This is a genomic window from Clostridium sp. D46t1_190503_E9, assembly GCF_015555225.1.
Lineage (GTDB): Bacteria > Bacillota > Clostridia > Clostridiales > Clostridiaceae > Clostridium.
On sequence record NZ_JADNKB010000002.1, the window covers coordinates 115,343 to 171,496 of the forward strand.

The 56,154-nt window shown below is 27.4% G+C and carries 56 protein-coding genes, 1 pseudogene, 1 riboswitch and 1 other annotated feature (1 of these 59 running past the window's edge); of the genes and pseudogenes, 9 read left to right on the forward strand and 48 right to left on the reverse strand.

The window, feature by feature from the left end; genetic code table 11:
• From I2E83_RS02440 to I2E83_RS02470, 7 genes are all read right to left on the reverse strand, one after another.
• Window positions 1–1,051 carry the 5' portion of a peptide ABC transporter substrate-binding protein gene (locus tag I2E83_RS02440; RefSeq protein WP_195264006.1) on the reverse strand. It extends 596 nt beyond the left edge of the window, so 1,051 of the gene's 1,647 nt are visible here — the first part of the coding sequence; its start codon is at window positions 1,049–1,051; its stop codon lies beyond the left edge, outside the window.
• A 56-nt stretch (window positions 1,052–1,107) separates the two neighbouring features.
• Entirely contained in the window at window positions 1,108–2,091 is a 984-nt protein-coding gene (locus tag I2E83_RS02445) for an ABC transporter ATP-binding protein (RefSeq protein ID WP_195264005.1), read from the reverse strand.
• A complete protein-coding gene (locus I2E83_RS02450; protein ID WP_195264004.1) occupies window positions 2,091–3,098 on the reverse strand; it encodes an ABC transporter ATP-binding protein in 1,008 nt (335 codons plus the stop codon). Before I2E83_RS02450 ends, I2E83_RS02445 begins: the two co-directional genes overlap by 1 nt.
• Before the next feature lie 12 nt (window positions 3,099–3,110).
• Window positions 3,111–4,070 carry an ABC transporter permease gene (locus tag I2E83_RS02455; protein ID WP_279325032.1) on the reverse strand — a complete coding sequence of 320 codons (960 nt, stop codon included), beginning with the start codon at window positions 4,068–4,070 and terminating at the stop codon, window positions 3,111–3,113.
• A gap of 14 nt (window positions 4,071–4,084) precedes the next feature.
• Window positions 4,085–5,002 carry an ABC transporter permease gene (locus I2E83_RS02460; protein WP_195264003.1) on the reverse strand — a complete coding sequence of 306 codons (918 nt, stop codon included), beginning with the start codon at window positions 5,000–5,002 and terminating at the stop codon, window positions 4,085–4,087.
• A gap of 451 nt (window positions 5,003–5,453) precedes the next feature.
• Window positions 5,454–6,596, reverse strand: a complete 1,143-nt coding sequence (locus I2E83_RS02465; protein ID WP_195264002.1) for an aminotransferase class I/II-fold pyridoxal phosphate-dependent enzyme — start codon at window positions 6,594–6,596, stop codon at window positions 5,454–5,456.
• Between the two features lie 208 nt (window positions 6,597–6,804).
• On the reverse strand, window positions 6,805–7,344 hold the full coding sequence (locus I2E83_RS02470; RefSeq protein WP_195428602.1) for a cob(I)yrinic acid a,c-diamide adenosyltransferase: 540 nt from the start codon (window positions 7,342–7,344) through the stop codon (window positions 6,805–6,807).
• A 151-nt stretch (window positions 7,345–7,495) separates the two neighbouring features.
• Between I2E83_RS02470 and dapD the strand changes: the two genes are divergently transcribed.
• Window positions 7,496–8,209, forward strand: coding sequence for a 2,3,4,5-tetrahydropyridine-2,6-dicarboxylate N-acetyltransferase (dapD, locus tag I2E83_RS02475; protein ID WP_195428422.1), 714 nt, complete (start codon window positions 7,496–7,498; stop codon window positions 8,207–8,209).
• A gap of 50 nt (window positions 8,210–8,259) precedes the next feature.
• On the opposite strand, the gene I2E83_RS02480 is transcribed toward dapD, so the two are convergent.
• Together I2E83_RS02480 and I2E83_RS02485 are read right to left on the reverse strand one after the other, a co-directional pair.
• Window positions 8,260–8,925, reverse strand: a complete 666-nt coding sequence (locus tag I2E83_RS02480; protein WP_195264000.1) for a single-stranded DNA-binding protein — start codon at window positions 8,923–8,925, stop codon at window positions 8,260–8,262.
• 111 nt (window positions 8,926–9,036) lie between these two features.
• Window positions 9,037–9,744, reverse strand: coding sequence for a polysaccharide deacetylase family protein (locus I2E83_RS02485; protein WP_207738472.1), 708 nt, complete (start codon window positions 9,742–9,744; stop codon window positions 9,037–9,039).
• A 173-nt stretch (window positions 9,745–9,917) separates the two neighbouring features.
• Between I2E83_RS02485 and I2E83_RS02490 the strand changes: the two genes are divergently transcribed.
• Complete coding sequence (locus I2E83_RS02490; RefSeq protein ID WP_195263998.1) at window positions 9,918–10,451, forward strand: DUF4364 family protein; 534 nt, start codon at window positions 9,918–9,920, stop codon at window positions 10,449–10,451.
• Here I2E83_RS02490 and I2E83_RS02495 read toward each other — a convergent pair.
• Window positions 10,448–11,344 carry a beta-propeller fold lactonase family protein gene (locus I2E83_RS02495; RefSeq protein ID WP_195263997.1) on the reverse strand — a complete coding sequence of 299 codons (897 nt, stop codon included), beginning with the start codon at window positions 11,342–11,344 and terminating at the stop codon, window positions 10,448–10,450. The two genes, I2E83_RS02490 and I2E83_RS02495, sit on opposite strands and share 4 nt — an antisense overlap.
• A 202-nt stretch (window positions 11,345–11,546) precedes the next feature.
• Between I2E83_RS02495 and I2E83_RS02500 the strand changes: the two genes are divergently transcribed.
• Window positions 11,547–11,795 carry a TIGR03905 family TSCPD domain-containing protein gene (locus I2E83_RS02500; protein ID WP_195263996.1) on the forward strand — a complete coding sequence of 83 codons (249 nt, stop codon included), beginning with the start codon at window positions 11,547–11,549 and terminating at the stop codon, window positions 11,793–11,795.
• Between the two features lie 16 nt (window positions 11,796–11,811).
• On the opposite strand, the gene I2E83_RS02505 is transcribed toward I2E83_RS02500, so the two are convergent.
• Both I2E83_RS02505 and I2E83_RS02510 read right to left on the reverse strand, forming a co-directional pair.
• The gene (locus I2E83_RS02505) at window positions 11,812–12,441 is read right to left on the reverse strand and encodes a peptidoglycan recognition family protein (protein ID WP_195428424.1); all 630 of its coding nucleotides are present in this window, start codon (window positions 12,439–12,441) and stop codon (window positions 11,812–11,814) included.
• A gap of 105 nt (window positions 12,442–12,546) precedes the next feature.
• Complete coding sequence (locus I2E83_RS02510; RefSeq protein WP_195263994.1) at window positions 12,547–12,921, reverse strand: hypothetical protein; 375 nt, start codon at window positions 12,919–12,921, stop codon at window positions 12,547–12,549.
• 489 nt (window positions 12,922–13,410) lie between these two features.
• Between I2E83_RS02510 and I2E83_RS02515 the strand changes: the two genes are divergently transcribed.
• Window positions 13,411–14,034, forward strand: a complete 624-nt coding sequence (locus tag I2E83_RS02515) for a biliverdin-producing heme oxygenase (protein ID WP_195428425.1) — start codon at window positions 13,411–13,413, stop codon at window positions 14,032–14,034.
• Window positions 14,035–14,059: 25 nt separating this feature from the next.
• Here I2E83_RS02515 and I2E83_RS02520 read toward each other — a convergent pair whose 3' ends face one another.
• The 21 genes from I2E83_RS02520 to I2E83_RS02620 all read right to left on the reverse strand — a co-directional run bounded on the left by I2E83_RS02520 (window position 14,060) and on the right by I2E83_RS02620 (window position 34,506).
• Window positions 14,060–14,491 carry an Rrf2 family transcriptional regulator gene (locus I2E83_RS02520; protein ID WP_195263992.1) on the reverse strand — a complete coding sequence of 144 codons (432 nt, stop codon included), beginning with the start codon at window positions 14,489–14,491 and terminating at the stop codon, window positions 14,060–14,062.
• Between the two features lie 263 nt (window positions 14,492–14,754).
• Window positions 14,755–15,681: a cysteine synthase A gene (gene cysK, locus I2E83_RS02525; protein WP_195428426.1), complete on the reverse strand. Its 927-nt coding sequence runs from the start codon at window positions 15,679–15,681 to the stop codon at window positions 14,755–14,757.
• A gap of 154 nt (window positions 15,682–15,835) precedes the next feature.
• Complete coding sequence (locus I2E83_RS02530; RefSeq protein ID WP_195428427.1) at window positions 15,836–16,786, reverse strand: TDT family transporter; 951 nt, start codon at window positions 16,784–16,786, stop codon at window positions 15,836–15,838.
• Window positions 16,787–17,028: 242 nt separating this feature from the next.
• On the reverse strand, window positions 17,029–17,979 hold the full coding sequence (locus I2E83_RS02535; protein ID WP_195263989.1) for a TDT family transporter: 951 nt from the start codon (window positions 17,977–17,979) through the stop codon (window positions 17,029–17,031).
• A 23-nt stretch (window positions 17,980–18,002) separates the two neighbouring features.
• Window positions 18,003–19,226: an FAD-dependent oxidoreductase gene (locus tag I2E83_RS02540; RefSeq protein WP_195263988.1), complete on the reverse strand. Its 1,224-nt coding sequence runs from the start codon at window positions 19,224–19,226 to the stop codon at window positions 18,003–18,005.
• The gene (locus I2E83_RS02545; protein WP_195263987.1) at window positions 19,226–19,639 is read right to left on the reverse strand and encodes a 4Fe-4S dicluster domain-containing protein; all 414 of its coding nucleotides are present in this window, start codon (window positions 19,637–19,639) and stop codon (window positions 19,226–19,228) included. The genes I2E83_RS02540 and I2E83_RS02545 overlap by 1 nt, the downstream gene beginning before the upstream one ends.
• A 9-nt stretch (window positions 19,640–19,648) precedes the next feature.
• Window positions 19,649–21,733 carry a molybdopterin oxidoreductase family protein gene (locus tag I2E83_RS02550; RefSeq protein ID WP_195428428.1) on the reverse strand — a complete coding sequence of 695 codons (2,085 nt, stop codon included), beginning with the start codon at window positions 21,731–21,733 and terminating at the stop codon, window positions 19,649–19,651.
• Window positions 21,734–21,916: 183 nt separating this feature from the next.
• On the reverse strand, window positions 21,917–22,372 hold the full coding sequence (locus tag I2E83_RS02555; RefSeq protein WP_097032876.1) for an MOSC domain-containing protein: 456 nt from the start codon (window positions 22,370–22,372) through the stop codon (window positions 21,917–21,919).
• Between the two features lie 4 nt (window positions 22,373–22,376).
• A complete protein-coding gene (moaA, locus tag I2E83_RS02560) occupies window positions 22,377–23,348 on the reverse strand; it encodes a GTP 3',8-cyclase MoaA (RefSeq protein ID WP_195263985.1) in 972 nt (323 codons plus the stop codon).
• 1 nt (window position 23,349) lies between these two features.
• A complete protein-coding gene (gene moaC / locus I2E83_RS02565; RefSeq protein ID WP_195428429.1) occupies window positions 23,350–23,844 on the reverse strand; it encodes a cyclic pyranopterin monophosphate synthase MoaC in 495 nt (164 codons plus the stop codon).
• A 9-nt stretch (window positions 23,845–23,853) separates the two neighbouring features.
• The gene (locus tag I2E83_RS02570) at window positions 23,854–24,870 is read right to left on the reverse strand and encodes a molybdopterin-binding protein (RefSeq protein ID WP_195428430.1); all 1,017 of its coding nucleotides are present in this window, start codon (window positions 24,868–24,870) and stop codon (window positions 23,854–23,856) included.
• 68 nt (window positions 24,871–24,938) lie between these two features.
• Window positions 24,939–25,430: a MogA/MoaB family molybdenum cofactor biosynthesis protein gene (locus I2E83_RS02575; protein WP_195263982.1), complete on the reverse strand. Its 492-nt coding sequence runs from the start codon at window positions 25,428–25,430 to the stop codon at window positions 24,939–24,941.
• Window positions 25,430–26,005 carry a molybdenum cofactor guanylyltransferase gene (locus I2E83_RS02580; protein WP_195428431.1) on the reverse strand — a complete coding sequence of 192 codons (576 nt, stop codon included), beginning with the start codon at window positions 26,003–26,005 and terminating at the stop codon, window positions 25,430–25,432. The genes I2E83_RS02575 and I2E83_RS02580 overlap by 1 nt, the downstream gene beginning before the upstream one ends.
• An 8-nt stretch (window positions 26,006–26,013) precedes the next feature.
• Window positions 26,014–27,219, reverse strand: a complete 1,206-nt coding sequence (glp, locus tag I2E83_RS02585; RefSeq protein WP_195263980.1) for a gephyrin-like molybdotransferase Glp — start codon at window positions 27,217–27,219, stop codon at window positions 26,014–26,016.
• 202 nt (window positions 27,220–27,421) lie between these two features.
• A riboswitch (molybdenum cofactor riboswitch) is annotated at window positions 27,422–27,558 on the reverse strand.
• Window positions 27,550–28,059 carry a molybdopterin-guanine dinucleotide biosynthesis protein B gene (gene mobB / locus I2E83_RS02590; RefSeq protein WP_195428432.1) on the reverse strand — a complete coding sequence of 170 codons (510 nt, stop codon included), beginning with the start codon at window positions 28,057–28,059 and terminating at the stop codon, window positions 27,550–27,552. It overlaps the preceding riboswitch by 9 nt.
• Window positions 28,060–28,243: 184 nt before the next feature.
• Window positions 28,244–29,467: an FAD-dependent oxidoreductase gene (locus I2E83_RS02595; protein ID WP_195428433.1), complete on the reverse strand. Its 1,224-nt coding sequence runs from the start codon at window positions 29,465–29,467 to the stop codon at window positions 28,244–28,246.
• Window positions 29,467–29,874 carry a 4Fe-4S dicluster domain-containing protein gene (locus I2E83_RS02600; protein WP_195263977.1) on the reverse strand — a complete coding sequence of 136 codons (408 nt, stop codon included), beginning with the start codon at window positions 29,872–29,874 and terminating at the stop codon, window positions 29,467–29,469. Before I2E83_RS02600 ends, I2E83_RS02595 begins: the two co-directional genes overlap by 1 nt.
• Before the next feature lie 11 nt (window positions 29,875–29,885).
• Window positions 29,886–31,970, reverse strand: coding sequence for a molybdopterin oxidoreductase family protein (locus I2E83_RS02605; RefSeq protein WP_195428435.1), 2,085 nt, complete (start codon window positions 31,968–31,970; stop codon window positions 29,886–29,888).
• A gap of 206 nt (window positions 31,971–32,176) precedes the next feature.
• Window positions 32,177–32,776 carry an ATP-binding cassette domain-containing protein gene (locus I2E83_RS02610; protein WP_195428436.1) on the reverse strand — a complete coding sequence of 200 codons (600 nt, stop codon included), beginning with the start codon at window positions 32,774–32,776 and terminating at the stop codon, window positions 32,177–32,179.
• The gene (locus I2E83_RS02615; RefSeq protein WP_207738468.1) at window positions 32,769–33,521 is read right to left on the reverse strand and encodes an ABC transporter permease subunit; all 753 of its coding nucleotides are present in this window, start codon (window positions 33,519–33,521) and stop codon (window positions 32,769–32,771) included. Before I2E83_RS02615 ends, I2E83_RS02610 begins: the two co-directional genes overlap by 8 nt.
• Window positions 33,511–34,506 (reverse strand): MqnA/MqnD/SBP family protein, encoded by a 996-nt coding sequence (locus tag I2E83_RS02620; protein ID WP_195428438.1) that lies wholly within the window; start codon window positions 34,504–34,506, stop codon window positions 33,511–33,513. Before I2E83_RS02620 ends, I2E83_RS02615 begins: the two co-directional genes overlap by 11 nt.
• A gap of 192 nt (window positions 34,507–34,698) precedes the next feature.
• On the opposite strand from I2E83_RS02620, the gene I2E83_RS02625 reads away from it, so the two are divergent.
• Window positions 34,699–35,691: a DUF4003 family protein gene (locus tag I2E83_RS02625; RefSeq protein ID WP_195263972.1), complete on the forward strand. Its 993-nt coding sequence runs from the start codon at window positions 34,699–34,701 to the stop codon at window positions 35,689–35,691.
• 20 nt (window positions 35,692–35,711) lie between these two features.
• Here the strand turns inward: I2E83_RS02625 and I2E83_RS02630 are convergent, their stop codons facing one another.
• The 6 genes from I2E83_RS02630 to I2E83_RS02655 form a co-directional block, all read right to left on the reverse strand.
• Window positions 35,712–36,653 (reverse strand): ribonuclease Z, encoded by a 942-nt coding sequence (locus tag I2E83_RS02630; protein WP_195428439.1) that lies wholly within the window; start codon window positions 36,651–36,653, stop codon window positions 35,712–35,714.
• A 208-nt stretch (window positions 36,654–36,861) separates the two neighbouring features.
• On the reverse strand, window positions 36,862–37,569 hold the full coding sequence (gene deoD / locus I2E83_RS02635) for a purine-nucleoside phosphorylase (protein WP_195263970.1): 708 nt from the start codon (window positions 37,567–37,569) through the stop codon (window positions 36,862–36,864).
• 477 nt (window positions 37,570–38,046) lie between these two features.
• Window positions 38,047–39,345: a folylpolyglutamate synthase/dihydrofolate synthase family protein gene (locus I2E83_RS02640; RefSeq protein WP_195263969.1), complete on the reverse strand. Its 1,299-nt coding sequence runs from the start codon at window positions 39,343–39,345 to the stop codon at window positions 38,047–38,049.
• Window positions 39,346–39,347: 2 nt separating this feature from the next.
• The gene (locus I2E83_RS02645) at window positions 39,348–40,142 is read right to left on the reverse strand and encodes an ATP-grasp domain-containing protein (RefSeq protein ID WP_195428440.1); all 795 of its coding nucleotides are present in this window, start codon (window positions 40,140–40,142) and stop codon (window positions 39,348–39,350) included.
• Window positions 40,139–41,032: a RimK family alpha-L-glutamate ligase gene (locus I2E83_RS02650; protein WP_195428441.1), complete on the reverse strand. Its 894-nt coding sequence runs from the start codon at window positions 41,030–41,032 to the stop codon at window positions 40,139–40,141. The genes I2E83_RS02645 and I2E83_RS02650 overlap by 4 nt, the downstream gene beginning before the upstream one ends.
• A 28-nt stretch (window positions 41,033–41,060) precedes the next feature.
• On the reverse strand, window positions 41,061–41,306 hold the full coding sequence (locus I2E83_RS02655) for a hypothetical protein (protein ID WP_195263966.1): 246 nt from the start codon (window positions 41,304–41,306) through the stop codon (window positions 41,061–41,063).
• A gap of 273 nt (window positions 41,307–41,579) precedes the next feature.
• Between I2E83_RS02655 and I2E83_RS02660 the strand changes: the two genes are divergently transcribed.
• Entirely contained in the window at window positions 41,580–42,011 is a 432-nt protein-coding gene (locus tag I2E83_RS02660) for a hypothetical protein (RefSeq protein WP_195263965.1), read from the forward strand.
• A 184-nt stretch (window positions 42,012–42,195) separates the two neighbouring features.
• On the opposite strand, the gene I2E83_RS02665 is transcribed toward I2E83_RS02660, so the two are convergent.
• From I2E83_RS02665 to I2E83_RS02670, 3 genes are all read right to left on the reverse strand, one after another.
• On the reverse strand, window positions 42,196–44,838 hold the full coding sequence (locus tag I2E83_RS02665; RefSeq protein ID WP_195428442.1) for a valine--tRNA ligase: 2,643 nt from the start codon (window positions 44,836–44,838) through the stop codon (window positions 42,196–42,198).
• A gap of 353 nt (window positions 44,839–45,191) precedes the next feature.
• Window positions 45,192–45,414: a binding site (T-box leader), on the reverse strand.
• 112 nt (window positions 45,415–45,526) lie between these two features.
• Window positions 45,527–45,652 carry a CPC_1213 family protein gene (locus tag I2E83_RS18120; protein WP_257442288.1) on the reverse strand — a complete coding sequence of 42 codons (126 nt, stop codon included), beginning with the start codon at window positions 45,650–45,652 and terminating at the stop codon, window positions 45,527–45,529.
• Between the two features lie 96 nt (window positions 45,653–45,748).
• Window positions 45,749–46,693, reverse strand: coding sequence for a carbohydrate kinase family protein (locus I2E83_RS02670; protein WP_195428443.1), 945 nt, complete (start codon window positions 46,691–46,693; stop codon window positions 45,749–45,751).
• 275 nt (window positions 46,694–46,968) lie between these two features.
• Between I2E83_RS02670 and I2E83_RS02675 the strand changes: the two genes are divergently transcribed.
• On the forward strand, window positions 46,969–47,325 hold the full coding sequence (locus tag I2E83_RS02675; RefSeq protein WP_195265539.1) for a tetratricopeptide repeat protein: 357 nt from the start codon (window positions 46,969–46,971) through the stop codon (window positions 47,323–47,325).
• Between the two features lie 36 nt (window positions 47,326–47,361).
• Here the strand turns inward: I2E83_RS02675 and I2E83_RS02680 are convergent, their stop codons facing one another.
• The 3 genes from I2E83_RS02680 to I2E83_RS02690 are packed head-to-tail and all read right to left on the reverse strand — an operon-like array spanning window position 47,362 to window position 50,346.
• The gene (locus I2E83_RS02680) at window positions 47,362–48,432 is read right to left on the reverse strand and encodes a transglutaminase-like domain-containing protein (protein ID WP_195265541.1); all 1,071 of its coding nucleotides are present in this window, start codon (window positions 48,430–48,432) and stop codon (window positions 47,362–47,364) included.
• A 23-nt stretch (window positions 48,433–48,455) separates the two neighbouring features.
• Window positions 48,456–49,091, reverse strand: a complete 636-nt coding sequence (recX, locus tag I2E83_RS02685) for a recombination regulator RecX (protein ID WP_195265543.1) — start codon at window positions 49,089–49,091, stop codon at window positions 48,456–48,458.
• A 16-nt stretch (window positions 49,092–49,107) separates the two neighbouring features.
• Window positions 49,108–50,346 (reverse strand): pitrilysin family protein, encoded by a 1,239-nt coding sequence (locus tag I2E83_RS02690; protein ID WP_195265545.1) that lies wholly within the window; start codon window positions 50,344–50,346, stop codon window positions 49,108–49,110.
• Window positions 50,347–50,701: 355 nt separating this feature from the next.
• Here I2E83_RS02690 and I2E83_RS02695 point away from each other — a divergent pair, with 355 nt between their 5' ends.
• Together I2E83_RS02695 and I2E83_RS02700 are read left to right on the forward strand one after the other, a co-directional pair.
• Entirely contained in the window at window positions 50,702–51,376 is a 675-nt protein-coding gene (locus I2E83_RS02695) for a response regulator transcription factor (RefSeq protein WP_195265547.1), read from the forward strand.
• On the forward strand, window positions 51,360–52,874 hold the full coding sequence (locus I2E83_RS02700) for a HAMP domain-containing sensor histidine kinase (protein ID WP_195428445.1): 1,515 nt from the start codon (window positions 51,360–51,362) through the stop codon (window positions 52,872–52,874). Before I2E83_RS02695 ends, I2E83_RS02700 begins: the two co-directional genes overlap by 17 nt.
• A 114-nt stretch (window positions 52,875–52,988) precedes the next feature.
• Here the strand turns inward: I2E83_RS02700 and I2E83_RS18125 are convergent, their stop codons facing one another.
• The 3 genes and pseudogenes from I2E83_RS18125 to I2E83_RS02710 all read right to left on the reverse strand — a co-directional run.
• Window positions 52,989–53,120 (reverse strand): hypothetical protein, encoded by a 132-nt coding sequence (locus tag I2E83_RS18125; RefSeq protein ID WP_279325042.1) that lies wholly within the window; start codon window positions 53,118–53,120, stop codon window positions 52,989–52,991.
• 397 nt (window positions 53,121–53,517) lie between these two features.
• Window positions 53,518–55,578 carry an SPFH domain-containing protein gene (locus I2E83_RS02705; protein ID WP_195428447.1) on the reverse strand — a complete coding sequence of 687 codons (2,061 nt, stop codon included), beginning with the start codon at window positions 55,576–55,578 and terminating at the stop codon, window positions 53,518–53,520.
• 150 nt (window positions 55,579–55,728) lie between these two features.
• Window positions 55,729–56,154: pseudogene (locus I2E83_RS02710) on the reverse strand (DNA topoisomerase III); the annotation flags it as partial.

Sequence of the window (56,154 nt, forward strand, 5' to 3'; positions counted from 1 at the left end):
TTCCTTTTGGAACAAAGCTATATGCTGGGACTTGTTCTGCTTTAGTAACATTTTCAACAATACCTTTTCTATCAATTGCAATACTTAATGCCTTTCTAACTTTTGCATTACTTAATGCTTTTTTAGCATCTTCTGATAATGTATCTTGTTTACCAACATTTAATACTAACATGTATGTTGCAAGATTTGGATAAATTGTAACTAAACCTTCATTTTTACCATTTTGAATTTCTGCTGGTGGAACTGTATCAACCATATCGAAATCTCCAGCTTTTAATGAAGCATATGCAGTATTTTGATCAGTAACTAGCTTAAATACTACTCCTGGAAGCTTTATCTCATCTTTATTCCAATAATTTTCATTCTTTTCAAATACTAATTGATCTTTCATATCCCATTGTACTAGTTTGAAAGGTCCATTTGATACGTAAGTTTCTGGTTCAGTAGCCCATCCTTCTGGATTAGCAGAAACGATATCTTCTCTTAATGGGAAGTATGTTGTAAATGCAGTAAGTTCTGCAAAGTATGCTGTAGGTGCTTCTAAAGTAACTTTTAATGTATGATCATCTACAACTTCAATACCTACATCTTCTCTAGTAGCTTTTCCTTCATAGAAATTTTCTGCATTCTTTATATAGAATAATTGGTAAGCATATTCTGATGCTGTTTCCTTAGTTAGAGCTCTAATCCATGAATATTCAAAATCTTTAGCTGTAACTGGCTCTCCATCTGACCACTTAGCATCTTCTCTTAAAGTAAATGTGTACACTAATTGATCATCAGATACTTCCATCTTTTCAGCTGCGCCTGGCTTAGCCTTTTCATTTTCATCAAGTCTCATTAATCCCTCAAAAGCATTTTCAATAACTGATCCTGCTCCTGATGAAGTATTTAATGTAGGATCGATTGTTTCTGGATCTTCTCCTAAATTATAAATCAACTTTCTTCCACCATCTGCTGAATCACTATTTCCACAACCTGCAAAAACAGACATTCCAAGCGTAAGTGTTAGTGCAACTGCACAAATTTTTCTAAGCTTATTGCTTTTCATTGTTTTTCCCCCTTAATATATGAAATTTATACTAATTGCTTATATGCAATAGATATCTACTCATTGAACAAATGACATGCTACAAAGTGACCTGGTTCAACTTCCTTAAGTTCTGGATCAACTTCACCACAAATTGGTTTAGCATATTTACATCTTCCTTTAAATCTACATCCTGGTTCTGGATCTATTGGTGATGGAATATCACCTTCTAGAACTATTCTTTTATTACTTTTAGCTACCTTAGGATCAGCAATTGGTACTGCTGAAAGTAATGCTTGTGTATAAGGATGTTTAGGTTTTAAATAAACATCATCAGCAGGACCCTTTTCAACCATTTGTCCTAAATACATAACTCCAATATGTGTTGATATATGCTTAACCATTGATAAGTCATGTGCTATAAATAAATATGTTAATCCAAATTCTTCTTGAAGTTCTTCTAACATATTTATAACTTGAGCTTGAATTGATACGTCAAGTGCTGATATAGGCTCATCACATACTATAAAATCTGGTTGTACTGCAAGTGCTCTTGCAATCCCTATTCTTTGTCTTTGCCCACCTGAAAATTCATGAGCATATCTATTTATATGGCTTCCATTTAATCCAACTCTATCTAAAAGATATCTTATTCTATTAGTTCTATCTTCACCTTTATATAATCCATGAATATCTATAGCTTCTCCTATGATATCACCTACAGTCATTCTTGGATTTAATGAAGCATATGGATCTTGGAATATCATTTGCATATTCTTTCTTAAAGAAACCATTTTCTTTTCATTAAAATTAGTTATATCTTCACCATTAAATATTATTTGCCCAGAAGTTGGCTCATACAGCTTCAATATAGTTCTTCCAGTTGTAGTTTTACCACAACCTGATTCACCAACTAGTCCTAATGTTTCTCCTCTTTTTATACTAAAAGAAACATTATCAACAGCTTTAACAAAGCTCTTTTTAGCAAACATTCCTTTATTTACAGGGAAGTATTTACAAAGGTTTTTAACCTCTAAAATAACATCATTTTTCTTTTCCATTATTCTTCCCTCCTTATTGGTGATTCAACCTTTGGTGCATTTTCATGGCATAACCAACATGCTGCTCTATGTCCTTCTGATATTTCAAATAACGGTGGTTGCTTTTCTATACAAACTTTCATTGTATATTTGCATCTTGCCGCAAATGGACATCCTACTGGTGGTTTTAAAAGATCCGGTGGTTGTCCTTCTATTGGAGTTAATTTTTCCTTAATCTCACTCTTTGGATTAGGAACACTATTTAATAATCCCCAAGTATATGGATGTTTTGCATTATAGAATATATCTTCATCTGATCCTTCTTCTACTACTATTCCACCATACATAACATTTATTCTTGTACAAAGGTCCGCAACTACCCCTAGATCGTGTGTAATTAATATAATTGAACTATTAACTTTTTCTTTTAAATCTTTCATTAAATCTAATATTTGTGCTTGAATTGTTACGTCTAAAGCCGTTGTTGGTTCATCAGCTATTATAAGTTTAGGTTCACAAATAAGACTCATAGCTATCATAACTCTTTGTCTCATACCACCTGAGAATTCATGTGGATATTGTTTAAGTCTCTTTTCAGGACTTGGAATTCCTACCATATCAAGCATCTTTATTGCTAAATCAATTGCTTCTTTTTTAGAAACTTTTTTATGTTTAATTAAATGCTCAGTTAATTGTTCTCCTACTGTAAATAATGGATTTAATGAAGTCATAGGATCTTGGAAGATCATTGCCATTTCATTTCCTCTTATTTTTTGCATTTCTTTTTCTGTAGGATTAGTTATGTCTTGACCATTAAACATAATGTTATCTGATTCAATAATTGCATTATCAGCTAATAATCTCATTAAAGACATCATAGTTACTGATTTACCGCAACCTGATTCACCAACTATTCCTAATGCTTCTCCTTTATCTAAGTGCAATGATACTCCTCTTACCGCTTGTACATCACCTATATGTGTTCTAAAGGAGGTCTTTAAATTTTTAACTTCTAATAATCTACTCATCTGTAATTCCTCCTATCTCTTATTCTTTGGATCTAAAGCTTCTGTTAATCCGTCACCAAACAAGTTAAATGCTAAAATAATTATACAAATTGCTCCTGCTGGGAATAATAATTGATATGCAGCAGTACTCAATAGTCCACTAGCATCATTTGCTAAAGTACCTAAAGATGCAAGTGGTGCATTTATACCTAGTCCTATAAAGCTTAAGAACGCTTCTGTAAAGATTGCTTGTGGTACGAATAACGTTAATGTTACTAATATAGATCCTAAACAGTTAGGAATTAAGTGTCTAAATAAAATTCTTGTTTTTGAAGCTCCAAGTGCTTTTGCTGCAAGAACAAATTCTTGTTGTTTTAATGAAAGGATATCTCCTCTTACTATTCTTGCCATACCAACCCAATAAGAAATTGCCATAGCTAATATAATAGTAGTTAATCCTGTTGATCCTTCCTTTTTAAATGTTGCCATTAAAATTATTACATATATTTGTGTAGGAATAGAATATAATACATCTACTATTCTCATCATTATATTATCTATTTTCCCACCGAAGAAACCTGCTACCCCTCCGTATAATACACCTATAACTAAGTTTATAGCTGCTGCGGAAATTGCAATTATAAGAGAGTATCTAGATCCATACATAACTCTTACAAATAAGTCTCTACCTAGGTTATCTGTCCCAAACCAGTGCTGTGCACTTGGTCTTAAATCGGTTGCACTTAAATTTGTATCATAATAAGTATATCCCATTACTTTTTCCATTATCACTGGTCCTAAAAATGCAAACAACACTACAAGCACAATAATAATTAATGAAAATAATGCCACTTTGTTACATTTTAGTCTTCTCCAAGCATCTGCCCAATATCCAACACTTGGTCTAACTATTTGTTCAAAATTCTTTTCCTCTTCACTTAAAGGAGTAAATAATTCTTTATCTATGTTTATATCCATTTTTAAATCTTCCATGTCTTTACCCCCTCTTATCCTTCAAGCTTAATTCTTGGATCTATTAATACATATAAAATATCCACTAATAAGTTACATATTACTATTAATGTACAATAGAATGCAGTAACTCCTAGTAATGAAGTATAATCTCTATTAGTTATAGATAATGTAAACTCATTTCCAAGTCCAGGTATTGCAAATATTTTTTCAACTACAAATGATCCTGTTAATACTCCTGCTACTAATGGTCCTAAATATGTAACAACAGGTATTAATGAATTTCTTAATGCATGTTTAAATATAATTGTTTTTCCACTTAGCCCTTTAGCCTTTGCAGTTCTTATATAATCTGACTTTAATACTTCTATTAATTTACTTCTTGTTAATCTTGTTATAAATGCCATTGAGCTTCCTGAAAGAGCTATAACTGGCATAATATAATTACTTGGTTTACTTAATCCAGTCGCCGGTAATAATTTAAATGTGACTGTAAATATATAAATTAAAAATGTTCCCATAACAAAACTTGGTATTGTTATTCCTAAAGTAGCTAGTACCATACAAACTCTATCTGGCCACTTGTCCGCTTTTAAAGCAGCTACTATTCCAAGTAAAACTCCAACTACAACAGAAAATGCTATTGATGCCATACCAACTTTCGCTGAGTTTGGAAAACTCTTCTTTATCGTTGTTAAAACTTCTCTTCCTTTATACTTCATTGATTTACCGAAGTCACCTTTTAAAAGATTCTTCATATAAATTGTATATTGTTCTCCAACAGGTTTGTCCAACCCATATTTTTCGTTAAGTTGGGCTTTCATATCCGGTGTTATTTTTTCTCCATCAAATGGACCACCTGGCATCATTCTTACTAGAAAGAATACTATAGTTACAACTGCCCAAACAGTAACTATACTAGTTAAAAGCCTCTTTCCTATATACTTTACCATTTGTTTTCAACCCCCATTCATGATTCTACGCACATTCCATTTTGTAGATATTAATAATTATATTATATTATTAAAATTTGTCAATTAACATTTTAAATTTCTATCCACTATTTTAATAATATATCAATAATATCGGATTTTTTTTTATAATTCATAAAAGAATATCCACATTTCTAGTAAACGCTTACAATTGCTTTTTTTCTAGTTTTCTGCAAGTATAATTATTAATCTTTCATTTTTCTAATTATTATTAATCTATTATTTTTTTGATATATTATATTTATTCTTTCTTTTTATTTTGCGGACATTTATTGAAATATGTTCGTAATCCATGAACAATATTAAATGTATTTTATTGAAGTATTATGTAATAAAATAAGAATATTTATTCAAAACAAAAAGCCGATTAACTATGTAATCAGCTTTTTATTTCGAATAAGTTTAAAAAGTCTTATCTTATATTAAGTTTCTTAATATACCTCTCTAAAGAGTTTAATGCAATTTCTAGTTCTTCAATAGAATAGCAATATGATATTCTAATATATCCTTCTCCCTTACTACCAAAAGCACTTCCAGGTACACATGCAACTTTTTCTTTTTTTAATAAATTTTCACAAAATTCTTCTGAACTACTATTAAATCGCTTTATAGATGGAAATATATAAAACGCTCCACTAGGCGAAAGGCACTCTATCCCCATAGAATTTAACCTATTTTCTACATATGTTTTTCTCTTTATAAATTCTTCTTTCATTTTTTCTACATTGTATAAACCATGCTTTAACCCTTCTAAAACACCATACTGTCCAATTGAGTTAGTACAAGATACATTGTATTGATGAACTTTTGCTATTTCTTTTAAATATTTCTCACTTGCAGCAATAAAACCTATTCTAATACCAGTTGCAGAGAACATTTTTGAAAATCCTCCTATATAAATGATATTTTCTTTTATTTCACTGCACATTGCTACACTATAATAATCATCATAACAAAAAGCTTCATATATTTCATCGCTAATAACAGTTATATTATATCTTTTTATTAAATCTATTAATTTGTTATACTCATTTTTCTTAAGAACTGCACCTGTAGGATTACATGGATATGATAATACCATGTATTTTATATTTTGCTTTTTTAATAAATCATTTAAATTATCGAAATTTATAGAAAAATCATCATTTAAATTGTAACTAATAACTTCTCCACCTAAAATATTGACTATATTTTCATAAGCAGGATAACTTGGATTAGGAATAAGTACTTTATCGTTTTTATTTATTAATGAAGAAATTGATGAATACAAAGCTTCACTTCCACCCACCGTAATACATATTTCTTCCATTAAATAATTAATACCTTTTCTATTTAAATAAGTAGAAATTTCTTTTCTTAATTCTAAAAGTCCAAAATTATCTGTATAAACCGTTTTATCTTCTTTAATAGCTTTTATCATACCATCTTTTATTTCCTTTGGAGTTTTAAAATCTGGCTGCCCTAAGGTTAATGAAATTGCCCCATCTACTTCCTTTACTTTATTAAAAAATCTTCTTATACCTGATATTTCAACATTATTCAAATTTTCATTCATTCTAATAGCCCCCTATTTGACAATTGACAATGGACAATTGACAATTGACAATTGACAATGGACAATTGTCAATTTAGGATGATTTGCAAATCAAAACTTAGATTTAATTGGTTCATTGCACCTTTATTTTAAAATCCTTAGGATTTTCCCCTTAATTATCCATTATTCATTATCGATTATCCATTATGAAAATGTTCTTATTTTTATACTAATATTCTATTCCTTTTCTTGCCTCAACTCCGTCTTCAAAATAGTGCTTAATGCACTTCATTTCTGTAACTAAATCACTCTTTTTTAAAATTTCTTCTGGTATATCTCTTCCTGTTAGTATAAGCTCCATAGTTTTTGGTTTATTATCAATAATATATATTACTTCCTCCACTGTTAAGAACTTATTATGCAAAACTCCCATTATCTCATCTATTATTAAAACATCACATTTATTTTCTTTTATAGTATCCAAAATAAATTTATAACCTTCTCTAATTTCAAGCTTCAATTCTTCTTTCTCAGCTTCATTTAAATTCCAAACAAAATCCCTTGGTTTTTCGAATCTAAACAACTTAAAGTTCTCTCCAAGCTCATCAATTGTTTTTAGTTCACCAGTTGGTCCACCTTTTAGAAATTGAAGCATATATATTTTTAACCCATTTCCATATGCCCTCATACCTTGACCTATGGCTGCAGTAGTTTTTCCTTTTCCATCTCCAGTATAAACTTGAACTAGTCCTTTATCTAATTTCAATATTATCAACTCCTTTTTATAAATTGTACATTATGTACAACTCTATTGTAAATCAAATATATTTTAACATATTTTTACTTCTTTCCTATTGATATACATTGAATATATTGATATAATTTCTTCATTCTAACCTTATAGTATAGGAGGGTATAATATGAACTATAATGAGTTAACAGATCCTTATGAAATTGCAAAATTCATAAGGGATACACAAAAAACAACACCAGTAAAAGCTTATATTAATGGAGATCTAAGCAACTCAGATTTAAAAGATCTTGAATGGTATGGTAATAATAACTTTTATATACTTTTTGGCGAGTCTAATATAATTAATGAATTTATAAAAGAAAATAAACATCTTATTAACCACTATAGGTTTGAAAATGATAGAAGAAATTCAGCTATTCCTATGCTAAACATTTTAGATATAGATGCAAGAATAGAACCTGGTGCAATAATAAGAGATAGGGTGAAAATTGGCAAAAATGCTGTTATTATGATGGGTGCAGTAATTAATATAGGCGCTGAAATAGGAGAAGGTACCATGGTAGATATGAATGCAGTGGTTGGCGCTAGAGGAAAACTTGGTAAAAGAGTACATTTAGGAGCTGGAGCCGTAGTTGCAGGAGTTCTAGAACCTCCAAGTAAATCTCCTTGTGAAATTGGAGACGATGTTTTAATAGGTGCTAACTCTGTTATTCTAGAGGGAGTAAAAATTGGTAGTGGATCTGTCGTTGCAGCTGGATCAGTAGTAGTTAAAGATGTTCCTTCCGGTGTTGTAGTTGCCGGTAGCCCAGCTAAGATTATTAAAATAGTAGATGAGCAAACAAAAGATAAGACAAAACTTTTAGAGGATCTTAGAAAATAGCTCCTACATAATAAAAGGTGAAAAGCATAGCTTTTCACCTTTATTTCATATTACATGACTTCTTGTTCATTTCCTTCATGTTCTGATTCTAAATGATCATTTTGAACCTTTTCCATTTTTGACACAGATACTTCATAAGCAATTTTTTTAATTACCTCAGTATCATTTACCTTCTTTTGATATTCTCTACTTTGTAATCTTCCCCAAACTCTAATATTATCTCCAACTTCTAGAGTTTGGCAGAATCTTGAATTTCTTCCCCAAGCAATTGTAGGAATATAATCTGATTTATTATATGCTCTATTTACAGCTAATAAAACATCAGCAATTTCTCTTCCAAATGGAGTTGTCCTATAAACAGGCTCCTTACATATATATCCATCTAAGAAAATTTCATTTGGATTTTTACTTCTTTCAATACAAGGTTCTATATTTCTAGCAAATACAGTTAATATAAGTTTATTTGACCCATCAACAAACTTATTATAAGATCTTAATTGTCCATCTACTATTATTTCCTTACCAATAGATAAATCCATATTAGCTATTAATCTTTCTGATACTGTTATGTTTAAAACATCAACTGAATCACTAAGTCTCATAACCTCCATTGAAAATGTATAAAACCCTTCCCCATACATTTCATGGCTAAATTCTAGTTCTGATATTACTTGTCCCTCTAAATAAATCTTGTTATTTAACATCAAGTTGTCCATCTCTAACCCCTCTCTCCCTTAGTAATAATTTTAATTAGTTATACTTTTTAACCCCACCGGATACATTTCCATTATAATACATTATATCATCATTTTTCAATATTTTTTCATTTATTTTTTTATTTGTTCACCTTTATCATCAATATAATAATTATCTTCATATATCATTTGACCAACTTGAGTAAAGCTATATCCATCTTCACTAAGTTTTTTTATTATTCTATCTAGATTTCCCGGTGTATACTTTGCATTATTATGAAAAAGTAAAATAGATCCTGAAGTTACTCTCTTCATAACCCTATTATACTCTTCATCTGCACCAACTTGCTTCCAATCAACTGAATCAACATCCCATTGAATACATTTATATCCTTGACCACTTACAAAATCCAAAGATTTTTTATTATAGTCTCCACTTGGAAATCTAAACAAGCTAGGCTTAATCCCTACTGTTTCTTCTATTATCTTATCTGTTTTATCTAGTTCTTCTTTCATCCTTGTTTCATCTATTTTTGTAAACATTGGATGAATGTAACTATGGTTTCCTATCTCATGACCTCCCTCCTTTATCTTCACAAGCTTTTCTCTATTTTCTTCACTATAATTTACCCAGCCTCCCATTATAAAAAAGGTTGCCTTTACATTATATTTATCTAGTACCTCTAATATGTTATAAATTTCATCTTTTTCAGCCCAATTTATATCAAAAGTTAATGCTATAACTTTTTCATCTTTATTAACTCTATAAATTGGCTTATCATTAGATACTTCTACGGAAACCTCTTTGAATCCATCTTTAAATGGAATAGAGAAAACCATAGTACATGCTAATAATAGTAAACTTATTACTACTCTATATCTCCTTTTCACAAAAAACTCCTAAAATTGCTATTATTTATTTATATTCTAAAAAATAATATTAATGACTATAATAACAACTTAGTAAAATTTATGATATAATTAATTTATACTTTCTAAAATGGAGGTTTAATATGTACGAAAACTCAGCAGAATTAGCAGAAAACAAATTATTAGTTTTATATGTAATGGAATCTTTAAAATCCCCCGTTACCAATACCCAACTTACTGAAATTATATTAGAAAATAACTTTATAAATTATTTTACTCTTCAGCAATATATTAGTGAACTTGTTTCATCAGAATTTTTAAGGTATGACGTTGTAAATGATAAAAATTTAATTTATATAACAGAAAAAGGATCAAATGTTCTTTCTTTCTTTTCTGATAGAATTTCTGCAATGAAAAAGAAGATAATCGATGACTATCTTCTTGCAATGATTGACTCTATAAAAAAGGAGTTAACTATTAATAGTGATTATACATTAGGAAAAGATGATACTTTTATAGTAGATTTACAAGCATTAGAAAATGAAAATCTTTTAATTTCTCTAAAAGTATCTGTTCCATCTAAAAAACAAGCTCTATCCTTATGTAATAGATGGAAAAGTAACCCTTCTGAGATTTATACTAAAATAATGAACTCTTTATTTAGTGACGATGATTAATATAAAGTCATAGCATTAGGCTCCTTACCTACTGTTATGACTTTTGTTTTATTTATATTTAAATTAATGCATATAATTCTGCCATTTAAATAATCTGATACAAAAGCTATTTCCCCTAATTTTATTATTGATTTAGGCATGCCACCCAAACTCATTTTTCTAAATTTCTTATAATTGCTACGGTCTATTATAGTAAGAGTTCCATCTCCAAAATTACAAATATAAATACTTCCTTCATCTTCCAAGATATCTACAGGTGATTTTCCAACCTTTATTCTATTTATAGATTCAAATGTCTTTATATCAAACACCTCTATATATCCATTTTTATCGTCACCCATATAACTTTCACATACATATAATAATTTTTTATCATTAGAAACTTTAATTTTGGTTGGATATTCTAATGTAGTTAACTCATTTATTACTTTATTTGTAGTAATATCTATAATAGACACATTATTACTTTGAAAATTTGAGATAAATAACAAATTAAGACTTTTACATAATTCTATATTGTGAGGCCAACTATTAACAGTTATATCCAGTACTATCTTTTTTTCCTTTATATCATAAATAACAACTGAATTAGATTCAGAACATGCAATATATAAATAGTTTTTATCTATAGCCAAGTCATTTGGATGAGCTCCTACATAAATACTATTTTCCTCTTTAAGTGTATCCATATTTATTATAGATATTGAGTTACTATAACTATTTGCAGTATAAGCTATATTGTTGGCTAAACAAATACTACTAGGACCTAAAGGCTTGTCTTCATTTTTTAATAATATTTCTTTAGTTGCTAATTCTTCTTCACCAAAATCTTCATCTATAGATACTTTGCTTATAGAATCACTACCTGTATTACATACAATTAAAGAGCTCATATCACACCTTCCTTTCTAGAAATTGAATAAAGATTAATAGATATCTAATTTCTATAAATACTATGTACACTTACAGTATATGATTTATTTAGTTAAACGTAACAACTTTTTATCTTTTATTTCAAATTTCCACATTTTCTCTTCATTTCTACTTGATATAGATATATAATACTACTTGTACAATATTTAGGAGGTATATAAAATGTTCGTTTATAAAACTAATGGGGTTTGTTCTACAGAAATACATTTAGATGTAGAAGATAATATTATTAAAAATGTTGAATTTGTTAGAGGATGTTCTGGAAACCTTATGGGGATATCAGTTTTAGTAAGAGGCATGAAAATCGATGAAGCTATTGAAAAATTAAAGGGAATCGATTGTAAAGGTAGAGGTACATCTTGTCCTGATCAATTATCTAAAGCATTAGAAGAATATAAAAAATCTGCATAATAAAAAGGAGTATTAGTTACTCCTTTTTATTATAATTTTTAATTAAATTTATTACTTTATCCCTAGTATCTTCGAGAGGAAAATTTTTTCCTGGACAAAGTGTACTATAAACATCTCTATGTCCTATTATTTTATATATATCATATTTTAATGATATATATAATGATAGATTATATAAGCTTTCTAATTGTTCTCCTGTTGGATATTCTTCTTCAAAATTTCCTTCCAAACAAATTCCGATTGAACTATTATTTTCGCCTTTTGTATGAGCACCTTCTGCATTTTCTGGTCTTCCAGAATATATACTGCCATCTTTTCTTATATAATAGTTGTATCCAATTCCTTTCCAACCTTTAGATTTATGATATTCATTTATCTCTTCAGGACTCCATTTACTTCTTGCAGAGTGATGATATATTATCTTATTTGGCTTATTAGTTAATTCTAAGCTTTCTTTCCACTTATAATCTATATATATAATATTTAAATCTTTTTCTAATAAGTTAAGATCATTATAACTAATATCTATATTATAAAAATATCTATAACTTATCTTAAAATAGCTTCTTATATTTTCCCTACATAATATTAATATAATAAAAAGACCTATAGGAAGCATTATTAATAAAATTTTTTCTAATTTCAAATCTATCACCGTTTTATAATTATATATTATTTCTCATTCTTAAATTATTATGAAAAAAGGGTAAATATTCTAAAACCAGAATATTTACCCAAACTTTATACGTTTCTACAAAATGGAGCTTATTAATGAAGATATTAATCCTCCAATTACTAAAGATACAGTTGTAATATCGATATTTATATTAACTTTACAAGAATCGATTATTCTTCTTCTATCGATTTCATTTGTTTCTAAGCTTATATTAGCTAGCCACTGTGGATTAATTCGACCAAAATCTTGAAGCGATAAGCTCATAGGATTTCCTCCTACTGCAGAAAATATCCCCATCATTAATATTATTATGCCTTCAACAAAAAGTACATCTCTAAAATTGTACCCCTTAAAGTTAGAAATAATTTCTCCTAAGCTAAAAGAAACTATCAAACTAATAATAAAAATAGTTATAAATTTTGATAAAGTTTTTGAATTCTTTTTAATCATAAGAATCACCATCCACCCTTCTTTGAAATCAATTACATTATAGCATTCTAGCCATTTCCTTACAACACCTACTAAACTTTCAATATATATTTAAATTATTAATATTATAAAATTTTCTAATTATCTTTAAATAAAATAGCATTTATTGTATATATTATTTTTTATAATTTAAACTATGTACAAATGTTTTATCATATAAATATATTTTTAGTACTTTTAAAAATTTTTCTTTCACAATTAACTTACTTATTAATTAGAAATACTGTTTTTCAAATTTCCATCCCTAGCATGAACTCTGTTCATATTCAAACTATTATGAACAACGTTCAAGATATGTTATGATAATCTATCAAATTGACTTTTTAAGGCAAAATCTAAAAGATTTTGAATCATTATAGAATTTGATATTTTAAATATTAAAAAGTATTATTAATATAAAGATTTAGTTAATAATCTTTATTTAATTGTACTTTTTAAGGAGTGAATAAAATGAATAATTTAATGATAGAAATTAAAAATAGAAGTAATATATTACACAAAGCAGCAGAAAATACTGGTTTCACAAGAAGACTTCTTGATAAAAATGCTACCGTTGAAAGTTATGCCGAATATATCTATAACTTATATTATGTATATAAAGCTATTGAAAATAATTTGGACAATTTAAAGAATATAGAAACAATTACCCCATTTGTGACAACAGAATTATACAGATCTGAATTAATTAAAGAAGATTTAAAAAATATTTTATCTATTAACTCATTCACCCCGCTTTCATCTACCATAGCATATGTAAATAGAATTAATAATGTTTGCGAAAAGAATCCAAAATTAATCATTGCTCATGCATATACAAGATTTTTAGCAGATTTATTTGGTGGTAGAATGTTTTATAGTTTGCTAAAAGACCATTATAATATAAATAACAATTGCCTAAACTACTACTCTTATAAAAATCTTGGAGATATGAAATCTTATATAATGAATTATCATAATATGTTAAATACACTTACTCTTACAGAAGATGAAAAAGATGAATTTATCATTGAGATTTGTAATTCATATATTTATAATATAGCAATTTCAAATGAATTAGATTCTAAATGCTTTTAAAAAGAAGTGGCTTTGCCACTTCTTTTTAAATATAATATATAATTGTATCTTTTGATTTCTTATAATCATTTACTAAATCTTCTAATGTTATAGAAGAAAAATATTTGCTTATTAAACAATTTATCTCTTTCCATAAATTTTTATTTATAAAATCTTCTACCTCATTTTCTTCTTCTTCATTTATATCTATGAATATATTTTCACCTTCTAGAACTTTTAAAATTTCACTAATTGTTAATTCACTTGGATTTTTTCCTATTGTATATCCCCCTTGAGCTCCTTTTCGACCAACTATAATACCGCCCTTTCTTAGCAAAGAAAATATTTGTTCCAAATATCGTTCTGAAATATTTTGTCTTTCAGATATTGTCTTTATACTCACATTTTCACAATCCATATTTATAGCTAGATCAATTAATGCTCGTAAACCATATCTTCCTTTAGTTGAAATCTTCACATAATCACCTTTTTCTTATTATTTTATATATTTCAATTAATATCTTCCTAAACAAATATAATATAAAATAAATAGTTAATAAATTTGTTCAATACAAATAGTAAAATTGAAAGATTAACTTTAATTTTTTATAAGTTATTAAATAATATCTTTATTTAAATACTCTATTATTATGTCTTTTATTTAATCATATAACTTCTATTATAACTCATATATTTAATATATAAAAGCCACTACTATAAATAGCAATGACTTTGTTAGAATTATTTATATAAATCAGTTGATAAATATCTTTCTCCTGTATCTGGTAATAGGACAACAATATTTTTCCCCTTATTTTCTTCTCTGTTTGCAAGCTCTGTGGCTGCTACTATAGCTGCTCCTGCTGATATTCCAACTAATAGTCCTTCTGTTCTTGCAAGATCTTTAGATGCTTTAAATGCATCTTCATTTTCTACTGCAATAATTTCATCTATTACGGAAACATTTAGATTTTTTGGTATAAATCCAGCTCCTATACCTTGTATTTTATGAGGCCCTGGCTTTCCACCGGCGATAACTTGAGAATTTATTGGCTCAACAGCTACTATTTTAACATTAGGATTTTTAGCTTTTAAAACTTCTCCTACTCCAGTTATTGTACCACCTGTACCAACTCCAGCTACAAAAATATCTATCTTTCCATCTGTATCTCTTAATATTTCTTCAGCTGTAGTTTTTCTATGAATTTCCGGGTTAGCTGGATTATCAAATTGTTGCAAAATAACCGCATTTTCTATTGTATCTTTAAGTTCATTAGCTTTAGCAATAGCTCCCTTCATTCCTTCTGTCCCAGGAGTAAGAACTAATTCAGCTCCTAACGCCTTTAAAAGATTTCTTCTTTCTAAACTCATAGTTTCTGGCATAGTTAATATTAATCTATACCCTTTTGCTGCAGATACAAATGCTAATGCAATACCAGTATTGCCACTTGTAGGTTCTATAATTACTGAATCTTTATTTAAAATTCCATTTTTCTCTGCATCATCTATCATTCCGTATCCAACTCTATCTTTTACACTTCCACCTGGATTGAAATATTCTAATTTACCTATAATGGTAGCTAAAATTTTCTTTTCTTTATTATAATTAGATAATTCTAGTAAAGGTGTATTTCCTATTAATTCAACTAAACTTTTTGCTATTTTCATTTTAACTTCTCCTCCATTTCCTACTACTCCGATATGTTTATTATTATAATTATATAATACTCCATTTTAATTAATTTGTGAATACTTTTTTTGAATTATAAAAAAAGAAACTGTATCGTTATTATAATACAATTTCTTTTAAATTAAACATATTTTAATTTTCTTTAAAGCTTTTCATAAACATAGTGAAAAAATTAAATAAAACAAAACTTATTATAGCAGTTGTAATATATATTTGTATTCCTGAGATTTGCTTTGTAATATTTCCCAATACTTCATATCCTTCATTAATTAAAAAGCCTGACATTTTAATTGAAGCTAAAGTACCTATAGCCATTGGGAATGTTAATCCTGCAAAAGCTGGAGTAAATTTGTAAGAGAAAAATTTCGGTAGCTTGTACACTACAAATAAAAGTGTAATGACTACTAAAATATATAATAAATATAATACAATTTTATTAGGTTCTTTAACAACATTTATATAACTAACTACACAAAGACTTGATGGAGCTAATAGAATTGCTTGTGTATGGAAAAATGCTTCTTTTAAAGGTAAGCTTCTTAATCTTATAATCATGAATGGTAATATTAATAATAATACTAATATACCATAATATAATACTATCTTGCTTATCAAAGGTTCTTTCATAACAGAACCTACAACTGTTGAAACCATTATACCATTATAAGTTACAAACCAACTTGGAACAAATGTATCTTTATTTACACCTTTAATTACATTTCTATATGTAAATATGATTATATGTATTGCATGTAAAATAAGACCTATTAACCATAATATTTTTCCAAATGAATTATTATAATCAAAATAATACGATCCTAATATCATTGTTATCATAGTTATTCCTGCATAAAGGCTCGCTGGAACTGTATTTGAATATTCTTTTTTACAAGTAGGATAGAATGCTAAAATTTTAACTAAATATACTATTAAAATACAAGTTGCTATCCACATTGTTAAATGCCTTACCCAAGTATACCCTAACGATGAGTAAATATTCGATAATGTTGCTGCTCCTACCATTGTAGGTAATATTGGAACAGGTAAATTTTCAATTTTTCTAAAAATTAAATTATTTTTCATAACTCCTCCTAAGTCAGTTTTAATAATTATATAAAATTCTCATTATAACTTTGTTACTTATTGTTAATTTTTTCACTTAGATATGCATAAAAGGCCTTTCAAACATAATTCAACGCTATTATTATATCATTTAATAATATAATTACCGTGATTTTTATCACGAATTCTATTTTTATTTTTAATAAAATACACACTTTACTGAACCATTTATGAAAACTCTAGTTCAATAAAGTGTGCTATTTTTAACTTTTTTTTAAGCTTTTAAATAATATATGTGTAAATTTATATAAAACAAAAGCTATTATAGTTGTAGTAATATATATTTGTATTCCACTTATTTCTTTTATAATGTAACCTAAGAAATTATTATTCATTTTTATAAAAAATGATGATGCCTTAATTGACGCTACTATCCCAATTGCCATTGGGAACGTTAACCCTGCAAACCCTGGTGTAAAAGTGTAAGAAAAAAACTTAGGTAACATATATAAAATAAATAGTAATGTCAAAAATATTATAGTATATAGAACATATATAAGAACCTTATTAGGATTATTAATAAAATTTAAATAACATACTAAACAAAGACTTGATGGCGCTAATAATATAGCTTGGGTATGGAATAGTGCTTCATCTATAGGCTCTTTTCTTAACCTAGAAATCATAAATGGAATTATTAATAAAAAAGCTACTATTCCATAATACACTATTATCTTACAAATAAAAGGTTCATTCATAGGAACTCCTACTACAGCAGAAACCATTATTCCATTATACGTAACAAACCAACTAGGTACAAATGTTTCTTTTTTTATGCCTGGAAATACATTTTTATATGTAAAAATTATTATATGTATTGCATGTAATATTATACCTATATACCACAAACCTTTTCCTATTAGTTTATTAAAATCAAAATAATAAGATCCTAATATCATTAATATCATAGTGAATCCAGCATATAGACTTGATGGAACCGTATTACTATATTCACTTTTACATGTATCAAAATATAGTGTTATTTTCATGATATAGGCAATTAATATTATAGTTGCACATATCATTGTTATATGCCTTATCCACGTATATCCTAAAATTTGATACACATTTGATAAAGTAGCTGCCCCAACCATTGTTGGCAAAATTGGTACTGGCATATTTTTTATTTTTTTTAATATAGATTTCTTTTCCATGATTTGCTCCTTTGTATTTATTATTAATATACAAATTCTAAGTTTTCTGTTTCATTAAAGAAATCAGAATAATCTATATCAAATAAAGGCTTTTTAACTCTATCTACATTAATTTTTTGCTTTATAAGTTGAGTCAAAACTCCAACATATGATAAATCCCCTTGAACTATAGCTCCATAAATTGCACCATCTTTATAAATTATCTTCTTATAATCTTTTCCATCGATATCAGTTATTTCTTCATAACTATCATCTGGCTTTACTACCAACCCTAATGACATTGTAGCAACTCCACAAAAATTCATTGTATTTTTGCTTCCAAAAAAATCCTCCATAAAACTTTCTTTACCTACCATATTGTTTGCTGCTATCATTCCTTCTTTAACAGCAGTTGGCCATATTGGATTTCTTCCTGTTATATCCCCTGCTCCATAAACATCTCTAACATTTGTTTCACCTTTTGCATTTATTATAAGACCAAATTTATCACACTCAACTCCACTATCTTTTAAAAAGCCTACATTTGATCGGACTCCAGTACAAGCAATTATCAATTCACAAGGTACCTCTTCTCCAGTGCTAAGCTTTATAGAAATAGGATTATTTTCATCATCTACAATTACTTTTTCTGCCCTAACGCCAAATTTTAAATTTACTCCCTCTTTTTTTAATCTTTCTTCGTATATATTGGCTGCATATTTATCTAATTGAAGAGGAAGTAGTCTATCCCCCATTTCAATCAATGATATATTTACGTTATAATCCAGCAATCCTGCTAATGCATCAACTCCAACAAGTCCAGCACCTAGAATTGCAACATTTTTTACTTTTCGAGCAATATTTTTAATTTTTATAGCATCATCTAAATTTCTTAATCCTATGACATTATTAGCACTCCTTAAATTTTCTATTGGAGGCAAAAAAGATGATGATCCAGTAGCAAGTAAAACTTTATCATAACTTAAATTTTCTTCATTAGATAATTTTAATAATTTTTCTTTTATATCTATTCCAATAACTTCTACTCCTTTTATCCATTTTATTTTATACATTTCAAAAAAGTTGTCAGGAGTAAAGTCTAAATCTTTAATATCCCTTCTCCCATCTAAAAAATGATGAAGTATGCATCTTGAATAAACATGATCATCTTTAGATACCAAAACTATTTCTGAATCTTTATCATGTTCTCTAATAGTTCTTGCAGCATTAATTCCAGATGCAGATGCACCTACTATAACATATGACATTATTTATATACCTCCTCTAAGGTTAATGCTCCCATAGGACATCTATCTACGCAATGTGGATATTTAGTATCTGTAGATAGACACATATCACATTTCATTACTTCTCTATTAGTTTGATAATCCATTTTTAATACTCCATAAGGACAACCCATTATGCACATATAACATGTTGCACAACGACTTTTATCATATATGACATATCCACTTTCATCATCTCTTCTCATTGCTCCAGTTGGACATGAATATACGCACTCTGGTCTTGTGCAATGCCTACAATAAATTGGTGCATACCTTCCTTCACTATTAATAACAATCCTTCCTCTTGTATCTCTACATCCATGAGAAACCTTACAAGCAGTTGTACAAGTTAAACAGCCTATACATTTCTTTCTATCGATTTTTATCCTTTTCATAATAATCTCCTAATTGATTTTTTCTATTTTTACTGGACCATATTTATAATTAGGTTCCTTTGAGTACATATCAAATATTGATGGCAGTACAGAATTTGCTTCTATATAATGCATTGGTGCATAAAGCTGATCTTTTTTAACAGTTCTACTTAACTTAACAAGGAATTGGTTGCTTATTCCATTTGGTGAACTTACTTTAACCATATCATTTTCTTTAATACCTAGCTCTTCTGCTAAATCAGTATTAATATTTATGTACCCTTTCTTCATAATTATAGCTTCTACATCTGGAATTTCTCTTGTTCTTGTTTGGGTATGCCATTGCCCAACTGTTCCTCTACCTGTATTTAAAATATATGGATATTCTTCACTTTGCTCAAAAGGAGGATTAATTATATCTTCATAAATAAATTTTGCTTTTTTATTTGGAGTATAGAACTTTCCATCTTCAAATAATCTTCTTTCTTCTTTTTCAATATCATCTCCTTCTTTAAATGGCCATTGAATTCCCTTTGAGTCCTTTAGCATATCATAGCTTACACCAGTTATATCACAAGGCATATTTCTAGTACATTCCTTCAAAGTTTCAAAGGCATCTCTCGGTGTTTTCCATTTATCTAAAAGACTTCCCATTCCAAGAGCATTTCCTATTCCTAGTAATATGTCATAATCACTTAATTCATCTTCTTTCTTTTCAAGCACTGGCTGAATCTTGGATAATCTTCTTTCCGTATTTATTAAAACACCTTCTTTTTTCAACCCATTTGTTGAAGGAAGTATAAGATGAGCATATTTACAGGTTTCTGTATCACTATAAATATCCTGCACTGCTAAAAACTCTAATTTTTCAGCTGCTTTTTTAAATTCCAAACTATTTATCCATGATACAACTGGATTTGTTGCTAGTACCCAAAGGGCTTTTATTGTTCCATTATTTATACCTTCAATTATTGCATTATATGGTATTGTAGGCTTTTTAGGTAGCATCTCTTCGTCAATTCCTAAAGCTTTAGCGACTACTTTTCTTCTAGCTTTATCAGTATATTCTCCTCCACCATAAAGTCCAGTAGTATTACTAAACAATCTTGATCCCATAGCATTACATTGACCTGTTATTGAATTAGCTCCAGTTCCAGGCCTTCCAATATTTCCAGTCATAAGAGCCAAATTTATCACGGCTTGTGCAGTTCTAACAGCTTGATATCCTTGATTTACACCCATAGTCCACCAAAATGATACTCTTTTTCCTTCATGTATTATTTTAGCTAATTCTAATACTCTTCCTTTTGATATTCCTGTGTACTCTTCAACATCATTTATGTCATATTTTTTAACATGATTTTTAAATCCTTCAAAATCTTCAGTACTATTTTTTATAAATTCTTCATCTATCCACCCTTCTTCAATTAATACATTTGCTAATGTATATAAAAGTCTTAAATCACTTTTAGGCTTTATATCTATCCACATGTCTGAATTAGTTACTGTTTCAGTTCTTCTTGGATCTATACTTATTATTTTTTTATCTTTATTTCTATTTTTTATAACTCTACTCCAAAGTATTGGATGCGCTACTACAGGATTACAACCTATAAATATCATTACATCCGATAATTCTAAATCTTCAAATGTGTATGGTGGAGAATCAAACCCAAAACTTTGTTTATATGCAACAACTGCTGTTGCCATACAAAGCCTAGTATTTCCATCTCCATTCCCTCCTAAGAATGTTCTTCCAATATGCCCTGCCAATGCCATTTCTTCTGTACATAATTGACCTGTACTCAGAAATGCAAAACTTTCTTTACCATATTCATCTTGAATTTTTTTTACTCTTTCTGCAAATATATTAAATGCTTTTTCCCAAGATATATGTTCTAATTTCCCTTTTTCATTTCTTAGTAATGGTAATACAGGATTTTCATATATAGTATTTTGTTTATCTAAATTAAGACCCTTAACACAGCAAAATCCTTTATTTACAGGATAATCCTTTGCTGGCTTAACCCTTTGTATAAATCCATCATCTTCAACATGAAAATCAAAATTACATGCTATGGAACAATAGTTACAAGTAGATCTAACAACTTTCATACTTTTTACCCCTCTTTAACAAACATTTTATAGATATTATTAGTATTGTTTACTTTTTATATTCACGCTAAACAATTAATTATATTTATCCTCTCATAATTTAAATTTCATCTATTTATTTTTTTACAATAAAAAACATCTTGATATTTGATTATTAAAACCAAATATCAAGATGTTTCCTTATTATAAAGTAAATACTTTCTTTTCATTATCTAACAAAGTACATTTATCTCCAACTCTTACTTTTCCACCTTTTAATACCCTAGTAAATATACCATTTTTAGGCATTATACATTCTCCAACTTGATAATATATAGCACATTTATCATGACATTCCTTACCTATTTGAGTTACTTCTAAAAGTACTTCTCCTACTGTTAATCTTTGACCAACTGGAAGTTTATTTAATTCTATTCCATCTACTACTAAATTTTCTCCAAATGCACCAAAATCAACATTTCCACCTTTATTTCTAAATTCATCAATTTTTTCAAAAGCTAATAAACTTACTTGTCTATGCCACTTACCAGCGTGCGCATCACCTTCTATTCCAAATTCCTCTATGAAGTTTGCTTCTTCAACTTCATTTTTTAAAGTTCCTTTGTGTTTACTTGTACATATAGCTAAAACCTTGCTCATATTCTTATCCTCCAATTTGATTCATAAACTTTAATTCTTTATCATTACTTTTTTGCATAAACAAATGTTTTTCCGGCTTATCAAAAATACTATTTTTTATTGCATGTGATAATTCACTATCTGAAACTCCGCTTCTAATTAATTCCTTCAAATCAATACCATAATTAAAGTGTAAGCATTGTTTTAAAAAACCTTCTGAAGTTAATCTAATCCTATTACAATCCTCACAAAAACAATTGCTTATAGCACTAATAAATCCAACCTTACCTCTACCGCCATTTACTTTTATATAAGTTGCTGGTCCACCACTATTAATTCTTTTAACTTCTTCGAAATTTTTATAATTATCTTTAATAATATTTATAATTGCTTCATTATTAATCCCTTTATATTTACTTCCTACTCCAATAGGCATAAGCTCTATAAACCTAACATCTATTGGCTTTTCTAAAGTTAAATTTACAAAATCAAGTATTTCATCATCATTAATGCCCTCTATCATAACTGTATTTAATTTAACTTTTATTCCAAGTGAAATACATTTATCTATTGCTGCTAGTACCTTTTTTAAATCTCCTAATCTAGTTAATCTTTTAAAGGTTTCTTTCTTTAATGAATCCAAACTTATATTAACACCTTTTAGTCCTGATTTTGCAAGAATTTCTGCTTTTTCTTCTAGTAATATTCCATTTGTAGTCAAGTACATTTCTTCTATGCCTGGTATAGTGTTTATCCTTTGTATTAGATCTACTATATCTTTCCTAACTAAAGGTTCTCCACCAGTGAATCTAACTTTTTTTATACCAAGCTTTGCACTTTCGCATACTATTTTATATATTTCATCATTAGTTAATTTATCTTCATCTTTAAGAAAAATATTATTCTTCTCTTCCATGCAATATATACATCTTAAGTTACAATTATCGGTTAATGAAATCCTTAAATAGTCTATTTCTCTATTATATTTATCTTTCATATTATTCTAAAGAGCTATCATAAAAATTAAACTCGCCGCTCTTCCCCCCTGTTTTTTTAAGTAAATGAGTACCTTCTATGATCATTCTTTTATCTACAGCTTTACACATATCATATATTGTTAATGCTGAAATTGTTGCTGCAGTTAATGCCTCCATTTCAACTCCTGTTTTATCTACTATTTTTACAGTTGCTTTTATTTCAATACTACTTTCTTCATCATTTATCTCAAAATCAATATTACAACTAGATATCATTAATGGATGGCACATAGGTATCAAATTAGATGTTTGCTTACTTGCCATTATTCCTGCAACTCTAGCTACACCTAAAACATCACCTTTACCTATTTTTCCTTCTTTTATAAGCTCTAAGGTTTCTTTGCTTACTTTTATTTTAGAAACTGCAATTGCAACTCTCTCAGTTTTATTTTTTTCTGATACATCTACCATTCTTGCATTTCCACTATTATCAAAATGAGTAAATTTATTATTCATTATATCCTCCTATTTTCCAAAAGAACAATGTGGGAAAGTACAAACCTTACAATCTAAGCACATTCCACCATGTCCATAAGCTGCTATATCACCTAAAGTTAATTTTTCATCTGCTAGTATTCTTGGCAGCACTAAATCTAATACTGTTCTTTTTGAATACATAGCACAACTTGGTACTCCAAGTATTGGAATATCTTTATAATAAGCTAGTAAAAACATAGCTCCTGGTAATACTGGTGATCCATACGTAACAAGTTCTCCACCACATTCTTTTATTGCTGTTGGAGTTACATCATCTGGATCTACCGACATCCCTCCTGTACATATAATCATATCTACATTTTCTTTAAAGCCATTTTTTATTTCTTCTATTATTCTTTCCTTGGAATCTGGCAAAATAACTTGCTTAATGACTTCACTACCATAATATCCAAGTTTTGATTTTATAACTGGTAAAAAGGCATCTTTAATTCTTCCGCTATAAACTTCATTACCAGTTGTTATAAGTAAGCATTTCTTAGGCTTTATTTCCTCTATATAAATTATTTTATTTTTTATTAATTTTTCTGCATTAATTATTTTTTCTTCATCAATTATTAATGGAATAACTCTAGTTGCACCAATTTTTTCTCCTTTTCTTATTGGAGTATTATTATGCAATGTTGATACTATTATTTCTCCAAGGCTATTAAGTTTAAATAATTCTTCTTTATCTATTTTTAAAACTCCATCTATATCTGCAAAAAAGTCAACTTTTCCTTCTTTTATTTCTTCTGACTTACATACCCCATCTCCAAGTACAAGATTTGAAATTCTAATTGCAGCATCATTTTCATGCAATTCTCCTTCACTAGGCTCCCATACATAAATGTGTTCTTTCCCTATAGATAGCAGTTTTTCTATGTCTTCCGCTTTTATAATATGGCCCTTTTTAAAAAGTCTTCCTTTAAATTCTCCTGGTATTATTTGTGTAACATCGTGAGATAATATACAACCAACAGAATCATATACGCTTATCATTTTCATTATAATGCATCTCCTATAAAGTTAATCATTTGTCTAGTTACTCATTTTTATAATTTTTTTGAATGAACTTATTTTCTTGCACATTCTTTTGCTTCTCCAATTAATATACCAATTCCATGTTTTAACTCGTCTAATATAAAATCTAAAGCTTCTTCACATGCTTTTGGACTTCCTGGTAAATTTACTATTAAAGTATCTTTTCTTATTCCTGATACTGCTCTAGAAAGCATTGCTCTTTTAGTTATTTGAAGACTATACATTCTTATAGCTTCACATATTCCAGGTGCCTCTCTATCAATTATTTCTTTGGTTGCTTCAGGAGTTATATCTCTTTTTGAGAATCCAGTACCACCTGTACTTAATATTAAGTTCACCTTTAATTCATCACTCATATTTATAAATTCTTTTTTTAACATTTCCTTTTCATCAGGTACAATAACCATCTTTTCTACTTTAAAACCTGCATTTTCTATTATTTCTTTAATAACAGCTCCACTTTTATCTTCTCTTTCTCCTGCATATCCTTTATCACTACTTGTTATTATTCCAACAGTATACATTAAATCTCCTCCAAGTCTTTATAATCATTAACTGTATTTATATTTGAAAAATCTATCTCATTTAACTTCTCGTATTTTTTATCTTCTAATACTTTGTATTTTGTTGACATTATAAATTTTTGCAATTTATTTTCATTTTTTATTAAAGCATTTTCAATTTTAGGTATTAACCTTTTAGAATACACTGAACACAAAGGTTGTAGCTTTTCATTAATTTTAGGAATTAAAACCTCGTATTCTTCATCCACATTTCCTATTAAATTTAAAGTCTCTTTTGTAATTAAAGGCATGTCACAAGCAATACATAAAACTTTATCATTTTTTGAATTTTTAAGTGCTGAATGTATTCCACATAAAGGACCATTTCCTAAGTAGATATCACTAAATACCTTCAAAGAAAACTGATTATATACTTCTTTATTATTTGATATAATAATTATTTCATCAAAATCTTCTCCAGCACTTATTATATTTTCTATAAAAGTTTTTTCTTTATAAAGTAATAATGCCTTATTATTATAATTCATCCTACTACTTTTTCCACCTGCTAAAATAGCTAATGTTTTATTTATCATATATTCTCCTAAAGCTTTATAATATCTACTAAATCCCCTTGATTTTTTCCATTATTATTAGCTTCTATTTCAATTATACAATTTGAGTTTATTGTAGAACTAAGTATTCCATTTCCTGATTTAGTTTGTGTTATATGTACATATTGTTTGCAATTGTCAACTTCTACATATCCCCTTATGAACCTTCTTTGAGGACTTTTCTTTTTTATGTCTTGTGATAATATTGCTTTTTCCCTATTTATTTTAATTTCTTTATATCCAGATAATTTCTCAAGTGTTGGTTTAACTAATAATTCAAAAGTTGTTAAAGCTGCTGTTGGATTGCCTGATAAACTAATTACAATTGAATTATTTACCTTGCTACATAAAACTGCTGAACCTGGCTTAATAGTTATCTTCCAAAAAAGTTTTTCTCCACTTGTTGTATTTATAGCATCTTTTAATAAATCTTTCTCACCAACAGAAACTCCTCCAGTTGTAATTATCAAATCAACTTTCTTTGAAATTTCTTCTATATAACTACCTATTGCATTAAAATCATCATTTATATGATTTATATATTTGGCTTCATAGCCTAATTCATTTATTCTAGATAAAATAGAATATTTATTACTGTTATAAATTTTTCCTTTTTCTAATTCTAAGCCTATATCCATAACTTCATCACCTGTACTAATAAAAGCTATTTTAGGCTTTTTATATACATTTACTTTCTTTAATCCAGAACTAGCTAAAATTCCAATATCAGCATAATCAAGCTTTTTATTAATATTTAAAAGTAAAGCTCCTTTTGAAATGTCTTCTCCCTTTATACAGATATTTTCATTTTCTTTTACACTTTTCTTTAAAATAATATAATCATCTTGTAAAATTACATCTTCTTGTTTTATAACAGCATTTGCTCCCTTAGGGATTGGTGCTCCTGTCATTATTCTAATTGCTGTATTTTCTTTTACAATACTACTACAATTTCCTCCAGCATAGACTTTATCTATTACCTTTAATTTTTTATTGTTTGATTCAGTATCTCTAGAAATCAATGCATACCCATCCATTGCCGATTTATTAAAAGGTGGATTATTAATTTGAGAATATACATTTTCACCTATTACTCTATTTAATCCATTAATTAAATCTACCTCTTCTATATTCAAATTATTTACGTTATTATTTAGTATTTCTATTGCTTCTTCTAATGATATAAAGGATTTCACTTTTTTCCTCCTTTAAAAAGTTGATGTGTATAAATTTTCTATTCAAAAAAAGCCTATTACCCATAAATTTGGTGAGTAATAAGCTTTTAATTTAAATATAAATAAACACTGTAATAGTGCTAAAATCAACTTAATTATAAACCTCAAAATAAAATTAAACTTAATATTATTTTAAGACTTATATTTCTATAAGTATAATATATTTAAATCAACTTATTTTCCTTCCCAAATCGTGGAGATGCTATCTTTTCAAATTAACACCCTGTGAATATAAAATTCAGGCATAGAATCCATAGATTAATCCTTAGGTAAACTATGCTCAAGAAAATATTATTGATAATTTTCAAATTTAAATTCTTCTTCTTTTTCTATTAAATTAGCAAGTTCCTTAAAATTATCTTTATTTATAACTAAGGCATCATTTAAATTTAAATCTACATCACTTGCTACTGCTATGAGATTATTCTTAGGAGTTATTATTTTACTACTAACCCCACTCCTATATACTTCTATCTTTCTTAAATTACTTTTCTTATATCCTTCTACTAAAATTATATCCTTATCCTTTGCCATATTTATAAGATCATATAAGTTAGTTTCATGTTTTAATTCCTTTATTATTGCAAGTCTAGAACTTGAAGATATTATTACAGTTTCTGACCCTGCTTCTCTATGTTTATATGTATCTTTTCCTTTTTTATCAATATCAAATCCATGAACATCATGTTTTATTGTTGCTATACTTAAGTTTCTACTTTTTAATTCTCTTATTAGTCCTTCCATTACAAATGTTTTTCCTACATTTGACTTTTCTCCAACTATATTAATAACCTTTGGCATATCTTTCATCCTTTAAGTATATTTTTGTAACCAGTAATATCTATATTTAATTTTAATTATATATGTTATTAACTATTATGTTCTAGATTTTTTATAATAATCCTTCTTTTATGTACACTATTATTAAAAATTTTAATTTATATGGAAATTAGTTTTAATACTAATTTCCATATAAAGTTTATTATTAATAAGTAAATTCAAAATTCTTTTTTATATTGAAGAAATCTGCATAATCTATATCAAATATATTTTTTGTTACTTTTGATATATCTATTTTTTCTTTTATAAGTTGTGTTAATACACCTGCATAAGATAAATCACCTTGAATTATTGCTCCATAAATCTTACCATCTTTGTGTATAATCTTTTTATAGTTTCCACCATCAATGCTTATTTCAACTTTATAAGTTTCATCCTTTGGCTCTACATCCCCTAAAGACATAGTTGCAATACCAACAAAATTCATAGTATTCTTGCTTCCAAAGAAATCTGTCATTATCATTTCTTTTCCTAACATGTTATTTGCAGCAATTATACCCTCTTTCACTGCTGTTGGCCAAATTGGATTTCTTCCAGTTACATCTCCAGCACCATAAATATCATCAATATTAGTTTTACCTTTTTCATCTATTATTAATCCAAATCTATCACATTCAACATTGCTATTACTTAAGAAATTGATATTAGATCTTACCCCTGTTGCTACAATAACTAATTCACATGGTATTTCTTCACCAGTATTGATTAATAATGCTTTAGGATTTTTATTTTCATCTAATATTAGTTTTTCTGCTTTAACACCAAGTTTTAAATTTACACCTTTTTCTTCAAACTTCTTTTTATAAACATCTGAAGTATATTTATCTAGCTGTATAGGTAAAACTTTATCTCCCATTTCTACTAAAGAAACATTAACTCCTGTATCTATAAGTCCACTTACTGCATCTATTCCAACAAGCCCAGCACCTAATACAACTACGTTTTTCACCTTAGAAGCTTGTTCTTTTATAAGTATTGCATCTTCTAAATTTCTAAGACCAACTACATTATTTCCTTCTCTTAACCCTTCAACAGGTGGAATGAATGATGAAGCTCCACTACAAATCATTAATTTATCAAAGTTTAAGACCTCATCGTTTGATAAAGTTAAAGTTTTACTTTCATCATTTACACAAGTAACCTCAACATTATTTATCCATTGTATATTGTATTCTTCAAAGAAATTCTTTGATGTGAAATTTAATTGTTCTACATTTCTATGGTTTGAAATATAGTGATGTAAAATACATCTTGAATAAACTTCTGTATCTTTTGAAATTAATATTATTTCTGCATCTTTATCTAGCTCTCTTAATGTTTTTGCTCCACTAATTCCAGCTGCTGATGCTCCTATAACTATATATCTCATTAATTAGGTACCTCCTCTAATGTAATAGCTGCCATTGGGCACTTTTCTACACATTGTGGTGTTCCCTTATCTTTACACGCATCACATTTCATTATTTCCTTATGAACTCTACTATCAGCTTTTAAAACTCCATAAGGGCATGCCATTATACACATATAGCAACTTGCACAGTGTTCTTTATTGTAAGTAACTAATCCAGTTTCCTTATCTTTGCTCATTGCACCAGTCATACATGTATAAACACATTCTGGTCTATCACAATGTCTACAAAAAATCGGAGCATATTTTCCATTACTATCTATTGTTATTCTACTTCTTGTATCTTCTGAATTATGAGAAACAATACATGCAGTTGTGCAAGTTAAACATCCAACGCATTTCGATCTATCTATTTTTATTCTCTTCATATTGAATCCTCCTATTTCTTAGAAATATTTACTGCAACAGTTTTGAAAGATGGTTCTTTTGAGTAAGGATCATAAACTGAAGGAGTAAGTGAATTTGTTTCAATATAATGCATTGGTGCATATATATGATTCTTTTTCACATTTTCTGAGTAAACAACATTAAACTCATTAGTTTTCCCATTTTGTGAAGTTATTTTAACTCTTTCATTTTCACTTATATTTAATTCTTTTGCTAGCTCTGGGTTCATTAAAACATATGATTCCTTGCTGTAAATTCTATTATGTTCTATTTCTCTAGATCGAACTTGAGTGTGCCATTGTCCTACAGTTCCTCTTCCTGTATTTAATATATACGGGAATTCATCTGAAGTCTTTGTTGGATTTTCTGCTATATCTTCAAAATGGAATTTAGCTTTCTTAGATGGTGTATAATAGTTACCATCTTCATAAAGTCTTCTTTCATCCTCTTCAAGAACTTGTCCTTCTTTAAATGGCCATTGAACTCCTCTTGAACCTTCCATATTGTTACCTTCTAACATTTCATAAGTAACTCCTGTTATGTCACAAGGCATTCCTTTAGAACATTTTTTTAATAGTTCAAATACATCTCTTGGAGTTTTCCAATTATCAAGTAAACTTCCCATTCCTAATGCTTTACCTATATTAAAGAATATTTCAAAATCAGATAATTCGCCTTCTTCTTTTGCTACTACTGGATTAACTTTTGATAATCTACGCTCAGTATTAATTAGAACTCCTTCTTTTTTAATAGCTGGAACTGAAGGTAAATATAAATCGCAAAGCTCTGCAGTATGTGTATCCTCATATATATCTTGTACTACTAAGAAATCTAAATTTTCTACTGCCTTTTTGAATTCATCATTATTTGTAAAAGAATGTCTTGGATTTGTACATATTACCCATAATCCTTTAATTTCTCCTGCAATTGCTTTTTCTATAATAACGTTATAAGGAAGAGTAGGCTTAGTTGCTAATACACTTTCATCAACTTCTAGTGCTTCTGCTACAGCTTTTCTTCTTACTGGATTATCAAAATCTCCACCGCCATAAAGTCCTGCTGTATTACTGAAAGCTCTTGATCCCATAGCATTACATTGACCTGTTAAGGAATTTGCACCTGTCCCTGGTCTACCTATATTACCAGTAATTAATGCTAAGTTAATTATAGATTGTGCAGTTCTTACTGCTTGATATCCTTGGTTTACACCCATTGTCCACCAGAATGATACTCTTTTACCATTATGTACTATTTCTGCAAGTTCTAAAACTCTTTCTTTAGATATTCCTGTTTCTTCTTCAACATTATCTAAGGTAAATTTAGATACATGATTTTTAAATTCTTCATATCCTTCTGTATGTTCCTCTATATATTTCTTATCAATCCAATCATTTTGAATTAATACATTTGCTAATGTATATAATAGAACTAAATCAGCTTTAGGTTTAATATCTACCCATATATGAGAATTTATTGCTGTTTCAGATTTTCTTGGATCAATAGTTATTATTTTTGCATCCTTATTTTTTCTTATTCTTCCCCAAAAAACTGGATGTGCTATAACTGGGTTAGCTCCAATTAAAACAATTGTATCTGAAAGCTCAGCATCATTCAAAGTATAAGGAGGAGCATCAAAACCAAAACTTTGCTTATGTGCTACAACTGATGTTGCCATGCATAATCTTGTATTACCGTCTCCATGCATCCCCATATAATTTCTTCCAACATGTCCAAGTAAAGCCATTTCTTCAGTTGTCATTTGACCAGTACTGATATATGCAACGCTTTCTTTACCATACTTAGCTTGAATCTCTGTCATTTTTTTAGCAAAGACTTGGAAACCTTCGTTCCATGATATTTCTTTCATTTCGCCATTTGCATCTCTTAATAATGGTGACTTTCTTGCCTTAATTTTTGTTTGTTGCTTGTCCAGACTTAATCCTTTTATACAACAAAACCCCTTATTAACTGGATAATCAACAGTAGGTGAAACCTTTTGAATTTTACCATTATCTACATAGAAATCTATGTTACATGCTAAAGCACATAAATTACAAGTTGACTGAATTTTTTTCATATAACTTACATCTCCACTTCACAATTTCATAAACTCACTATATTATTTTATGATTTCTAATTCTATCATTAACTACCACTAAAAACCGTGACAATTATCACATTTTTACCATCGATTGTTATATAATTAACAAATTATTAAAATATATTCTTATTTATACTCCCCAAAAAATATTATATAAAAAAAGAAGCATGATCACACTTCTTTTACACTTTAATTATTTCTTTTTTTACCGGTTCATTTTTTAATAATATTATTTTATTTGTAAATTCCCTTGCTTCATTTATATCATGGCTTATAATTATAACTGTTTTCTTATTATCGCAAAAATACTTTTTTATTAGTTTAATAATATTTTCTTTATTCTCCTTATCTAATCCTTTAAAAGGTTCATCCATAATAAAGATATCCCCATCATATATTACTGCTCTAGCTATATTAACCCTTTGCTTCATACCTCCACTTAATTCATGAGGATATAACTCTTTGCAATTTAATAGATTCATATTTTGTAATATATCATTAATTTTTATTTTTCTTTCATCTTTATTTAATTCATTTTTAATTACAATATCTAAATTCTTATATATATTTTTCCAAGGTATTAATCTATTTTCTTGAAAAACAACACTAACCTTAATTCCACTTGAAATTAATTTATCTTTTATATATTTTATTAAAGTGCTTTTACCTATACCTGATTCACCCATTATAAAATTTACATTATTCTCCTCAAAACCTATAGAAAAATCATCATACAAAACTCTATCATTAAACTTTATGTTTATATTATTAAAGTTAATCAACTATATATCTCCCACCCTTAATCAACTTGCTTGTAAAGTAAATAATTATCTTATCAGTTATATAGCATAATATAGCTACTATAATTATCCACGCAAATATACCTGATGTATTAAAATTAATTTTTTCACCTTGAATTGCAGTTCCAATTCCATACAATGGTTGCCCATAAACTTCTCCTGCTATAACCACCTTTAGTACTAAAGAAAATGTTGAGGTTGCTATAGATGAAATACTAATGATAATTGATTGAATATGTACATTTAAAAGTTTGTCTAAAAAACTAACTCTAAAAGTTTCAACCATATCATTTAATTCACTATTTCCATTCAAAATTGAATTCACAGTTGTTTCATATATTATAGGAAATGAGATAATTATTCCTATTAAATAAGGTGCGTAATTCTTATTTAGCCAAATTAACGCAATCAATATAAAAGCTATTGTTGGTATAGATTTTAATATTGAATTTATTGGATATAAAAAATTATATGCAAATTTATTGAATCCTGAAACTATTCCTAAAACTATTGCTATTATTAAAGCAATAAAAAAGCTTATAATCCCTCTTAGCAATGAGTTGCTTATATTTAACAAAAAATTATCTTCTTTTACTATTATAAAAATTTCATCTATTATCTCACTTATTTTAGGCAAGTAAATAGAATTATTAATTCTATTTGATAAAAATATCCATATCGCTACTATTATAAGTAGCGATATAAATATAATCTTTTTATCCTTCATAGAAGAAGTCTTCACCTGGTATATTTTCTCCTATTGATTTCGGGTTTTCACTTTCTAAAACTTTAAAATAATTTATATAGTCTTCTTTACTATCTCTTGCCTTTGAAAAGTTTATATTACTATTGTTTATTGATTTCTCTATTATAGAAGCTTCAACCTGTGATCCATTTTCTACTGAATAATCTGCAGCTTCTTTATTGTTTTCATTTACCCATTCAATAGAACTATCTACTTTATCTATAAAATCGTTAAGAAAATCCTTATCATTATTTATTATCTCTTCTTTTACTATTATACTTGCTTGTGGAAATCCTTTTTCATTATCAAACCTTTCTTTCCATAAATCATTTAAACTAGCTATTATATTAATATTAGGATTTTTGCTTAGTATAGTAGTTAATGCTGGTTCAGGAACGACTGCAAATTTAGCTTTACCACTCAATATTGCTGGAGCTAACTCAGTGGATCCACCAACATAACTTAAGGTTACATCATTTAATATTCCACTTTCTTTTAATAAAGCTTTAAAAACTATATCAGGAGTTAGACCATTGCCTATATTATATATTTCTTTTCCTTTAATATCGCTAAAATCTATTTTCCCTTCAGTTGAAATTAAATATAGAGCTCCATATCCAGTTGTACCAACTAACTTATAACCTAGCCCTTTATTATAAGCTTGTGCTGCTAGATTAGATGGAACTATAGCTATATCCGGTTCTCCTTTCATAACTGAAGTTGCTAATGTATCTGATGTGTTTTCTATATAGTAATTAATTGAATAATTATCGTTAACTTGCGTATTTTCTTTTATCAATTTTGATATAGCTGTAGATGGAACTCCATTAGGGACAACTATTGATATTTCTTTTCTTGCTGTATCTTGAATTACATTTTCATCCACTTTTGCTTTACAGCCTGTAAACATTAAGAATATAGCTGCTATAAAGAAAAGGCTTAATTTGATTTTATTGCTTCTTCTCATTTTATCTACTCCTTCATCTTTTACTATATATTACCATTATATCATTAATCTTGATATACTCAAAACCAATAAAATCAATACTAACACTTCTTTATATGTTATTTTTTATTATATAAAATAGATTTTAATATCGAAATAATATTATTTTATCTATATAATATTATTATAAAATTTTGAAAGGAATGAAAATTTATGATAGAAAATAAAATTGAATTACTAATCAAAAATAGTAATAACTTAGAGAATGTAAAATCTACCTTTGGTATGGGTACATTTAAAAAATGTAATGCACTAAATTTAACATTACGAAATATTGAGGCAAATGTAGAAAAGATTAATAACTGCATAGATATAATTAAGAGTAATTCCTCTATTTTTTCTAACTTTAGAGGAAATAACCTATTAACTACTGCGGTTAATTTATCTATGCAAACTAATCCTGAAGAAAGCTTTAATGATATTATGATAATATATGACAAATTAAAGAATCATTTCTTCAACAATCAGTTTTTAGTTTTAGCTGCTCAAATAATATACAATTACAAAAATACAAATGATATTGATTTAATAGTTATAAATACTAGAAAAGCTTATGATACTATGAAAAAAAATCATTTATTTTTAACTGGTCAAGATGACATTTGTGCTGCAGCTCTTATTGCAACAACTTCCAATAACTTAGAGCAAACATTTATAGATATGGAAGAATGTTATAATATTTTAAGAAATAATGGTTTTTTTGGTGGTAATAATCTTCAAGCTTTATCTCATATACTATCACTTTTTGAAGGGTTTCCAGAGGAAAAATGTAATAAAGTTATTTTATTAGATAAAGTTTTAAGGAATTACTCTGTTCCTTTAAAAGGTTATTCTTTGCCAATTTTAGGAGTTGCAGCTGTTGCTAATACTGATTATGAAAAATTTGCTACTGACTTAAATTCAATAAATAATTCCTTAAAGAAACAACATGGATTTGGAAGCTTTACTTTAGGCCGAGATGTTAGAAATATGATTATAGCTTCTTTACTTTCATTAGAATCTATAGAAGATAATAATTCTTTAATAAAAGAAAAATTAATAGAGACAACTAACAATATATCTTTAAATATAGTTATTGTAATGCAAATAGCAGCAGCAACTGCTGCCACATCTGCAGCAGCAGCCGCTGCAGCTTCAAGTAATTAACTTTATCAAAACCTTAAAGCTTATTCTGTAAACTTTAAGGTTTTTGTTATTTCATCTTCACCAATTATTACATCACTAAATGCTTCAGTAGCATTTTCTAAATACTCGTTCGGATTTAACATAGCAGGACTAAAATGAGTTAAAAGCATTTCTCTTACATCACCATTCTTTGCTAAGCTAGCAGCTTCTCTAAAAGTCATATGTTTATTTTTTATAGCCTTTTCAATATCATTGTCATCTCCATAAGTACCTTCGCAAACAAACAAATCACTATTTTTTATAAAGCTAGCAATACAATTTGTTGGTCTTGTATCTGTAATAAAACTTATTTTAATACCTTTTCTTTCTTCTCCTAAAACCATTGTATAGTCATATTTAAATCCATCATAAATTACTTCTTCTTCTTTTTGCAATCTATTCCACAAGACTTTAGGCACATTATTTTTAATAGCTTTTTCTACATCGAATTTCCTTTTTCTTTTGAAGTAAAACCCATATCCTAAACAAGCTGCTGAATGTTCAAGTTCTATAGTTTTTAAAATTAAATCACTTTTTTCCCTTATATCTAGTTCAATCAAATCCTTTTTCACATTAAAATATAATTCATTAGGGTTTTCTATTATATTTAAATCATAAGGTAAATAAGGTGCAATAACTCTAAGACTATTTACTACATTAGTAATTCCTATTGGGCCAATTATAGTTAAAGGATTTTCTCTTCCGCTATTTCCTATAGTTGAAAGAAGTCCTGGAAGCCCAACAATATGATCACCATGGCAATGAGTTATAAGTATTAAATCTATAGCCTTAAATCCAAGACCCATTTTTCTTATTGCTACTTGTGTCCCCTCACCACAATCTATTAATATTTTTCTACCTTTATAATTTATAAATAGTGAAGATAAATTTCTATTTGGCATTGGCATTCCTCCACCACATCCTAATAGCGATATATCAATCAAATTAATCACCTTCTTTTCTAATAAACTTGTAAATTTAAAATTTATATTTTTAATAATTTTTATCTTAATCAATAACTTAATACCTATATTATTATTTATCATATTTTAAACTTATACTCTAAAATATAGCCTTTATTTATTAATACATATAAATTAATAAAGACAGTAGAGTAACTATCTACTGTCTTCACTTAAATTATATAAAAAATTATTTTGCTAGTTCTAAGGCTATTTCCATCATATCAGTAAAGCTTTCTTGTCTTTCTTCAGGACTAGTTTCTATTCCTTTAAATATATGATCAGAGATTGTTAATATAGCTAATGCTTCAACTCCAAATTTTGCTGCTAGTGTATAAAGCTCTGCTGATTCCATCTCCACAGCTAAGCAACCGTAATCAGCCCATAATTTTATTCCTACATTAGTATCATCGTAGAATAAATCTGAAGATAAAACATTACCAACTTTAATGTTTAATCCTTTTTCTTTTCCTTTGTTATATGCTTCTAATAAAAGATCAAAATTTGCTGTTGGTGCATAGTCCATACCTTGAAATCTTCTCTTATTTATTGCTGAGTTTGTTGAAGCACTTTGTGCTAAAACTATATCCCTAACATTAACATCTTCATTCATAGATCCTGCAGATCCAATTCTAATAAGTCTCTTTGCTCCATAAAATTGAATTAATTCATTTACATATATAGAATGTGATGGTAATCCCATTCCTGTTCCTTGTACAGATATTCTTTTTCCTTTATATGTACCAGTATAACCATACATTCCTCTAACTTCATTATAACAAACAGGATTTTCTAAATAATTTTCAGCTATAAACTTAGCTCTTAATGGATCTCCTGGTAATAATACTGTTTCTGCTATATCTCCTTCATTAGCCATTATGTGTAAATGCTTTGCCATACGTTAAAAGCCTCCTTAAATTTATAATTAATAAAATACTACCATATTTCTAAAAACAAATAAACCTCTTCATTTTAAAATCTTATTATTGTTATATTTATTATTAAAAATAAAATAATTTTTACTCTTCACCATATATTATTCTGCCAATTTACATAGTTAAATTAAGAATTATCCTCATTAATGATATGTATTAAATTGGAGATTTTATTATAATAATAAACTACAATTCTATTATATATAAATCGGAAAGTTAATACATGTCATTAAGTTTAATTCACAATTTATAACAAAAGTGTAATTAATAAAATTAATTTTACTAATTGCGCTAAAATCCTACTTCATTTCCTATCACAGATGTTCTACTTAATGAATATACTCTCCAAGTAGCAACTAATTTATTTAAATTTAAATACTTATCTGTACCTGGGGTAGTTGTTGGTGGGTTTACTGGAGGATTTATTGGTACTTCTAACCTTATATATTATTAAGTTTCTTTCTTATTTCTCCTATCATATAAAGTGAACCAGCTGCAACTATTAAATCATCTTTTTTTGCTTTATTTAATGATAGTTTTATTGCATTGTCATAATCATCAAAAGCAATACAATTATTGTTATATTTTAATACTACTTTCTTTAGCTCATTTGCACTAGCTGCTCTTATTGAATTTGCAGTAACAGTGTACACTTCAGTAGCTACTGGTGCTATTATTTTAACCATTTCCTCGACATTTTTATCTGCTAAAATTCCAAGTATTAAATATATATTTTTATATTTAAAATACTCTTCTATATTTCTTTTAAGATATTCTATACCTGAAATATTATGAGCCCCATCAATTACTATATATGGATCTTTCTTTAAAACTTCAAGTCTTCCTTTCCATTTAACACTTTTTACGCCTTTATATAATTTATTAATATTTACCTTTATACAATTTAAATTTTGAAGCTCTTCCAATGCTTTAATTGCTAAAGATAAATTAATTATTTGATGTTTACCAAGCAAACCTAAATCTAAAGTATATGTATTATTATTAAAATTTACTGAAACTCTTTGATAAGGAATATCATCATTTACTATTTCTAATAAACTAAAATCATTTGAATCTACAATAGTTAATTTAGATTTTGTTAATAATGCTTTACTTCTAATAATATCCATAGCTTCATCTTTTTGATTACAAGTTAAAACTGGAGTAGATTCTTTTATTATTCCTACTTTTTCACTAGTTATTTCTTGTATTGTATTTCCCAAAATATTTGTATGATCTAAGCTTATAGAAGTTATTATTGATAAAATTGGTGTAATTACATTTGTTGAATCCAGCCTTCCTCCAAGTCCTACTTCTATTACTCCAAAATCAACTTTTTTTCTATATAAATATAAAAACATAATACATGTTAATACTTCAAATTCAGTAGGATGTTTATATCCTTCTTCCACTACTTTATTAACATATGGCTTTATTTCTTTTAATAAATATACCAAATCTTCTTCTGGTATATTTTCATCATTTATTCTTATTGTTTCTTCTATTTCTTCTAAATGTGGAGAATTGAAAAATCCTACTTTATAACCATGTTCAATTAAAACTCTACCTAATATAGAGGATGTTGATCCCTTTCCATTTGTTCCTGCTATATGTATAAGCTTTAACTTTTTATGCGGATTTCCAAGTAATTCTAATAGCCTTTCTGTACGTTCTAACCCATAATTTGAACCTAATACTCTTAGCTCCTCTAAATATTTTAATGTTTTTAAATCTTTCATATTTATTTCATTCCTTTAACACTGTTTCTTATATGTTCTAAAAATAATTCCATAGTATTATTTACACCTAAATGACTTAACATCCTACTTCCAACTGCATCTTCAAATTCATTGAATAATATTTCACCATTTTCTAAAAGTAAGAAATCAATTCCCCCAAAGTCTATATCTATATTATTTAGTATCTTTTCTAATATCTCCTTTTGCAAAGATGAATATTTATATACTTCAACATTGCCACCTCTTGAAAAATTAGATAAAATTTCATCTTCTTTAGGAAGCCTAATTACTGAATTAACTATTTTATTATTTATTATATAAAATCTTATATCCCCAACATAATCCTCAATAAAATCCTGATAAACATTTTTATTAAAATCTAAGGAATCAAAACCCTTTAATATATTTATACCTATTCCACCATGTCCATTTTTAGGCTTTTCTATTATCTTTTTATTTCCTTTTATATCCTCATTACTTCTATAAATCTTTGGATATTTAATATCTAAAGTATCCATAAAATTATATGCTTCTAACTTATCATTTCCAAGCATACAAAAATTAAATTTATTAAAAACTCTTAATCCTAATGATTCTAAATTATAAGTTATTTTAAAATTTCTAGATCTATTTATAGCAAATTTATATTTTGAATTTACAATTTGGTAATCTATATCTTTTGTTAATATAAGTTCCAAATCTAAATTATATTTTATTCCATCTTCTATTAACCAATTTATATAACTTTTATTTTTTTCTACATCTATTTCATCATAAATAACTAACCCTTTTATCATAAACATTCCTCTAATATATATTTTAATATCTCTGCACCAAAGCTTTTTCCCCAAAGTTCTTCAAAACTTAAGAAGTTTAAATTTGAATTTACCTCACATAATATAGGCTTATCATCTTCGCCGAATAATAAATCGACACCTGAAAAATCTAAACCTAATACATTATGAGCTTTTAATGCAATCTCTTCTTGTTCCTTAGTTAAATTTATTAATTTACCTTTTCCACCTTGAGATATATTAGCTCTAAAATCTTTATCAGATTCCCTAAGCATAGCCCCTATTACTTTATTTCCTATGATATTTACTCTTATATCTTTTCCATAACTACTTTTTATATTTTCTTGTATAATAAAGTCTACATTTCTTTTATTTAATTCTGTAACCTTTTTAATAAACTCTTCTTTATTTTTTATTAAATATACTTGCATTCCAAAAGAACCTTTTGATTCCTTTATTATTACATCCCTTCCAAGCTCATCAAAACATTTTACTAAATAATCTTCATTATTTAATAAGTAATCAAATATCATTGGTGATAATATTGTTCTTGGCATTTGTATATCATTATTAGAAAGTTCTAAATGCATTAACCCCTTATGATCACAGTATTCAATAGATTTACTTGAATTGAAGACTTTAAATCCCATCTTTTCTAAGTGCCTTGCTAATAATACATCTTTGTCCCAAAATATAATAAATCTTGGGCTTTCAAGCTCTTTTAAACATAAAAGCTCAGCTTTTCCATCATTATTATATGTAGGTATTATCTCTGTATTTTTAACTGCCTGTAATCTTATATTTAACTTTTCTCCTTCAGTTACTAAAGATTTTACAAGCTTATTTATTTTAGGAATATTTAACGTTCCATTATAAATTATCCATCCTGTCATAAGTAATCCACTCTTTCTATACTAATATTTATTTAATGCTTTCGCCTTTTTTCCATAACTTCTTGCCTAAAAAATACCCAATTATAATAAGTAAAACATTTATTATAATTGTAATAGTTATTAAAAATCTATTTATTATATTTATTTTATTTATCATTACTACTGGTATAAATATCAAATAAAATAATACTAATAAACTAACAATTAAATTTCTTATAAAACTCTTTTGACCTAATGATTTAAATGGCTGCCACCATATATTAAAATCTTTCATTTTTATATCTCCTATTTTTTCATGATTATAAATAATTCTATCCCTTTAATGTATAATGTAAAATTTATATTATTTTAAAATTACTTTAAAAAGCTTTTGAATTCATCATAAACTATACGTTTTTAATTGTATAATAACTATTAATTACCCTACTTTTATCACTTTTAATTTTTTTTGTCAATATTACATCTTAGTTTATTGCTTTTTATTAATTGAATTTTATATTAAGGTACTTTACAATAATAAATATAAAACCTAAAGAAGGAGCTTATTATGAACAATTTAAATGAAGCATTAAAGTTAAATTTAGATAAAATATCTATTTTTGAAATAGATGAAGAAAAGTTAATAGAACTTAAGTCTTACGATTACTATATGCAAACAAATTTTTATTTTTGGTTAATTACTAAGATAAATTATTTTGAAAATGAAAAACTTTATGATGAGTTAGCATATGCTCATTACTTAATGTCTTACTTTATTTTTATTATCCTAACACCTTTATCATATGAAGATTTAGCATTTAATCATATTAATAAAGCATTAAAATATAAAGATGAACTTAAATATAAAGAATGGCTTCTTATTTTTTCAACCCTTCCAAATAACTTTATAAAAACATATGATACAATAAAAATTGCTGAAGAAGTTATTGAAAAAGATCCAAGTAGTACTTTAGCTAATACTATATTACAAATGTTTTAAAAACACTAAAGGCCCTAGCTTAAGCTAGAGCCTTTAATGCCTTTTATCTTATTAAATCTTTTATCTTAAATATTATAAACCAAATACTCTAAATTAGAAACAAAAATTTTCTTTAATAATAAAATAAATTCTTTTAATGTTGTATAGCAATGAATATTATTTTAATATCTAAAAATAATATATTCTATTTTAAAGTATCTATTCTAACTAAAACTGCATTAAGCATTTCTTGATATTTTTCTCTCTTTTCTTTTTCACCATCAATTACAGCTTGTGGTGCTTTAGCTACAAATCCTTGATTAGATAGTTTTTTATCTATTCTTTCTACTTCGCCTTCTAACTTTTTCTTTTCCTTATTTAATCTTTCAAGTTCCTTTTCCTTATCTACCAAATCTAAAAGTGGCATAAATAATTCTCCACCTTTAACAACTAGTGATACTGCATTTTCAGGAACCATAGTTTTATCATCTATAAATGATACTTCAGATGCAGATGCTAACTTTTCTATATAGTGAACTCCAGAAATAAATGCATCTTTTGCTTCACTTGTAGCATAGCTAATTACTTTAGCTTTTCTTGATGGTGGAACATTCATTTCAGCTCTTACGTTTCTTAAACCCTTTATAGCTTCAATTATAAAGTCCATATCCTTTTCAGCTTTTTCATCAGTTAAACTTTCATTGTATTCTGGCCAGTTTGAAACTACTATTGAATCACCATCTGTTAAAGTAGTATATATTTCTTCAGTTATAAATGGCATTACAGGATGTAATAACTTAAGTCCAGTTTTAAGAACATCATTTAAAACATTATAAACTATACCTTTTTGTTTTTCATCTTCGCCATATAACACGCCTTTAACTAATTCTATATACCAATCGCAGAATTCTGTCCACATGAAATCATATACCTTTTGAAGAGCAATTCCAAGTTCATATTTTTCCATATTTTCAGTTACTTCTTTAATTAAAGTATTCATTCTTGAAAGAATCCACTTATCAGCTAAGCTATATTCTTTGCAATCAGCATACTTTTCCATTACTTCTTTATCAAGATTCATCATAACAAATCTAGAAGCATTCCACATCTTATTTGCAAAGTTTCTAGCAGCTTCAACTCTTTCTGGAATATATCTTATATCATTTCCTGGAGAGTTACCAGTTACTAGCATGAATCTTAAAGCATCTGCTCCATATTCATCAATAACTTCTAATGGATCAACACCATTTCCTAGAGATTTACTCATTTTTCTTCCTTGAGAATCTCTTATAATTCCATGAATTAAAACTGTATCAAATGGAGTTTTATCCATATTGTGTATTCCTGAGAATATCATTCTTGCTACCCAGAAGAAGATAATATCATATCCTGTAACTAATACATTTGTTGGATAGAAGTATTCAAGGTCTTCTGTTTCATTTGGCCATCCTAAAGTTGAGAAAGGCCATAAAGCTGAGGAGAACCAAGTATCTAATACATCTTCATCTTGATGCATATGTTTTGATCCACACTTAGGACAAGTTTCTGGTGCATCTACTTGAACTACTATTTCTCTACAATCATTACAATACCAAACTGGAATTCTATGTCCCCACCATAATTGTCTTGATATACACCAATCTTGAATGTTTTCCATCCAATTGAAGTATATTTTATCAAATCTTTCTGGAACAAATTTAGTTTCATTATTTTTTACTGCTTCTATAGCTGGTTTAGCTAAAGATTCCATTTTAACATACCATTGTTTTGATATTATAGGTTCAACTACAGTTCCACATCTATCATGTGTTCCTACATTATGATTATGTGGTTTAACCTTAACTAATAAGCCTTGTTCATCTAAATCACTAACCATTTGCTTTCTAGCTTCATATCTATCTAAACCTTGATATTTTCCACCTAGTTCATTAATAACACCATTATCATCCATAACTCTTATTTGAGGTAAGTTATGTCTAAGTCCTACTTGGAAGTCATTTGGATCATGAGCAGGAGTTATTTTTACAGCACCAGTTCCAAAATCAATATCTACGTAGTCATCACCAACAATAGGAATTTCTCTATCTGTTAGTGGTAATTTTAATGTTTTTCCTATAAGATGTTTGAATCTATCATCATTTGGATTTACAGCAACTGCTGTATCTCCAAGTAAAGTTTCTGGTCTTGTTGTCGCAATTTCTAAATGTCCACTGCCATCAGCTAATGGATAATTTATATGCCAGAAGCTTCCTTCTTTTTCTTCATACTCTATTTCAGCATCTGAAAGTGCTGTAGTACACTTAGGACACCAGTTAGTTATTCTATTTCCTTGATAAATTAAGCCTTCATTATATAGCTTAACAAAAACAGTTCTAACTGCTTTATTTAGATTTTCATCCATTGTAAATGCTTCTCTTGAGAAGTCACAAGAAACTCCCATTTTCTTTAATTGAGTTCTTATTGTATCTCTATATTCATCAGCCCATTCCCAAACCTTTTCTAAGAATGCTTCTCTTCCCATTTCTTTTTTAATTAAGCCTTCTTTTAAAAGTTCATTTTCAACCTTAACTTCAGTTGCAATAGATGCATGGTCTTGTCCTGGTAGCCATAAAGTACAATATCCTTGCATTCTTTTAAATCTAATAAGCATATCTTGAAGTGTATTATCAAGAGCATGACCTAAATGAAGCTTTCCAGTTATATTTGGTGGTGGCATAACTATAGAAAAAGGCTTCTTATTTTTATCGATTATTGGTGTGAAATATTTTTTTTCTTCCCAAAGTTTATAAATTCTTTCTTCGAACTCCTTTGGATTGTATGTCGTTGCTAAGTTTTTCTTTTCAGACATCCTTTTTGCCTCCTTTTTTATTTTATATAGACTAAAAGCTAATACCCTAAATTTACTTATATTAAAGTTAATAAAACTATATTAAATAAAAAAATTAAAGTATTTATATAATTTGAAGGTTCATATAAAAATTTATTTATATTTATTAATTAGTTATATTAACACTAACATATCAAGATAATTAACAAATTTCATTATATGTACTAAATGGTAATAAAGTATTTATTTGAAGGTTCATATATTTTAGATTCACATAATTAATTTATAAATTCACTTTTGTAATTTAGAAATAAAACAAAATAGTTTAGTATATCTTAATATTTATTTTTAAGCAATAAAAAAAGCCCTCATCACAAAAGGACGAAGACTCGCGGTACCACCTTTTTTCTTAATACAAAAAAATTATATTAAGCTCTTTATTTATTAACGACTAAGAAAGCCGCCTTTACTTACTTTAGTTCAGTAAAGATGCTCAAAAGCTACCTTCGGGATACTCTAATATAGAAGGCTTTCAGCCTGTGACCTTCATTCTCTTTATATATTGTATTCCTTACTCCTCTTTATCATTGCTTTTATAATATGATTTTGTAAGGCTATCTTATAATATATTATTATTTTTGTCAATATTGTCCTTATAATAAAATAAATATAAAAGGTGCTATGATACAATAGCACCTTTTATTGATTACTAAATTATAAAGTCTCTTTTATCATGTTCTTTTGCTTTTGGTTCTCCAAAAGCTGCTTTTACACTTTCCACTTGTGGATTATGATTAATATGTTTCTTATGACTATTCTTTGATTTCTTACCCATTTCTTTCACCTCCAAGCTTATATACTTAGATTATGTAAAAGAAATTTATTTATTTTATTTAATCTTAAGAAAGAAAGTGAAAATATGTAATTATTATTATCCTTCAATCCACTCCATGTCTTCTATAAACTCATTAACAAAGTCTTCACTCATACTTGGATTAATAGTTTCTTCATGAGTTATTGTAACTGTTGACATAGCAATAGCGTATTTAACTGTATCCTTCATAGAAAGATTATTCATATATCCATAACCAACACCAGCTACAAAAGAATCACCAGCGCCAGTAACATTTTTAACTTCTACACTACTAGTTCTAATCTTTCCTTCTTCCTTAAAACTTTTATAATATATTCCATCAGCATCAAGACTTATAAATACATTTTCAACTCCTAATGATAAGAAATAATCTGCTGCTCTTTTTAAATCATCATCATTTTCAATTTTAAATCCGCATAAAACTTCTGTTTCTAGTCTGTTTGGCTTTACAGTATGAAAATATTTAATTAAATGTTTTATTTTTTCTGCTTTTGTAGCTGAAACTGGATCTAAAACAAATTTACTTTTGCCTTTAAAAGTAGTTAAAATATATTCTAAAAGTTCTGGATTATCTGAATCTAATATTGTATATTCAGCATTTTCAATTATATGAGATTTAGAATCAATAAAAGAAGTTTCCATCTTATCTAGGCTGTCCATATCTACTATGGCAGATTCCATTTCTCCATCTTCATTTAAAATTGCCATATATGTTGGTGTGTACTCATCTTCTAAAATCAATGAGTGCTCCATATTATATCCTATTAACCTTGAATTTTCTAGGATATTTCTTCCTTGGTCATCTCCACCTAAGATAGAAATAAATTCTGTATTAACATTAACTCTTGCTAAGTTTTCCGCAATGTTTCTACATACTCCACCTAAAGATATCTTGATATTTCCAGGTATTGAGTCTCTTTCATGATATTTTTTTCTGCTAAAACCTATTATATCTACTATTGATGCTCCTAATACTAATATATAAGGATTATTATTACACATACCATCTCTCCTGCTCTTTAAAATCCGTTACTAAAAAACATAAATATATTATATTCGAGAAATATAAAAAAATAAAGTCAATTTTACAAAGTTTGTCGAATTTTATTTTTTAATAATATTTTTTATCAATATATTTAGTTTAAAAATTTCTAAAATTTGCTACAATTTCTTTTAATATTCATATATTGAATATTAACTAATTTAGCTGTCAATACTTTAAATATAAAATACTTATTACGACTTATATACATATTAATTGTCGCTTGGAGGTAAAAATGAATTACTTTAATGAAGGTAATAAATACTATAATCTTAAAGAATATAAAAAAGCAATTGAATATTATACTATGGCAATTGAAAACAATGAAAGTACAGCATGTTCTTACTACAACTGTGGAGTTTGTTATATAAAACTTAAAAATTTTGATTTAGCAATATCAATGATAAAGAAAGCACTTGCTATGCAACAAGAAAGTAAATATTTCTTTAACTTAGCATATTGTTATGCAATGAAAGAAGAAGTTAAAAAAGCATTAATTTATTTTAACATAGCTTGGTCCTTAGATAGTTCAGATACTGATTGTGAAAAAGCAATAAATTTAATAATGTCTAAAAACAAAAAAGCATTATAACCTGTTTAAGGTTATAATGCTTTTTAACTTATACACCTAAAGCCATTCACCTGCTATTTGAGCATTTAAATGATCTTCATTGAAGTCTTTATTATCAAAGTAATCTCCTGCTAAATAAAATGTTGGATCAACATTAATCCAAATACCCTCATCTTTAAGATATACTTGATTCCATGCATGAGGTCCATAATTTTGACCATCAAATGCATCTCCAGTTACTATTCTACTTCCTAAATCAACTGATTTTGCCATAGCTACATAAAGACATGCATAATCAAAGCAAATCCCACTTCGAGTATTCCAAGCTTCAATGGCTCCACTATTAGTTACACCTTCCGGTCCTAATGCTTTTTCTGCTTTTGCAAAATCATATTTTATATTTGAGCCTATCCATGAATATAATCTTTTTGCCTTTTCTCTATCATTTTTAGCATTTCCTATTATTTCAAGTGCCTTTTCATCTATTTCTTTGGATGATTTAATACCATCCTCTAAAGTGACACCATTATAATATACTATTACATTAGAATTTACCGGAATATACTCTTTAAAATCATCGTAAGATAAAACCGGCTTATTTATTGACATTATATTTTCTAAAGTATTATATCCATTAATGCTGTTAAATAAATTGATTTTCATACTTCTTCCGAAGGTTGTATTATAAGTTATTATTCCCATAAACATTATTAAAATAATAACTAACCCTTTTAAAAATCCAAACAGTGATGAAAATAATACTATCCTTAATTTACCTTCGCTTAATAAGAATTTATAAGCTTTTGATAATGGTTCACTTAAACATTTTAAAATCCAATAAATAATAGTTTGTATAACTAAAAAAACTATTCCTAATACTAATGCTTTAAATAAATTATTATTTACTAAAGTAACATTAGAATTATCACTTACAAACTTTAATACTTCTAGATATATCTTATCTAAATTAGTAAGCATAATTAAAAATGTTATAAAAATAGAAAAATAATAAACTAATCTATTTAAAGAGTACTTAGCACTTCCTTCTTCTAAAGACCCTTGTATACTACCCTTTATTGAAAAAAGCATTAATATAGCACATAATATATAAGGTAAATATGTAACCATTAATGTCTCTCCTTTTTAATAATCTACATATCATCAGTATTTGTTACTCTTTTTACAACATATGATACTGTATCGTAATCATATCCTTTTGATAATAGAAATCTATATATCTTTTGAGATAACTTATATTTATCAGATTCTCTTTTTGATAAAACATTATACTTTTTTAGTGCCATATTATATGCTACTTCTTTTTCTTCTTCTTCATCTATATTAGATATTTCTCTTTCTATAAGGTTATCGTTAATACCCTTTTTTATTAGATCATATTTTATCTTCTTTTTTCCTTGTAGTCTACTTCTATCCTTAACATACATTTTCACATAATTTGTATCACTTAAAAAATTATATTCTTTTAAAAAACTTAAAGTTTTATCAATTGTTAAATTATCATATCCCTTTAATAAAAGTTTATCCTTTAACTCTTTTTCACTCTTATATGATTTTTCTACTATTCTAAGTGCAGCATTTTTGCACTTCATATAATTATCCTCTTTAGCAATAGATTTCATTTTTTCTAAATCAATTTTTTCATTTATTTTAAGTCCTTCTTTATATACTAGTTCTGCACTTAAAGAAAATGAATACTCATTATCAATATATATATTTACTCTTTCTTTGTTTCTCTTTTGTACCTCTATTTTTGTAATAATATTCATAATTATCTCCAATATTTTAAGATTTTAATATATGAATTGTTGGATTACATAAAACTTCCCTAGCAACTTCTTGAATTCTATTTATATCAAGAGAATGTAACTTTTCCATATCCTTAACAAATTCATATAAATCTTCACCATCTAATCCTTGATGAAGCATATAATTACACAGCTCTGAAGGATCTTCTAAAGTGGAAATAACAGCTGTTTTATGGACTTTTTTCATAAGTTCTAAATCTCTTTCACCAATTGCTAAACTTCCACTTTTAACCCCAGATATTGTTTCATTTATTGCATCTACTGCAGCATTAAGGTCTTCTTCTCCAACTGCTGTATAGATATATAAAGTCTTAACACTATTAGTCATATCTATACTTGTATAGATATCATAAGCAAGTCCTCTTTTTTCTCTAACTTCTCTAAATAAAAGTGAGTTAGAGCTCTCTCCTAATCTATGATTTAAAATTCTAAGAGGAAGTTCTAAATCTCTATTTAAATTATAGAAAGTATATAAGTAAACTATTGTATTTTGTTCTATATTAGATTTGGTTGTTGTTATAGACTTACATATATTCTTTTCTTCTAAAATACTTTTTTCTATCTTTTCTCCTCGTTCCCATTCTTTAAAAACCTTTTTCACTTCATTTAATGCTTCATCATGATCATATGAGGATACTACTGTAACTAAAGCATTATTTGGAATATAATGCTTCTTATAAAAATTAATCAAATCATCCCTATTATAATTTCTTACATTTGCTTCAATTCCTGCTACATCATACTTTAACGGACTTTTATTAAATGCTACTTCATTTGTTCTTTTAAAACTTAAATCTTCAATATCGTCCTTGCTAGTTCTCATTTCTGCAAGTATTACTCCTCTTTCCTTTTCTAATTCTCCTTTATTAAATGCGGGATTTATAACCATATCGCCTAAAATTTCTATAGCATTTTTAAATTCCTCTTCCAAACAACTTATAGTAAACACTGTAGATGTATAATCTGTATATGCATTATACTCTCCCCCTAGAAACTCTAATTCATCATTTAATTCTTCATAACTTCTTTTTTTTGTTCCTTTAAACAGCATATGCTCTATAAAGTGAGAAATTCCCTTTTCATTCATATTTTCATAAAGTGATCCAACCTTAATTCCAACGTTTATAGCTGAAATTTTTGTATCTTTTTTTATTGTTATAACTTCTAATCCATTATCTAAAAAATGTCTTTCAACATCAAAATTCAATTTAAACATATTAATCCACCTATTCTTCATACTACTTTACTTATTAAAAATATAATATGACTATATTCTAAATACAATACTATAATTATATATATGTTTCAACTAAGAATCTACATTATTACTCTTTTTAAATCAAATAATTACTTATTATTTTTAAACAATTTACGCAAGAAGTAATTAATAACTATCTTTACTTATTTTTATGAAATTTTTCTCAAAATTAATACTGTTTTTCAATATAAAAATATACTTAGCTATATAACAAGATAAATATTACTTTTTATTTAATTTGATTAATTAATCTTTACCACTCAAGTCTTGACATTTATAATTATATTAAAGAATTGATTATAGGGAGGGTTTTATGCAAAAAAATATTCTATTAATTGAAGATGAAACTCGTATTAGATTTTTACTTAGAGATTATTTTTTAAAAGAAGGATTTAAAATTATTGAAGCTGCTGATGGAGATGAAGGGCTAAATTTTTTCATTAGTAATAAAATAGATCTAGTTATATTAGATATTATGATGCCAAAGGTTGATGGAATTACAGTTTTAGAAATGATAAGAAAGGTCTCTACAGTACCTGTTATATTATTAACTGCCAAAGGCCAAGAAGAAGATAAGTTATTTGGATATGAAATGGGCGCTGATGATTATATAACCAAACCTTTTTCACCTAAACTACTAATAGCCAAGGTAAAAGCTTTACTTAAGAGAACTTCTGAAGATACTTTTTCTGGTTCAAATGAATATAATGGGTTAACTATAAATAAATTATCTCATGAAGTTAAGGTAAATAATGAAGTCATAAATTTATCTCCAAAAGAATTTGAGCTATTATCTTACCTATCTGATAATGAAGGAATTGCATTATCCAGAGATACAATATTAGATAATGTATGGGGATTAGATTACTATGGCGACTTACGAACTGTTGATACAAACATAAAAAGACTTAGGGAAAAGCTTGGAGATAAATCATCCTATATAGTTACTGTTAGAGGAAGTGGATATAGATTTGAAGCACAAAGATAAATTTAGCATTTCAAAAAAATTATTTTTAATAACCTTTGGTTTAATATTTATTTTATTAATATTTAGCATGTTATTTCAAATTCTATTTTTTGAAGATTTTTATTTAAATAGAAAAGTAAAAGACATGATCAAGGAATCTAGTAAATTTAGCACTTTAAATTCTTATTATACTGATGAAAATATTTTAAATAAAGCATTGTTTAGATTCGAGCAAGAAACTGATTCCAGAGTTGTTATTCTTTCATTAGATGGTACAGTTAAATTTCTAGCTAATTACGGTAAAAATACAGATGACTTTCAAATTTTAACTGCATTTTGTGCTGAACTTATCAATGATAAATATCTTATTAATGAAGTTTTAACTTCTGGTAAGCCACAAGCTAGCGTTTTTGAGAATAAGTTAAGTGGTACAAAAAAAATCGGTATTTTATCTCCAATGTCATTAACTTCTAAAAATGATTCAATTATTGTATCTGTTTCATCAATGCAACCTATAAATGAAGCTGCTGGTGTAACTAAAGAGTTTTATGTATATTTATTTTTAGGTTTTAGTATTATTGCAGTCTTCTTATCTTTTGTATATGCAAATTTGATTTCTAAACCGTTAATAAATATAAATAAAGTTGCTAAAAGAATGTCAGCAATGGATTTTAAAGCTAAATGTGAAGTAAATTCTGATGATGAAATTGGTAATCTTGCTATAACATTAAACTTTTTATCTTCCACACTTGAAAATGCATTAGATGATTTAAAACAAAAAAACAAAAAATTAGAGGAAGATATTGAAAAAGAACGTAAACTAGAAGAAATGAGGAAAGATTTTGTTGCAAGTGTTTCTCACGATTTGAAAACACCTATTGGAATAATAGAAGGATATGCAGAAGGCCTTAAAGATGGAATTGCTACTGGTAAAGATGCTTTAGTTTATCTAGACACTATAATTGATGAATCACATAAAATGAATAAACTAGTAACTAATATGTTAGAACTTTCAAAACTTGAATCTGGAAGCATAGAGCTAGTTTTAGAAAAATTTAATATACTTAGACTTATACAAAAGCTTATTAAAAGCTTCTCATTGGAATTTGATTCAAAAGATATACATCTAGAATTAAAGACAGATTTTGAATATTGCTATGTAATCGGTGATGTATTTCAGTTAGAACAAGTTATTACAAATCTTATAAGTAATACTCTAAAATATACTCCTAATGGAAAAAAAGTAATTATTGAGGTAAATAGTACTGACTCTTTAGTTAATATTTCCATTGAGAATAAAGGCGCGTATATACCTGAAAATGAGATTGAAAATTTATATACAAAATTTTATAGAATTGATAAAGCAAGGACTACTTCTAATAATAGTAACGGGCTTGGACTTGCAATTGTAAAAAGAATTTTAACCTTACATGAAAGTTCTTATTCTCTAAGTAATACAAATGATGGAGTTAAGTTTGAATTTACATTAAAAAAAGCTGATGATTCAGAAATAATATAAGTGATGAAACTTCATCCCTTATATTATTTTAAAAAACTCTAATTCATAATATTATTTTCTTTATATTTTGTTATAAAAAAGTAGTAGAATTTAGACTTTCTACTACTTAACAATTTAACCTTCTATTAAGTTAAAATCTTGTATCTTCTTTATTTTTTTACAATATGGACATATAATTAAACATTCATTCTTTAACTCCTCGAAAGTGTATCCACATTTAGTACATGTACATTCTGATTTATTCATTTCCACATTCCTCCTTATTGTTATAATTTTCACCATCTGTTATTATTTTTATTCATCTATAAATAACTTTAAATTTATGATAGAAATTTTTCAGACTATATATTTCTATTCTTATTTTATATAAATATTCAAAAATTATTATAAAAATTTTTTTTATTTTATTTCATACTTCCTATTTTCTTCTTATATTTATTTTAATATCATTTCTTATTTTGCTTCAACATAACAGTATAATTAACAAAAGATATTATACCAGATACTGGTGGATATATACACATCAATTTAAACAAAAATATCTCTCTTTTTCTACAAAAAATAAAGGAAACATACATTTCTGCATATTTCCTTTATCCGGACTTCTAAAATTTTTCCAAGAACATAAAATTAACTATTCTTACTACTCAATTTCTAATTCTGTAGGTTTTTTTTCTCTTAAATTATTCATTATTTCTTCTTTTATTTTTAATAACTCTTCTGATTCATCAATAGATTTATTTTCTTGAATAGCAGTTAATTTTTCACTTAGCAAAAGCATAACTAAAGATTCAAAAGCATTTGATCCCTTACCTTCTCCTTCTGTTCCAGTATTTATAAGAGTTCTTGGCACTATATCAATACTTCCCTCTTTAATTGCATTTGTAAATGAAGTCATAACATCATTTATAACTTTATATTGTGGTCCTCCATAAGCATTTACTTGCTCTTTTGCAGCTATAGCTTTTGATATACCTACTCTTGCTTCCTTATCAGCGTCAGCTTCTGCAGTTATTTTTATTTTAAATGCCTCAGCTTCGGATTGCTTTTTAACTTTATAAGCTTCAGCTTCAGAAAGATTTTGTATTTTTTCAGCATCTTGCTTAGCCTTCATAAGCTCAGCTTTACCTTGATTTTCCTGTATCCTAATATTGATATCTGATTCAGTTAAAGTAGTTTGTTGTTTTGCAATAGCTTCTGCTTCCCTGAGTTCTTTTTCTTTTTCAGCTGCTCTTTGCTGAGTTTCATAAGTTTCAAGCTGCTCTTTTGCAATTTGTCTACTTCTTAGCTGTGTTAATATTGTCTCAATATTTGTATCAGCTTTAGAACTTCCAGGGGTTCCTATTAATACTTCTTCTAATTCTAAATTATAGTGTTCAAACTTTCCTTGCATTTCTAATGAACTTTGAGCTTGAATTTCATTTCTTTGTTGTATCAATTCTATTAATGTTTTAGTTTGTCCAATATTTTTAAAATATGCCGATACCATAGGATCTAATGTTTGATCTACTAGCATCTTTATATCTCCAAATCTTTGAATCACAAGAGGCGCCTTTCTGTAATCTATATGGAATACTACTGACAATGGTAATGTTGGTTCAAATGCATCCTTAGTGATTAAATTTACTTCTTTAAGATTTTCATCATATTTATGACTACCATTTTGGTTACTAATCCATTTTAATATAACGTTGGTAGTTGGTACTTTAATAATATTGCCGGCATATGTGTTAAATGCATATTTACCAGGCATTAATGGTTCATTCCAAACCCCTCTATATCCCTTCTTAACTAATTCTCCATGTTTATAATCATTTCCTGAAAAATCTTCTCCTTTTGATCCTGTATATGAAACAACAACACCTACAAATCCAACTGGAATAACTATCTTAGGAATATATTCTACTGTGGCAAATAACCTATTTATAAAGTAAGTACCATCAGCTAAAACTTGATATTGTCTTCCCCTATATCCTCCTGCTCTTAAAAATGCATCGATATCTTGAAAATTATTATGATAATTTTCATCATTATGGTTATCTCCAACTATAGGACAAATTATATTTTCTGAACCTAATGACTGTCCATCATGCACTGTTACTATTCCTACTAAATCACTATTACCTTCAATTATAACTGGCTCAAACCCTCTTCTTTCAGAAATTAATCTAGACATAGTTGAAATAGTATCCAGCTCTTGTTTATTTCCCATCTTCAAATAATAAGTTTTATTTTCAGTAATAATCACAAATTGTGCGAGGTTAAAAGCATAAGTACCTTCTCTTACTATTCCTCTTTGCGGACCTTTTTGTCCTCCATTTTCTAAGAATCCTCTTACATCCTGAAAGTTGTTTCCCTCTTTAACTACATTTCCTAAAGTTTGTGTTGCATCTAATGGTTTACCATCTCTTGCAAAAACATATGCAATTTTTCCTTGAGGTATTGTTACTAAAGGAACTATATGGACTTTATAAATAAATGGCGTCCTAAAATGAATACCTCCTCTTAGCAATGCAGGCTGATATCCCGCTTCCCCTTTTAATGCAATTATTTGCTCCTTTAATGAACCTTTTGTAGACCACCATTTTTCCACAATACCAACCTTATCATTTGGAACTATTCTAAATCCTATAATCCAAAATAATATTATTATTCCAAGGATTATAGCTATTACTTTAATTCCAAGTAAAATCATTTCATCCATACCACACCTCCGATATTTAATAAGAGAATTATACCAAATATTGGTTTATAAATGTACATTCATTTTAAACAAAATATCTTGTATTTTCTATGAAAAAAAGCAAAAGAAATAGGTAGAAATACCTATTCCTTTTACTATCTAATTATTACATTAGTCTTTTAAATTCATCTTTCCTAATAGTTCTGCAAAAGGATTGTTTAGTGGTTCTTCTGCTTCCTTTTTCATCTTCTTCATTATGTTATTTACTTCTTTTTTATTTACCTTATCAGACTTAGAGTTAAATCTTTTATTAAATACTGAAGCTTTTTCTCTAAATGTACAATTGGTATTTGGACATACATATATTTGACCTTCTCCTTGTCCTCTAAGCTCTAATTTCTTTTTACATTCTGGACATCTTGCATTTGTATTTCTACTTACACTTTCTCTATAGCCACATTCTCTATCTTGGCAAACATTCATAACTCCATTCTTACCTTTTACCTCTAAAAGGTATTTGCCACAATTAGGACACTTCTTACCTGTTTTATTGTCATGAATAAATTTACTATCAGTTCCTTTTATAGATTCTATTAA

Excerpts from the sequence above, each read along its gene's own strand:
- I2E83_RS02670 (WP_195428443.1), bottom strand. The coding sequence starts at position 46,693 with ATGTGTAATAATAATCCTTATATATTAGTATTAGGAGCATCAATAGTA.
- I2E83_RS02580 (WP_195428431.1), bottom strand. The coding sequence starts at position 26,005 with ATGATAAATAAAACATTAGCTATTTTAGCAGGTGGAAAAAGTAGTAGG.
- I2E83_RS02480 (WP_195264000.1), bottom strand. The coding sequence starts at position 8,925 with ATGGACAACTTGATGTTAAATAACAAGATTTATTTAGAGGGACAAGTA.
- cysK (WP_195428426.1), bottom strand. The coding sequence starts at position 15,681 with ATGAAAATAGCAAAAAGTTTAGTTGAATTAATAGGAAATACACCTTTA.
- I2E83_RS18125 (WP_279325042.1), bottom strand. The coding sequence starts at position 53,120 with ATGAATAAATCAGAATGTACATGTACTAAATGTGGATACACTTTCGAG.
- I2E83_RS02495 (WP_195263997.1), bottom strand. The coding sequence starts at position 11,344 with ATGAGCTCTTTAATTGTATGTAATACAGGTAGTGATTCTATAAGCAAA.
- I2E83_RS02570 (WP_195428430.1), bottom strand. The coding sequence starts at position 24,870 with ATGAAAATGATAAGCGTATATGATTCTGTTGGTTGTATATTATCTCAC.
- I2E83_RS02640 (WP_195263969.1), bottom strand. The coding sequence starts at position 39,345 with ATGAAAGATTTAAAAACATTAAAATATTTAGAGGAGCTAAGAGTATTA.
- moaA (WP_195263985.1), bottom strand. The coding sequence starts at position 23,348 with ATGAAAGATAAATATAATAGAGAAATAGACTATTTAAGGATTTCATTA.
- I2E83_RS02540 (WP_195263988.1), bottom strand. The coding sequence starts at position 19,226 with ATGTCATATGTTATAGTAGGTGCATCTGCATCTGGAATTAATGCTGCA.
- I2E83_RS02455 (WP_279325032.1), bottom strand. The coding sequence starts at position 4,070 with ATGGAAGATTTAAAAATGGATATAAACATAGATAAAGAATTATTTACT.
- I2E83_RS02690 (WP_195265545.1), bottom strand. The coding sequence starts at position 50,346 with ATGTTTAAATTGAATTTTGATGTTGAAAGACATTTTTTAGATAATGGA.
- I2E83_RS02575 (WP_195263982.1), bottom strand. The coding sequence starts at position 25,430 with ATGTATACTGTTGGAATAATAACAAGTAGTGATAAAGGATATGCAGGA.
- I2E83_RS02545 (WP_195263987.1), bottom strand. The coding sequence starts at position 19,639 with ATGAAAAGGATAAAAATCGATAGAAAGAAATGTATAGGCTGTTTAACT.
- I2E83_RS02530 (WP_195428427.1), bottom strand. The coding sequence starts at position 16,786 with ATGAAAAATAATTTAATTTTTAGAAAAATTGAAAATTTACCTGTTCCA.
- I2E83_RS02620 (WP_195428438.1), bottom strand. The coding sequence starts at position 34,506 with ATGAGAAGAAGCAATAAAATCAAATTAAGCCTTTTCTTTATAGCAGCT.
- moaC (WP_195428429.1), bottom strand. The coding sequence starts at position 23,844 with ATGAATAATAAATTTACTCATTTTGATAATAGTGGAAATGCAAGAATG.
- I2E83_RS02500 (WP_195263996.1), top strand. The coding sequence starts at position 11,547 with ATGTTCGTTTATAAAACTAATGGGGTTTGTTCTACAGAAATACATTTA.
- mobB (WP_195428432.1), bottom strand. The coding sequence starts at position 28,059 with ATGCCAAAGGTTATTAATATAGTTGGAGAAAAGTCAAATGTAGGAAAA.
- I2E83_RS02600 (WP_195263977.1), bottom strand. The coding sequence starts at position 29,874 with ATGAAGAGAATAAAAATAGATAGATCGAAATGCGTTGGATGTTTAACT.
- I2E83_RS02680 (WP_195265541.1), bottom strand. The coding sequence starts at position 48,432 with ATGGTTACATATTTACCTTATATATTATGTGCTATATTAATGCTTTTT.
- I2E83_RS02510 (WP_195263994.1), bottom strand. The coding sequence starts at position 12,921 with ATGATTAAAAAGAATTCAAAAACTTTATCAAAATTTATAACTATTTTT.
- dapD (WP_195428422.1), top strand. The coding sequence starts at position 7,496 with ATGAACTATAATGAGTTAACAGATCCTTATGAAATTGCAAAATTCATA.
- I2E83_RS02675 (WP_195265539.1), top strand. The coding sequence starts at position 46,969 with ATGAATTACTTTAATGAAGGTAATAAATACTATAATCTTAAAGAATAT.
- I2E83_RS02615 (WP_207738468.1), bottom strand. The coding sequence starts at position 33,521 with ATGAAGGATAAAAAGATTATATTTATATCGCTACTTATAATAGTAGCG.
- I2E83_RS02625 (WP_195263972.1), top strand. The coding sequence starts at position 34,699 with ATGATAGAAAATAAAATTGAATTACTAATCAAAAATAGTAATAACTTA.
- I2E83_RS02605 (WP_195428435.1), bottom strand. The coding sequence starts at position 31,970 with ATGAAAAAAATTCAGTCAACTTGTAATTTATGTGCTTTAGCATGTAAC.
- I2E83_RS02465 (WP_195264002.1), bottom strand. The coding sequence starts at position 6,596 with ATGAATGAAAATTTGAATAATGTTGAAATATCAGGTATAAGAAGATTT.
- I2E83_RS02655 (WP_195263966.1), bottom strand. The coding sequence starts at position 41,306 with ATGAAAGATTTTAATATATGGTGGCAGCCATTTAAATCATTAGGTCAA.
- I2E83_RS02555 (WP_097032876.1), bottom strand. The coding sequence starts at position 22,372 with ATGAGCAAGGTTTTAGCTATATGTACAAGTAAACACAAAGGAACTTTA.
- I2E83_RS02535 (WP_195263989.1), bottom strand. The coding sequence starts at position 17,979 with ATGGAAAAGAAATCTATATTAAAAAAAATAAAAAATATGCCAGTACCA.
- I2E83_RS02595 (WP_195428433.1), bottom strand. The coding sequence starts at position 29,467 with ATGAGATATATAGTTATAGGAGCATCAGCAGCTGGAATTAGTGGAGCA.
- I2E83_RS02660 (WP_195263965.1), top strand. The coding sequence starts at position 41,580 with ATGAACAATTTAAATGAAGCATTAAAGTTAAATTTAGATAAAATATCT.
- I2E83_RS02665 (WP_195428442.1), bottom strand. The coding sequence starts at position 44,838 with ATGTCTGAAAAGAAAAACTTAGCAACGACATACAATCCAAAGGAGTTC.
- I2E83_RS02485 (WP_207738472.1), bottom strand. The coding sequence starts at position 9,744 with ATGGTTTTCTCTATTCCATTTAAAGATGGATTCAAAGAGGTTTCCGTA.
- deoD (WP_195263970.1), bottom strand. The coding sequence starts at position 37,569 with ATGGCAAAGCATTTACACATAATGGCTAATGAAGGAGATATAGCAGAA.
- I2E83_RS02645 (WP_195428440.1), bottom strand. The coding sequence starts at position 40,142 with ATGATAAAAGGGTTAGTTATTTATGATGAAATAGATGTAGAAAAAAAT.
- I2E83_RS02445 (WP_195264005.1), bottom strand. The coding sequence starts at position 2,091 with ATGGAAAAGAAAAATGATGTTATTTTAGAGGTTAAAAACCTTTGTAAA.
- I2E83_RS02695 (WP_195265547.1), top strand. The coding sequence starts at position 50,702 with ATGCAAAAAAATATTCTATTAATTGAAGATGAAACTCGTATTAGATTT.
- I2E83_RS18120 (WP_257442288.1), bottom strand. The coding sequence starts at position 45,652 with ATGGGTAAGAAATCAAAGAATAGTCATAAGAAACATATTAATCATAAT.
- I2E83_RS02460 (WP_195264003.1), bottom strand. The coding sequence starts at position 5,002 with ATGGTAAAGTATATAGGAAAGAGGCTTTTAACTAGTATAGTTACTGTT.
- I2E83_RS02550 (WP_195428428.1), bottom strand. The coding sequence starts at position 21,733 with ATGAAAGTTGTTAGATCTACTTGTAACTATTGTTCCATAGCATGTAAT.
- I2E83_RS02490 (WP_195263998.1), top strand. The coding sequence starts at position 9,918 with ATGTACGAAAACTCAGCAGAATTAGCAGAAAACAAATTATTAGTTTTA.
- recX (WP_195265543.1), bottom strand. The coding sequence starts at position 49,091 with ATGAATATTATTACAAAAATAGAGGTACAAAAGAGAAACAAAGAAAGA.
- I2E83_RS02650 (WP_195428441.1), bottom strand. The coding sequence starts at position 41,032 with ATGACAGGATGGATAATTTATAATGGAACGTTAAATATTCCTAAAATA.
- I2E83_RS02705 (WP_195428447.1), bottom strand. The coding sequence starts at position 55,578 with ATGGATGAAATGATTTTACTTGGAATTAAAGTAATAGCTATAATCCTT.
- I2E83_RS02515 (WP_195428425.1), top strand. The coding sequence starts at position 13,411 with ATGAATAATTTAATGATAGAAATTAAAAATAGAAGTAATATATTACAC.
- I2E83_RS02450 (WP_195264004.1), bottom strand. The coding sequence starts at position 3,098 with ATGAGTAGATTATTAGAAGTTAAAAATTTAAAGACCTCCTTTAGAACA.